The organism is Mesorhizobium sp. M0833 (assembly GCF_040319905.1).
Classification (GTDB): domain Bacteria; phylum Pseudomonadota; class Alphaproteobacteria; order Rhizobiales; family Rhizobiaceae; genus Mesorhizobium.
In genome coordinates, this window is record NZ_JAMYOQ010000025.1 from 1 (window position 1) to 56,833 (window position 56,833).

Sequence of the window (56,833 nt, forward strand, 5' to 3'; positions counted from 1 at the left end):
GCCGCCGACCCACAGCAACTGGCCCAGATCCTGTGCATCGAGGAGGAGCGCGTCGTTGCCCGCGACAACACAGTCGCCTTCGCGCGCATGCGATTACAACTCCCGCACAGCCCGATCCGACATCACTTCGTCAAAGCCGCGGTCAAGGTCAGGCAATACCCTGATGGGACGCTCGCCGTCTTCCACGGGCCCCGCCGCATCGCCCGATACACGCCCGACGGCGCCATAATCCAAGAAACCTGCCGCACCGGGCAAGCCGCGTGAACCGCTTCGACGCAAAACTGAAGCGGACAAATGATGTGCTACCAAACCCGGACAACTTGATTTGCTACCGACAATACGCAGGTCTTGGACTTGCCGGTTTGCCGCATGAGCTCGACGGTCCCCACGCCGTCGCTGCTCAACAGAATGATCTCGGTGCGCCAAACCTGCTTCGGCCGTGCATTGCGATCCCGGTCAGCGCACTCAGGCGCTGGCGATCCATCGACGAGACGGTGTGGATATTCTTGTGCGCATGCGGCAGACTCGCACGCGCAGCCCGAAGGGAATTCCAGCAGGACTCTTAATTCTAGCCAGGAACCGTTGCAAGGGGCTCACAGGTAATCGTGATGGAATTCCGAACTTGCTCTCCTCCAACATAGCGCGACCTCGCTTAAGAATGATTCAGCTTAAACCTTCTCCTACCTATCCACAATTTGGAACAAACATACGGCGTATCTTCGCTCAGTATCCGTCCAATGGTGTACCGGGTTCAAGCCATGCTTCATGAGTATCCCATTAAATGTATGTAGATTGACTTTGCGCATGATCTCCGTCCTAATCATCTCTCCTTTTTCTAGGCAAAGTGAGAATTCGAGTTTCTCGAGATTGACGGATTGGGGCTGCATGGCCTCCAGGTGAGACTCCATTCGGCAGAGAGATTTATTGTGAAATGCTACGTGTCGAAACTGGAAGACATTAAAATTTCCATCGAAGCGCCAATTTAAATGCTGGAGAACGCACAGATTAGTCAGTATAGCACTTTGGTTATTATAGGCTGCTTCCAAGATATTCGAATCTTTATCCAAGTCTATACCGACTAAAAAATAGTCCCCGAGAGCGAATAACGTGCGTACAGAGTGAAGCAGATCGTGCAATTCATCATCGTACATGTTTCCCACTGAGGCGCCGAGGCAAACTAAAAGCTTTGGGCCCATGACCGTGGCAGCCTGTTTCAATCCGGTTTGGTAGACCCCAATGATGCCCGTAAAGTTCAAATCAGGTGTCATTGAAAGGAGGTTTTCGGCCGCCTTCTCCAGAATTGAACGGTTGACGTCGATAGCGGCGTAAGAAGTTGGGCCGTGGTTCTCCACGTAGGCGTTGATCAACAGCCTCGTTTTTTGCGCGTTTCCAGACCCCAACTCGACGAGAGAGGCAGGGCCTGTCATATCGGCAATCGGCTTGGCGTACTGCGCCAGTATCTCCCGCTCGGCCCTGAATAAGTAGTAAGAATCCTCTTTACAGAGCCGCTCAAACAGCGCTGATCCCGTGTCATCATAGTAGTACATGCAGCCTATCGAACGCGGGGACCCTGATAAAGACTGTATCAACAAGTCGCCACAAAAGATTTCCGTTTCTGGAAGATCGGCACCGATAATGGTACACCTTTGGCGATCGTCTAGTTTGCGCTTGCTTGGAAGTCGTCGGGGCATGTCGATACATTCCTAAATGAAATACTGCCCCCTGAGGGTATGGCTGAATGTACCCATCAGCCGCGACTTGAGAGTTTCAAGAGTTATGCCAACTGCGGACGCCAGGCCGCGCTTAGGCAGTTCCTCCCGTTAGATCAATGAGTTAAGCCGAAGTGTATAAAAACGGGGCGGCGCCACTTCGGTGTCGCGACCTCGACAAACTCGACAAAAGGTGAGGCCAGGTTTCCGAGATCGCGAGGTCGGCCGGAATCCATGTGAGCCAACTTTTCGACCTTTTCGGCGCAATTGGCGCGCCTGATCAGACGACCGACGCGCTCGTGCCGAAGGCCCATAGCGCGACGCAACGCTCGCCTTCAGGCTGATCGATGAGACTGTCCAGGCTACGGTGGAGTGTCCGGACGGCATGGCAGGTTCATCACAGGACGCTTTTCGCACCTGCATGCCAAATGCGACACCCGCGATCTGTAACGCCGGGAAGGACGCGCCCATTGAGTGCGCCGATTCCAAAGCTCGTCGACCGACATTGCGACATTGTTCTCGTCGGCGACAGCGCGGCATGGTTCTCCGCGGCTTGGCGTCGACGCTGGGCGTGACGCTCAAAATGATGATCATACACGGTCAGGCCTGCGCCGTGGCCTGGAGCCGGCGCTGATGGTCGTCGACTTCGGTTCCTTTTGAAGAAAACCCGGAGCAGGCTTTCCGCAATGCCTGATAAAGCCCTTCCAGTTCGCCCGCGCCGGCATCATCGCACTCGCACCCAAACACAACCTATGCGAGTCAGTAAATCGACTCGCCGGCACTATTGTCTCAGAAGAATGAATCTAGTTTCAAAGGGTTCGGCCGATAGCCGGGCACAGCTGCGGCCATCATGGCCTTTGACATAAACGCGTCGCCCGATTGAGATTATCTTGACGGTAGCGCAGTGCGCCATCCATGCCAGTCGAGATGATCATGGGCAAATATCGAGACCATCGCGAGCCACGCCGGCATCGCTATGACGATGACCCCGTTTCCTTTTCGGAACGGACCTCCGAGCCAAGCTATTTTCAGCGCCCGCCGACCGTGACGGCAGATCCTGTCGATGCGGAGGTATTGTGGTTCACAGTCAGCAAGGGTTTTGGCTTCGTCAAACTGTCGGACGGCAGGGAGGCCTATCTGCACGTGCGAGTGTTAGAGGCGGCAGGAAGCCGGGATGTTGCCGCGGGGCCTCTCAAGGTGACGGTCGAAAAAAGTCCAAAAGGTCATCAAGTCGCGCAGGTGCTGGAGATCGGCGATCACCGCGCGAAAACTCCGTCACATACGCGCGTCGCTGGAGGGACCTTCGTTGAAACCGGTGCGCAGCTGGAGAGCGGGGGCACGGTCAAGTGGTACAAACCCGAAAAGGGCTTCGGCTTCATTGCTCCTGACAACGGTGAGAAGGACGTCTTCGTTCATGCCAGCGCCCTGACGCGCTCAGGGCTCAGCGTGCTGGTGGCGGGACAGAAGGTGTTTGTCGAATGCGGGCAAGGCAAGAAAGGCTGGGAAGTCCGGAGCATTCGCCTTGCCTAGACGGCGATGCAATGCCCATGCCCCGAAACTGCCGCTCATACTAAGAAGAAGCCGCTACCGGGCGGAGGGGGCAGCGGGCTTGATTTGAAATGCGTCTCGGGAGGAGGGTGCGCCGCATTCAGCGTCCGCATCACATCTTGGAGGAGTAAAGGAGCGACGACAGGATCATATCGAAACATCGCACGGGCGAAGGCGTTACTTGGGCCGGGCGCCATGACCGGATCTGCCAAGAAAGAGGAATCCGCGCAGGCTCTGCTGAAACGGAGCAGCTGGCCTCGCGAGCTATGGACCCACTTGGGCATTTTCGAAGAAGATGCCCTTTACAAGAACCTGCCATGGGCAGCTAATATCATTGTGGGCTGAAAGAGGGGATGGTTGGAACCCGGGAGGAAAAGATCGATGGACTACGAAGTTGGTATTCGCAATCAAGATGACGATCAGCCTTATGAGCTTACCTCCTTCGCCAAAAAGCATGGCCTGACGCTCCCGATGGCGGATGCCGTACTGTTTGCAAAAGGACCGTCTCGAACGGCGTGTGACACCGCTGCTTTGGCTTTCCTCTGTGCCGTCGCCACATATGCCAGAAGACAATCGGCGCGCTAGTTTTCGTCGAGAAAATCCCAGTAGCGAAGCGTGGCGCAAGTCCGGTTCGCCTGGCAAGTGTCTGATACTGCCGATCAGGCCGCCTTCAGCCAGGCCGAGCGAAAACTCATCTTCGGGCAGGAGAAGCCCGAGCGCCGGCTTGAGATTGCAACGCTAGCGGCTTTGCGAGATTGGCTCCGATCCGCAGATATTTGGGTCGATGGCAACCGGTCCTTCCGGCCGGTCGACGAGCATCTGCCGCACTTCAGCAAGCCACGCCGCGGCATCACCTTGGACGCCCAGTCCGAGGCGATCCTGCTCTTGCCAGTGAAAAAGAGATCGCGGAGAAAACTGGGTATCGAACCATCGCAGGAGCCAGTTCGCGCCCGCAACGCGGTTCGCAGCCATATCGACTGATTGGTCTGGCTCTGACTCGGGATCTAAGGGAGTGAAAAGGCGGGCAGGAGATAAAAACGAAAATCTCGGCAGGTGGACTGCAGGTCTAGCACGCTGGATTCTTGCTTTGCCATAGTTTCTCGCACTCCAACGACCACAGAATGTTATACGCCTGTCTGTTCATTGGACTGAAGCGGAAGTGCTCTCCCGCCCATCAAAACGTATCGTGAGGCGCCTAATAACCACGGGAGCGCGCGGGAGCGGGCTAAAGATTTCTGTGCCACTGTGGTCATGCAGCAAAACGAATTTAGCTACATACAGCTTGTGTTTTCAGGTGGTCAAGCTTATAGTCGGCTCATTGACGCGATCCGTGCGCAACGTGGATGGCAGATGGGAACTTCGCGGAAAGTCCGAATGGCTCACGCTGCGACAGGAGAAAAGGTTCCGGCGATGTCTCTGAGAATGGGTGCCAGAGTTCGACAACAGCTGAGCGTAAGCGAAAGAGATGGGCTTCGTCCTGATTTCAACCGTCACGCGTTGTTCCTCTAGCGGCTCATCGTGCCTGCCGTCGTGATCGGTTTTGCGCTCCCGCTGTTTTTCGCCATCGGAATATCCAAGGGCGGACACAAAATAAATCGAAACGAGTTTCCGTTTTAACGCACCAAAACGCCCCGCCCCAAGACTCTCGCGGCGCCAGTTTTGTGGTTCAAACCAGTTGCCGGATTTTAGTATTCTCTCTTCGGTCATTATTAGTGCAGTCGAGCGCTCGATTTGGAGTTACGGATGAAAGGGCCCGCAACAGTAGCATTACAACGTCTCAGAAGGTCTGACCTTCTCCAAACACGCGCGTTTGTGAATGGCGCTTGGCTTTCAAAGGTGGAAAGACTCGCCGTAGCGGATCCTGCCACGGGCGAAGAGCTGGCACAGGTAGCAGCCTGCGATGTGTCCGACGTGGACAACGCCGTTTATTTCGCGAAAGCTGCATTTCAGCAGTGGCGCAATGTCTTTCCTTCGGAACGGGGCACATGTTTGCGCAGATGGGCTGCGGGAATGCGCGGCAACCTTAACGACTTGGCGGTCATCATGACAGCCGAGCAAGGCAAGCCGATCGCAGAGGCCCGCGGCGAGATTTCATACGCGGCTAGCTTTCTCGATTGGTTCGCGGGGGAGGGGGAGCGGGCCTATGGCGAAACAATTCCGAGTCATCTGCCTGGCTCGAGTATGTCAGTTCAGATGCAGCCGATTGGCGTGACCGTTGCAGTAACGCCGTGGAACTTCCCTGCGGCAATGATTACCCGCAAGGCGGGTGCGGCTCTTGCTGCGGGCTGCCCGATGATCGTAAAGCCCGCACCGGAGACACCGCTGTCCGCGCTAGCCTTGGCGCGTTTAGCCGAAGAGGCTGGCACCCCGGCCGGCGTTTTCCAGGTGATCACAGGCAAAGCAGCCCCGCTGGCCAAGCGATTGTTGGAACACACCGAGGTGCGAGCGTTCTCCTTTACGGGCTCGACTGAAGTCGGGCGGATCCTTCTTGAACAGTCCGCGGCGACAATCAAAAAAGCCTCCATGGAACTCGGAGGTCATGCGCCGTTCCTTCTTTTCGAAGATGCTCCGTTGGATTCAGCCGTCGCAGGCTGCATCAGCGCGAAATTCGCCACGTCGGGCCAGGATTGCCTCGCCGCAAACCGCATCTACGTTCAGCGAGGCATCTATGAGCGGTTCGTGCAACAATTTGCTGCCGCAACCGCAAAGCTCAAGGTGGGCCATGGGCTCGAAGAGGAAACCGACATTGGCCCGATGACCCGTCCATCTGTCGCCGAGAAGTGCCGCCTGCAGATCGCGCAGGCAATCTCAGCCGGCGCACGCATCGTCTGCGGAGATCAGGACAGTCCGCTAGGTGGCAATTTCGTCACGCCCACAGTACTCGCCGACGTCACCGACGACATGCTGATTGCGAGGGAAGAAACTTTCGGCCCTGTGGCGGCTATCCTGCCGTTCGAGCATGAGGCGGAAGTGCTCGCCCGGGCCAACAACTCGGAAATGGGCCTTGCTGCTTACGTTTACACCAGAGATCTGAACCGCGCCATGCGGCTGACGGACCGGCTAGAATACGGCATGGTCGCCGTCAACACACCTAAGTTTACCGGTGCCCCCATACCCTTCGGCGGCTGGAAACAGTCCGGCCTCGGCCGCGAGGGCTCAAGACATGGCCTCGCTGAATTCCTTGAACCCAAATACGTCTGCATTGGCAATATCGCTGCCTGAGAGGAATAAACGATGACCATCATCAGAGAGATCAGCGACAAGGACAGAAACTCAGTCCTGCATCCCTTCACGCAGCTCAAGGACTTCGCCGCAGGCAAGCTCGGCGATCCCACCATTATCGAGACAGGCAAGGGTATTCGCATCCAGGCCGCGCACGGCAACCAGCTGATCGACGGTTTTGCCGGCCTCTATTGCGTGAATGTAGGGTACGGTCGTACCGAAGTTGCCGAGGCGATTTCACGCCAGGCCTTTCGTCTGGCGCGATTTCACGCCAGGCCTTTCGTCTGGCGTACTACCATTCCTATGCGGCCCATACGACAGACGAACTTGCAATTCTCTCTGATCGCCTCGTGAAAACGGCGGCGGGCAAGATGAGCAAGGTCTTCTACGGCATGTCCGGCCCGGATGCCAACGAGACTCAGGCCAAGCTCGTCTGGCGCTACAACAATCTGCGTGGCAAGCCGAACAAGAAAAAGATCATCTCGCGTGAGCGCGGCTATCACGGTTGCAGCGTTGTGTCTGGCTCGATGACCGGCATGAGCTTCTACCATGGCCATATGGACCTGCCGCTGCCGCAGATCGTTTACGCCGGCGTCACTACTGGGGCGCAAACCCGGGCGAAACCGAGCGCGAATTCTCAGCGCGGCGTGCCGAAGGTGAGGACCATAGGCCGCTGCAAAAATCATAAAGGAGACGCTCTCTCAGGCTGCCGCTGATGTGCAACTGTGCAACCATACCCTGAGAGTGAGTTCCCCATGGAGATAGTCTCAACAGGCCCGCAAACGACGCCCGACCGTAATGAAGTGCAAACCAAGAGGACAACTGTCAGCTGCTAGAAGATGACGCTGGAAAGATCTCGGTGTCGACAAGAGCATCGTCGAAGCACATATCGCCCTCCCAAGGCGCACCGGCCCGGCACGGAGCTCAGTCTCCTGCCGGGCCCACTTTCCTGAATGACTGCGCTTCGGTCGACCCGTCTGGGCTCCGATATGTGGGGCCAGAAGCCGTGGGCGAACTCACTGCAGCTTAGCTATGCAAGACGTTTTTCATAGATTTGTCGAGCAAATCGCAGACAGCGCTGACGCAACGGACCTGCGCAACGCTTTGGGGGAGATTGCCTCTTCGCTCGATTTGCCGTCTTTTGCCTATCTTTTCCCTTCGCCTGGCAAGGGCCGCAAGGTGCGCCTGATTTCCACCTACCCTCAATCCTGGACATCTCACTACCTTCACAGTCGGTATGAAAAGATTGACCCGGTTATCCATCAGGCGCGTGGTGGTCAGGAACCATTCAACTGGGATGCGCACGGTGCTGATCTCGAACTGTCGACGCAGCAGCGACAATTGATGGATGAGGCGACGCAATTTGGCATTCACTGCGGCTTCACGATCCCTATCCATGGCAGCACCGGTACGTTTGCAGCACTGACCTTCGCCTCGGATGAAAGGCGACCACTGTTCTTCCGCCTGATTGACCGATATGACCGCGTGCTGCAGCTCATCGCGGTCTTCTTCCATCTTCATGCCTGTCGCAAGTTGGCCGACGGCAGGATCGTGGATGGCGTTGCCTTATCGCGAAGGGAAATCGAGTGTCTGAAGTGGGCGGCTCGCGGAAAGACGGCGTGGGAGATCGGCCGCATCTTGGGAATCAGTCGGCACACCGCAGCCTATCATCGGGATAACGCCAGGATGAAGCTTGGCGTGAAGACGGTTATTCAGGCAGCCGTTCGGCTTGCACTATCCAGGCCATCTCTCTTCACCTGATCTCCGAAACCTGGGCACATACACAGGTTGTATCAACTCCGGCCCTTGCCTTCAATCGCAGGTGTTATCCATGCGAGGGAGAAGGCCATTATGATGCAGTTGATCACGCCGGATTGCTACGCTGAGTTCAGCGACGAGCTCGAGCAGATGCACCGCTTGCGGTATCGCGTCTTCAGGGATCGACTTGATTGGGACGTTTCGTTCAGCGGCGGCTATGAGGTCGATCCGTTCGACGCGCTTCGTCCCCACTACCTGTTGCTGCGTTCGCCCACCGGGCGCATCGACGGTTGCGTGCGCCTGTTGCCGACCACCGGACCGACGATGCTGCACGATAACTTCTTCGCTCTTCTTGCTGACCGTTCAGCGCCGGAAGATCCGCGGGTTTGGGAAAGCAGCCGTTTTGCCCTTGATCTGCCGCCTTCCGCGCCGAAACAGGCGGGCATCGCAGTTGGCACCTACGAGCTGTTTGCCGGAATGGTCGAGTTTGGGTTGTCACGCGGTCTGCGCAGCATCGTCACCGTAACCGATCTGCGCATAGAGCGGATCTTGCGTCGCGCCGGCTGGCCACTCGAACGGTTGTCCGATCCGCAAACAATTGGCAACACACGTGCCGTTGCGGGATATCTCGACGTCTCGACAGAGAGCTTGGAAGCCCTCCGTCGCAATGGCGGGCTCAAGGGCCCGGTGCTGTGGACACCGGTCATGAAGATCGCCTGAGCCTGGAATCCAACCCTTTCTGGAAATGATGCAATGGACGAAACAAGACCTGGCCCTGCCTGGCCGGACAGGCAAGATGATGGTGACTATGGCTATGTCGAGCGGCTGACCAGCCGAGGCTGGGCCTGGGAATTCCTTAGGCGCAATCCGGACTTCCAGAAGGATCTGGCGAACGCGCTGCTCGGTGCCGACCGCGCGAACACCCGGTCCGTGGATATTATCAGCCTGCCGTGGAACACTGTTGATCTCTCGCGGTGGGGCCTTCTGTTTTGCAAGCTCGAAAGGAACTGATGCGAGCGTCTTTTGGTGCCCCTGGCAATGTCCGCATGTTTTACCGGTTGTTGCCGAAATGGCGGCGCGACCGCGCGGGGTCGACGTGCTCGATCTCGCCGCGCACTCCTGCCGCATCTCCATACTCGTCACGCAGGATGGGCATCAGCACGTCCTTGTCGAGGACAGTGGCAGGAGCTTGCAGCTGGCTGCCTCAGGCGTCAGCATCCTCGATGCTGTGCGATTGACATCGTCCTCTGGTCGGCAGAGGAACTGAAGCAACGACTGAACTCGTTGGAATGTCTGAACAGCTTCTGTTGGACCGGCAGGCTGCAACCAGGATTCTTTCCGACCGAGCCCCGTTGCTCGCGGTTGCGCCGCGTCCTGCGTGCGCTCGACGGCTCCATCGCTGGCGCACCACACCGCGAAATCGGCCTTGCCCTCTTCGGCAGAGCCCGCGTCGAGCAGGACTGGGCCGACCCCGGTGACCATCTTCGCGACAGCGTCCGCCGTGCAGTCAGACGCGGGCGCTGGCTCATGAACGGTGGTTATAAGCGTTTTCTTCTATAACGACTGTCACCATCAGGCCTTTTGGCCAGAGAACAGCTCTTTGTACCCCGCCACCACCAGCCAGTGGGCGCGCGCGAGATGGCTGCGAACCGCCCTTTGGGCGCGCGCTGGCTCTTGCACTGGATCGATGCCCAATATCGCCTGCGCCATCTCTTCTTCGCTCGCATTGTCGGCGCATGCGTCTATGAGCTTCAAATATGTCGTGAAGTGTTCATCGTCGTAAGCGGTCAGGCTCTCCGCCCACGGGACCTCGTCGGCAACAGCAGGTTGGAACAATCTGTCTACCATTTCATGTCTCAAGACCTATTCCGCGCCCGCGCACGGCACAATATCCTAAAATGGGATAATAGGAAACTGGGATTAGTCGGTGAGCCGGTTCCTTTCTTGGCCGGTTGGTCTGATGCCGAAATCCCTTCGATCAGCTCGCCAGCGCCGGCTGCTAAAACGGCTGATTGCGGCGCGCAAAACCAAAGGGATCACCCAGACCGAGGTTGCTGATATGCTGGGCCGCCCACAATCCTTCGTGGCCAAGTATGAGGGTGGTGAACGTCGGCTGGACGTAATTGAGTTTCTCGACGTTACCGAGGCTCTCGATATTGATCCTTGCGAGCTTCTGGCACAAATGCGTCGCTCTCGTAACCTATAGGTGGCGTCGCACTTTGTTTGGGTGTCAAACTTCACGATTTACGTCCTTGAGTTCTCGGATCAGCGGGATTTGCCCTCGCTAAAGTAATGCCGTGCAGCCGCTCCCCTTTGTTGTCTCTGATTTTTGTAGAGAATCCTGCGTGGTGAAATCCTCAACAAGAGGTGCTTCTCGTGCATGGAAATCCGAGAGGTCTTTGCCGGCAATCTGGGTAGGCAGCGCCAAAAAAGAAATTGTCGCAGGAAGCGCTGGCGCATGAGGCTGGCGTCGACCGAACATATGTCAGCGCACTTGAGCGCCGGTCTATGCCGCCAGCATTGATATGGTGGCAAAACTCGCCAGAGTGCTCGGAATCGAGCCGGCCGATTTACTCAACCCTCATTCTGAATAGATCTGGAAGCAGGGACGAAACCGCGGTTGATGAGACTCGACCAGAAGGTTTCCAGGCATTCATGCTGCTGACAGGAGCGCCCGCGCGCCTTGGCGCGCACCAGGTGCTCGTGAACCGAGCCCCCTTTTCTTCGGCAAGCTCAGGCGGTCTCGGCCATTCGGCTTCGCCCCTTGGCGTGGGCAGCCCTTCGGGCTGTGACGGCCGCCGCCCTTGCGGGCGGCGCGGTTTGTCTGTTGGCCTTTCCCGGTGGCGCGGGATCGGCGGCACTCCCTTCTAGGCCCGCCGCGGCAGCCCGCAACCCTTCGCTGCCGCTCAGGGTCCTGCTCTTCGTTCCGGTCCTTCGGATGCGGTCCGCCTACCACGGCGGGCCTTTCCGGTCCCGACTCGCCGCCCACCCCGCTCACATGGGGACTTTGTCGTCAAGGCTGTCTTCGCATATCAACCTCAATGCGTTGTGATCCAAGGTCCGAGCCTGTCGTCTTGGCGCGGTGACAACACCGGTCCAAACTCACATACGGTCGCTGCACAGTGGCAGCTGCACCAACATCCCGCTTTCGTCGGTAAGGCTCAGGGGAACGCGATCAATCTTCCGGGCGGCATTTTGGGCCAAGTGGGGTGGGAGGTTCGTTCGCCCCGGATCGGCCGGGAGCGATCAATCCCGGCGGATGGAAGAAAGTACTTTGATCATGCCGGCTTCATGACAGCGCCCTCAATGACAGCACCATGATGAACATACTTCCACAGCGCGATCAGAAGTTTTCTCGCCAGCGCAATGATGGCCGGCTTGCGGCGCCTGCCACCGTCGAGCGCGACCCGCTCCTGGAACCATTGTGCCAAAGCCGATCGCCGTTGATGCAAGAGCCAGAACCACGACAATTGCACCATCACCGTCCTCAGCCTCGGATTGCCCGCCTTCGATAGGCCCTGTTCCCGGCTGATCGATCCGCTTTGCCATGGTGTCGGTGTCAGACCGGCATAGGAGGCAAGCTGCCTTCGGTTCGCGAACTCGCGATACAGTCCCTCGGACCAAAGCACCTCGGCAAAGTCCGCTCCCACGCCGCGCAGTTGCTTGAGCATCGACATTCCATTGGCGACTTTTGAAGGCTCGCATTCTTTGCGAGCCGCTTCGTCGCGCGCTGCCTCCACGTCCTTGATTTGCCGAAGCACGAGCTCGATCCGGTCCAGTGCACGGACAATCTCCGCTTTGAGATTCGGCGGTAGTTCACGACCGTCTCCGGTCCTGAGTTCTTCCAGTCTAGTGCGCCGGTCCCGCTTCAGCGGCTCAAATCCAATGATGCCCTGTGAGAACAAGAGCCCTTTGACCCGGTTCACAATCTTGATCCGCTCCGCGATGAGAGCGCGTCGCTCACGGCTGTTGCGCTTTCGGTCCTCTTGCTCGGGCGATGGCGGAACGACCATGGCGCAGACCCGCGGCTCGCCGCGCTTGTAGGCAAGCAGGGCGCGAAGGAGGGTCTCGCCGTCCAGCTTGTCTGTCTTCGCCCGGCGTTTCCTGCGTGAGGTGGCGATGGATGCCGCATCAACAACATGGCTTTCGATGCCATCACGCTCAAGGATCAGATGTATCCAGAAGCCGTCCAGGCCAGCCTCCTGGACTGCGATCACCGGCACGTCACGGCCCGTTCTGCGCCGAACTGTCGCCTTCAGCTGGCGGACAAGGTCGAACAATCCGGCCGTATCGCCTGCCTTGACGATGCGCTTTGACATCTTCTCTCCGTTGCACGGCAACAAACTTGTCACCAACCAGGTCGAGCGACTGAGTTCCAGGGACAGGAAGATAGCGCCGAGTGTCGTATGGACGGCATCGGTTTCAATCTCAGTCGCGTTTTCAGCCTTCATGTGTTCTGTCCCTCCAAGTTGTTCATGAGCAATGTGCCGGTCAAAGCGAGTTGATCACAGCTGCGGTCATCGCTTCGCGATGTGGTTTTGGTTGTTGCCTGCCCCCCGCTCGCGGGGTGGGCGACGCTCCTTTCTAGGCCCGCTGCGGCAGGCCGCAATGTTCGCTCCGCTCACATCCTCCACTCCGTTCCGGCCCTTCGGGTGCAGCCTGCCTCGTTCAGCGAGCCAAGCCAGTCGCGTTCTGCCGCCCACCCCACTCACGGGGCAGGCACGCGAGATCGGGATCGAGCGCTGCCTCCACCACCCATGGGATCTTCCGGGGAAAGGCGCGGCGATTGGTGGCGGAGGATAAGACATGCGTGCAAACAGCAAGCGTTGTGCCAGCACAGAGGTTGGCGCAGGCAAGGGTGGGCGCCCCGGCGCCAGCCTTTATCAGGAAATCACCGACCGCATCATTGCCGAACTGGAGCGCGGCACCGTGCCATGGGTCAAGCCATGGGGCAGCGCAAAGGCAGGCCTTGGGCCTGCCGAGGAATGCGTCCACGGGGCGCCAGCCACGCTCCTGCAGCAAAAGAACAGCAGCTGTCGCAGCATGGCTGAACAAGGCGTCTTGTCGGCGTCGAGGAGCTCCGTGCTCGCCTTACGCAGGCGCATAGCTCTGACATGACGTCCGCTCCCATCAACAATACCCAACAGCCATCCTGATCCGAAGCGCATCTAAGCACGTCCATTTCAGGCGTTAGTCGAGGCCGCATTGACCAGGGGTACCTTCTTGGTCCGCTGGAGGAGGGCGGCCGCCCGTAAACCACGGCTTTCTTTAAGTGTCGCCCTGCAGGGACGACCGTAAAAAAGGGCGCACGAGGCGCCCTTCATTTCCGATCGGCTAGCAGCAGCCGCCTTCACCTTTCGTTGTTAGAAGCGGTAGGTGACACCTGCGCCTATCAACCAGGGATCGAGCTCCGCCTTTCCCGTCAGCTTCGCGCCGTCGACCGTGACGTCGAAGTCTGGCTTGAGGAAAAGCTTCTTCACGTCGAAGTTGACGCCCCAGTGCTGATCCACCATGTAGTCGAATCCGACCTGCAGCGCGGTGCCGAACGTATTCTTAACCTTGAGAGCATCGGCACGGCTGGCACCCTGGTTATAGAAGATCGTGTAGTTCACGCCGGCGCCTACATAGGGCTTGAACGCGCCGAAATCGGTAAAATGATACTGCAATGTGAGCGTAGGCGGCAGCAGCCAAACCTTGCCGATATTGCCCAGCCCGCCGATCGTACCTTGGCCCCCGATGTTTGCATAGGTGCTGCCGAGTATGAGCTCGGCGGCGATGTTGTCCGTGAAGAAATAGGAGATATCGAGTTCCGGCGTCACGGTGTTCGAATACGAAAGATCGGAGCCGGGCACTGCATTGACGTAGCCCGAATCCTCAGTGACGACCCCCAACGCACGCAGGCGGATCTGCCAAGGGCTTGGCGCTTCCGCGACCGAGGCTCCCGCCTGCGGGACGCTCGCCGCTTGCGCAAGGTCCGCCGCGACGGCTTGCTGTCCCATCACAATGAGGACAACGGCCGCTGTTACTCCCCGCGCCGCGCGCATTTGGTTTCTCGCCATGATATTCTCTCCTTGCTTCAGAAATGTGGACTGAATTACGAAAATCTTGCTCGAATTGCTTGATATTGGCGGAGCGCTCATGCCCAGTTTACTTCGCGCTGCGACCGCATGTTCGGCGCGCATGATCATGGGATGATTTCTCCTCTTTCCGTGCCGCAGCGCGTTTTGCGGACTGCGTTGCAGGTGTCGTGCCAAATGAGAAAATCATTTCAGAACAATGCGATCACCCTGATGGCGCTGTATCTCATGTCCGACATCGTCGAAGATCCGACAACGAGTGCAGCCGTGACCGCCTGATAGAACCTCCTGTGCTCCTGTGCCACTCGGTGGGCACTGCGGAATAAGCAGTGGAAGCTCACCGCGAAACTGCCGAGCTTCGGATCGACATCGGCGACGGGGTCATCGACGACCACTACGTCGCCGGTGTCGGGCGCGGCACAGGCTGAAGACTCCGCGGCGGCGATCATCGAATAGCTGCGTTTACGATGGCTCCATCTTGGCCCACCGGTGGGCGCGCAAAAGGCTGCTTTGCGGCCTCATCCCTCCGCCTGGATTGAGTCGCAGGGACCGAATGGCACACGTGCTTTTGGAACCGGCAGAGTGGCCATAACGCAATTGTTTTCCGGCTATCTTTCCAGAGATTCGACAATCCAGTTGGTGAAGGTCCCATATCGCGCAAAGCATTGATGCGCTTAGGTCTGGGCATGCGCCCATCCGCAACCATCTCATCAAGAGCATCGATCGACACCAACATAGAGAATTGCTTCCCCCCGAGAGAGGCCTCGCGCCGGACATGAGATTGCCTCACTCTTCATGATCGCGGCCTCGGAGGATGTCGGGATCGAGCCAGTGCAACGGCACGATAGGGCGAAGGATCTGGCATCTCTTGCAACTGCCGACCTCGATGGGAGAGGAACATCGCGATCTGTCCGGCAGAGGTTCTGCACTGTCCGTTCATGAAGACGTCGTGCTGGTCTCCATAAGAGAAGTATTCTGGTGCAGAAGGTGCCCGATTAGCTATTCGGAAAAAGGCGACATCGACGTGCAACTCGAGCGCCGCCGTGAGGCGTCCCTCAATGTCGGATTTCCGACAGGATCGCAGATCCGCCAAGCCATTGTTAAATAAAATTTTCCTTCTCTGGCACGGCCCATGCATGGGGTTCTGCGAACGCATCAGTGAGACCTCCTCCATGATCATGCGCACCGAAAATGCCGTCGCCGCAGTGAAAACCGCGCTCTCGCCTGCCATCAAGCCGCCGAAAGGCCGGCGCGTCATGGTCGAGGCGGGCGATTGCGCCGGCTTCAAACACCTTAATGGACCTGGAAAGCTCCTCGCGTGACGGCGACGCGGGCATCCAGACGGGCGGAAAGGACATACGTCGTTGCCCACGTCGCCGGCATGACCCATCGATTGTCACCGCGCTGGAATGCTCGGGTCCACATTCGACTACCCGAACGCGCTGGACAAATTCTCGCAAATCCGGTCGGGACCGGGGCTCGAAAACGTCCGCGAGGGGCCCAATGGCTATGGGCGATACTCGCCGCGAACAAGCCGCCTACTGGGAAGACTCTATAGGAGGAAAGCAAGTGGAGTTATCTTGCGTTGGGGTCGGTGCTGGGCCGTCTAATTTGAGCCTTGCGTGTCAGATACACGAGCAAGTTGGGCAAGGGGCACTGTTCCTGGATCGGCAGGTCGACTTCCGCTGGCATCCAGGCATCGCATTCGATTCCTCGGAGCTCCAGGTCAGCCACTTCAAGGACCTGGTCACGCTGGTGAATCCACGATCAGCCTACACTTTCGTAAACTTCCTGCACGAGAACGGGCGTCTGTACCACTTCCTGAACGCACAGTTCGAGGCTGTGTTCAGAGTTGAGTTCGAGCAATACCTGAACTGGGCCTTCCACAGGAACCCACTTGTCCATGGCGGCGAGACCGTGCACGAAATCCGCTTTGACGGCGCGTTTCGGGTGCGGACCGATAACGCAGTTCTCGGCGCCAGAAACGTCGTGGTTGGCATTGGCAAGCAGGCGCAAATCCCGCCTCAGTTTCAGGGCTGGATTGGACGCAACCTGTTCCACTCATCTGTTTTACTGCACATCCACCCTGAGGTGCGGAGAAAGCATGTCTGCGTGGTTGGCGGAGGCCAGTCGGGAGCCGAGGTGATGTTGCATCTTGTCGGCCTGCCGAAAGAACGGCGGCCTGCCTCGATCACCTGGGTCTCGCAGCGCGAAAACTATCTGCCTCTGGACAACAGCCCGTTCACAAACGAGTTGTTCATGCCCTGCTTTTCGGATCGTTTCGCGGCGATGAGCGAGTCGCAGCGTAAGCTGCTCCTGCGGCGTTTCGTGCTTGCCTCGGACGGCATTTCGGAAAGCACGTTGCGCGCGATCTATCAGGCGCTGTACCGCCACGCATTTTTCGAGCCAAACCGATCCGACATCACACTGCGGCCGGGCTGCACCGTCTCGCACTGCATCAACGCCGGCGCGGGTCATAGGCTGACCCTGCAGCACGGCATGGTCGAGGTCGAAGAAGTCACGGCTGACATCGTCATCTTGGCCACCGGTTACGAGAACGCGGTGCCAGACTTCTTGGAACCCATCGCGCACCGGCTGGAGCAGATCGACAATGAATTAGCTATTCGCGAGGATTTTTCGGTGAGCTGGGACGGACCGCGTGACAGACGCATCTTCGTACAAAACGCGAGCCTCGGGCAGCGCGGCCTGGCCGATCCGAACCTAAGCCTGCTGGCCTGGCGCGCGCGCCGCATCCTCGATAGCCTTCTTGGGCGCGCGCCATGCGCGAACCCCGAGCATCCTGGCTTCATCAGCCATACCTCGATCGAGAGATGGCCCGCCCCCGCAGCCGAAGAAATGGGCAGCGGGATATGACTCGTACACTTTTGATCATCGGCGGTGGCATCTTAGGAATGATGTCCGCCTCCGCTGCGGCGAGGGCCGGAGGCTTCTCCGATATCACCGTGACCGAACAAGCCCTTGGACCAAGCGGCGCATCGCATTATTCTGGGGGCGTGCATTTCCCCTACGGTTGTCAAGACCGTACCAGGGCGCTCACTGGAAAGAGCGCCGTGGTCTTGGCGGCCATCGCTGGGTCGGCGGTCAGCGGATGGTGCCGGCCTTTAGCGATGCGTGTCGTGGCTGGATCGGGTGAAGCGATTGATCCGGCCCAGTTTACGGAACCCCTGGACCCGGCTGAGCCTGACATAGGCAGTCTCGCGCCGAGCTTCTGCGGACAATATCCGCCGGAGCGGAACGCACTTGGCATCGCCGTCCCACATGACGTGAGTCCGTCTCCGTGGACCCGCAACTTGACCAGCGCCCGACTGCCCTAACTGGGATGTCCGACCAACCAGTCTTTCCAACAGGAGGCTTTTCGCATGTTGACTGATGCACAAAGAGAAAAGTGGCAGAAAGACGGATACGTCAGGCTCGAAAGGTTCTTCGCTCCAGCGGCCCAGGAAGATATCTCTACTTTTGTCGAAGATATGTCACGCTGGGATGTCAGCGATGATAAATGGCTCATATGGTTCGAGAAGACGACGGACAATCGAAAGATCATCTCCAAGATCGAGAATTTTCTCGACTTCCATGACCCATTGCGTCGTTTGCTCTTAGAAGATCAGCGCATAAAGTCAGCGGTCGAGGATTTGCTTGGCGAAGATTCGCGCAGGCTCAAGGAGTTGCTGATTTTCCACTACCCCGACAGCGGCGGCTATCTCCCGCATCAGGACATTTATCACATTCCACACAAACTCCCCGACCGGATGGTCCATGCGGTGGTTGCGATAGGCATCGACGACTCCGACCCGGAAAACGGCGGGCTTTTCTTCAGCCCCGGCAACCACAAGAAGGGGGTGTTTCCCATGGATGCCGGTGGGGTGATCGATCCTCAAGTCGCCGAAATGTTCTCCTGGGAACCCGTAGTATGGAAGGCTGGCGACATCTTCATCTTCGACGATTACGCACCGCACTACTCACGACCGAACAAAAGCAATCGTTCGCGGCGGACACTCTACTTGGTGTTCCAGCGTGCTTCAACCGGAGGACCGACCCGCGCTGAATATAACGTGCTTAAGCGCGCCCTTAACCCGCCCGAGGGCAAAGTGGCCGATCTCGACAAACTCAAGCCCCCAAATGGCATTTTCTATCGCGATTGAGCTCACGCAGCCAGGCGGAGGCATGCACACGAAACTGATCGACCGCTCAAAAATGCGCGGAGAGTATGGCGTTCTGATTTGCGGGCTCGCGGAGCATCGACCGCAGCCCGTTACGACGCTTCGGCACGTGGATTGTGGAGGTGGTCGCAGGGCGGTCTTCTATGACGCCTACAGCCCGACTGGCGCCCCCCTCGTCGCCCGCCTGGCGGCCCAGAGCCGCATTATTCTGGCCGAGGCCGCCAACGGATTGGGCTGCCGCTTCTCTGCGCAACTTGCACAAGAGGCTGTTGCGTTGGCAGCCGAAGATCCCACGGCTTCAACAGCTTAGGTTCGTTGTCATGCGCAAATACACGGTTTCTCGAACGGAGCTGTCACGGGCGTTCGGTATCGACATGGCCACACTTGGAACGGGAAGCGTCGGCACCGGTTTTTCGTTCGCTAGGGTGGTACCGGGCGTTACATCCGAGCCCCATCGGCACGACGAAATCGAGGCCTTCGTGGTCCTGTCTGGCGCGGGCAAGGTCACTACCGACCGTGGGGAAATCTCGGTCGAGGCGGGCGATGTCGTTCTGTTCCACCCTTTTGAAGCGCATGTGCTGCGCAACGATGGGGACGAAGACCTAAATTTCGTCGATGTCTACTGGCGAGACGGCAAGGCCGCCCTTGATGCCGCTGCAAAAACCACGGCTCCACGCGGGCCGATCTTCGTCTTCTCCACGCCGCCAACGCCAAATGGCGATCTGCATCTGGGGCATCTTTCTGGCCCCTATTTCGGCGCCGACGTCTATACTCGTTTCCTGCGCATGAAAGGAGTCGAAGCATATCACCTCACTGGAAGCGATGACAACCAGAGCTACGTCACGACACGCGCCGATGCCGATCAATCGACGCCTGCAAACGTGGCGCACTACTACGCGGACGAGATTCGCGCCACGCTTGCACTTTTCGATTGTGAGGTCCACAGCTTCCAACCCACAATGGGCGATGACGGTTATCGCCAGTTTCAAGCCGCCTGCTTCCGCAGTCTTCTGAGCAGCACGGCGGTAGATCTGCGCCAGAGCCCTGCGCTTTTCGAAGCTGTGACAGGCCACTATCTTTACGAGCCGGATGTTAGCGGCCTTTGCCCCGATTGCGGCGGCTCCGCCGGTGGCAACATCTGCGAGGAATGCGGCGCCCCAAACCTTTGCCACGACTTGGGCGCAGCCCGGTCACGGCAGTCTGCCGAGGCGCCGCTGGTCGGCTCCGTCCGCCGCCCGGAACTTGCCTTGGACCGATGCTACGACAATATCGACCGGCATCTAAGGGTGTCGGGCGTCCCGCTACGGATCTTGGATCTCTTCGCGCGCCTACGCCGACGCGGCAACTTTTCAGTGCCCATTACCCACCCCTCGGACTGGGGCCTGCCGGCCGAAGGGTTCCCGGGGCAAGTGATCTGGGTCTGGCCGGAAATGGCCTTCGGTTTTCTTTACAACATCCAGGCGCTCGGCCGCTTGCTGGGTCGCGACTGGAAGGCGGAGATGCCCGCCAACGACTGGCAGATTGTCCATTTCTTCGGCTTCGACAATTCGTTCTACCACGCGCTACTCTACCCCGCTCTTTACGCCGAGGTCTTCTCCCACTGGACGCCACGCATCCACTATCACGTCAACGAGTTCTACCTGCTCGACGGCAAGAAGTTTTCAACCAGCTGCCGCCATGCGGTCTGGGGCAAGGAGGTTCTGAGCCCAAAGACAGTCGACGTCGTGCGCCTCCATTTGGGCCTGACACGCCCGGAAGGTGAGCGGACGGATTTCACGCTGGACGCGCTGCGCCGCACCGAGAACGAGGTGTTCCAAGGGATTTGGCTGAACTGGCTTGATGCGTTGAACCAGGAAATCAAGCAGGACTTTGGCGGCCGTGTGCCCGACGCAGGCGACTGGGCTCCAGCCGACCGCGCCTTCTTTGCTCGGATAGAGATCTATCGCGCGGCGATGGAGCGCGCCTATTCGGACGAAGGCTTCTCGGTCCGGCGCGCGGCCGCGCAGGCCTGTGATTTCGTGCGCGATTGCGTGATCTACCGTCAGGCGCAAAACTATGCAGCGGCGCGACGTCTCTATCCCGCCCGCACCCGGACTTCGCTCGCGCTTCAGGCTACAGCCGCTGCGATCCTGGCGCAGACACTCGCACCGCTGATGCCCCGATTTGCCAGGACGCTGGCGCGAGGCATCGATGGCGTCTCAACCGAAACATGGCCCGCGTCCGTCCGGCGCCTTGCGCCAGGGACGATCTTTGATCTCGGACCCGTGCTAGGGTTCTACGCCAAATCCGGCAATCCTCATCTCGATGAGGAGGAAGCACTATGAGCCCAAAGGTGCACCAGTAAGCTATGGCGCGGCAGTCGGCCGAAGAACAACTGAGCTACTGACAATCGGAAGGTAGCAGGTTCAAAATTCTGCCCCAGAAACCGGATATTGCGCACAACCAGCGTTCACGATCGCGATGGTGCACAAGCTTCCAACCAGACCCGCGCAAAGACAGCCCGTCGCCTGAAGATAGTCGGCGAGGGCCGCCAAATCCCTCGCAAGCGTATCCTCCGTCACATCCACGCCGTCTTTCGCCGACAATGCAGACGTTTGTCTCGTCGAGAGATAAGTCCAGCCAGGGTGCTCCTTCAGGATTGCGTGTTTGCTCGGGTGCGGAGCCGCCCCTCAGTTCCCAATCGAGGAGCGATCCTACAGTTCACATATTTGGAGATCGCTCGCTAGGTTACCCGGCTGTGAACCCTGCAAGCCGAAAATTCAGATGCCGCCCATGCAGAGATATTTCATTTCGAGGTAGTCCTCGAGGCCATGGCGGGATCCCTCCCGCCCGATGCCGGACTGTTTTATCCCACCGAACGGCGCCGCTTCTGAAGACATCCGGCCGGTATTTACCCCGACCATTCCATATTCCAAGGCCTCGGCCACACGCCAGACACGATTCAGGCTGGAGGCATAAAGTAGGCCGCGAGGCCGTAGATCGTGTCGTTGGCCTCACGCACGACCTGATCCGCACGAAGCGAATAATCGGTGCCAGCGGCCGAATGTCTCTTCTTGCGCGACGGTCATCTCGCTGGAGACACCGGTCAGGACTGTCGGTTGGAAAAACGTGCCATTCCTGCCGATGCGTTTGCCCCCGCATCGAATTGCGCCGCCTTTGGCGACGGCATCGGCAATATGGGATTCGATCTTGGCCAAAGCGTGCTTGTCGATGAGCGGTCCGATGTCCACTCCGGGAGCGAAACCGTCACCAACTTGAAGTTGGCGAGCCCGTTGCACGAATTTCTCGACGAACTCGTCGTGAACGCCCGACTGGACGTAAAGGCGGTTCGCCGAAACGCAGGTCTGGCCGGCATTGCGGAACTTCGCCTGGATCGCACCGTCAACCGCGGCATCGATATCGGCATCATCGAAGACGATGAAAGGTGCATTGCCGCCGAGCTCAAGGCTGACTTTTTTGATCTGGTCCGAGCACTGGCGCATGAGCAGGCGCCCGATCTCAGTCGACCCGGTGAAGCTGATCTTGCGGACCTTGGGATTGGTACAAAGTTCGCGGCCAACCGCGTCACCTTCGGACGCATAGATCAGGTTGACGACGCCTTCGGGAAAGCCAGCCTGATGGGGCGAGGGCGAACATTGCTCCCGCCACGAGCGGCGTCTGTTCAGCGGGCTTGAGGACGATCGTGCAGCCCGCCGCCAAGGCTGGCGAGATTTTGCGCGCCACCATCGAGGCCGGGAAATTCCATGGCGTTATCGTGCCAACAACTCCGATGGGCTGCTTGATTACCAGCATTCGGCGGTCCATCGATGGTGCGGAGATCGTCTCGCCATAGACGCGATTGGCCTCCTCGGCGTACCATTGCAGATACGCCGCAGCATGCGATATCTCCGATTTGGCTTCGGCAAGCGGCTTGCCCATCTCCGCGGTGAGAATTGCGGCGAGATCGTCGGCGTGGTCGATGATCAACTGATGCCATCGCCATAGAACGTCGCTGCGCTCACGTGCGGTCAACCCTGCCCATCCAGCCTGCGCGACATAGGCCTTGTCGATCGCAGCGCATGTCTCCTCGACACCCATGTCGGGTAGTTCTGCCAGCACTTCGCAAGTCGACGGGTTGAGGACCTCGAATGTCCGCTCGCTAATCCGCGTGCCAAGTGCCGGCAGGCGATCAATGGGTCCAAACAGGTCGGGGGATTTCAGGTGACGGATCATCGGCAGGCACAGGGGCAATAGCGGATTCCTCCTCAACGCAGCAGGTGTATATAGCAGGTGCGGTGTGTACTCCGCGACGTCCAGGTTCCTTATAGGGCCTCGGCCAGACAGCTAGTAGACCACGGTACCCAACTGGAAAGGGAGAATACCTGAATTCGCTAGAAGATGCCTCGCGGTTCTACTAGTCGAATGATTGAACAACGGACATCGGCTTCGCCATCCGCGCGGAGTGGATGGTGGGGGCCTGCGCCTACAATCTGCGGACCACGATCGGCGTCCTCTATCCACTCGAAGAGAGGCTGGCCTGAGGAGGAGCGCACCCCAATAATGACGCCTGAACCGGCAAATGCCTGGCAAGGCCCGCGAAAACCGCTCCTCGCGCCTTTAAGCAGATACGGCTCACTTTGGTACCTTCGTCCGGCCTCGAATAAGGGAGCGTGCCGTAGATCGCGCGCCGCCATTTGCCCTGGGCGATCGTCTCGGGGTCGCGCTCATTGGCGATGATGCCGCAGAAAATCTGGGCGCGGATGCGGTCGACCGCCTCCTGGTCGAAGCGAGGCCTGTTGACCGCGAGTCTTAGCAGATCGATAGCAGCATCCTGTTGTTCGGAAAGCATGCGCATCGACCCATTGATGCCGTCGCGTTGCGCGCCGAAGCTCATCTCGAAGCCGGCATTGTCGAGCTTGACCTGACCGCGTCGCTGTCGAGATCGCCCGCGCCGTGGAACAGGCCGGTCATTAGATTGGCGAGGCGTTCCTTGCCGGCCGGGTCATGCGCGGTGCCGCCGTCGAAGACGAAGCGGATGGCGATGATCGGCACCGTATGATCCTCGACCAGCCAGGCGGTGGTCCCCTTTGCCGATTGACTTCCTGGATATTCATCGCGCGGGCGGCGAGCGCCGGCACGATGAGGAAGAGGATGGAGAGGAACAGGGTGGCGAAGGCGCGCCAGGTCTTCCCTTCTCCCACAAGGGGTGAAGGGAAGACCGGGCGGCGCATGCGCATGGGGATGGAGCTCATGATCAATTCCCCGCCTGTTGCAAAAGATAGCCTGTGGTCGAATGGTCGAGCACCAGATAACGCGCGGCGACCGCCTTGACCTCGCCGGTGGTGACCTTGCGGACGCGGTCCGGCCTCTCGAGCACGTCCTTCACATTGCCACCGGTGGTGAGCGTCTTGCCATAAATGTTGGCGATGTGGTCCAGCTCGTCGGGCGCAAAAACCGAGCGGATATAGCGGTCTTTGGCCTTGTCCAGCTCGTCGCTGGTGACGCCATCCTTGGCGATCCGGACGACTTCGGCAACGGCCGCCGCTTCGAGATCGACGAGCTTTGCATCGCCGCGCGGCGAGCCGGAGATGGTGAAATTGGCGTCGTCTAGCATGGTGCCCTGGAAGAAGGCGCCGGCCGCCGAGGCTATGCCTTGCTTGACGACAAGCTCCTGATAGAGCCGGCTTCGGTTGCCGCCGCCGAGGATCTCGGCCAGCAGGTCGAGCGCCTCGGCCTCGCCGGGCTCTGCCGTATGATAAGACGGCACCACCCATTGAGTGGAAAAGCTCGGCACGGAAACGCGCGCATCGGTCAGCGTCACTGTGCGCCTGGTGTTCTGCTCCGGCTCGACCGGGCGGTTGCGCGGGGGCAGGTCCGGCCCGCGCACAACCCTGCCATAGGTCTTCTCGGCCAGCGCCTTCACCGTCTCAGGCTCTACGTCGCCGGCCACCACCAGCACGGCGTTGTTCGGTCGGTAGTATTTGTTGTAGATGGTGAATGCGTCGGTGCCGTTCAGCTTCTCCATCTCCTGCATCCAGCCGATGACCGGAATGCGGTAGGGCTGGTTCTGCCGCAACGTCGCGTTGACCTCCTCGTCCAGCAGAGCCTGCGGGTTCGTCTCTCTGCGCCAACGGCGCTCCTCCAGGATCACGTCGCGCTCGGTCTTGATATCATCGTCGTTGAGGATGAGGTTGAACATGCGATCGGCCTCGAAGCCCATCATCTCACCCAACGCCGAGGGCGCCACCGTCTCGAGGAAGGTGGTGTAGTCATAGGCAGTGAAGGCATTATTGTAGCCGCCGATGGCTGAGACGGCTCGGTCGAACTCGCCGGCGGCGTGGTTGGTCGTCGCCTTGAACATCAGACGCTCGAGGAAATGGGCAAGGCCTGATTTGCCGGGTGGCTCGTCGGCGCTGCCGATCTTGTACCAGACCATATGAGTGACGATCGGCGCGCGGTGATCGGGGATGACGACCACTTCCATGCCGTTGTCGAGCAGGAAATCCGTCACCTTGCCGCCGTCGGTGACGGCCAGAGCCGGAGTGGTCGTCACCAGGGCCAGCGTGGTGGCAATGAACGCCTTGCGCAGCCAGGGGGACGATCGATGGCTCCGGTTGTGGTGGCTGGTCGAAAGGCAAGGTTCGAGGCAAAGTGATTTGTTCCTCATTTTGATGAAGGCGCTGCGTCCCAGTCTCCCCCCGTGGGAGGATCGGCGGGCAGCGCCGAGCCAGATGAATAAGCTCTTCATGGTGCCAGGCCTTACTCGAGCCTCATCTTTGGATGGACCCAGGAGACCTGCGGCCGTACTTCTTGGTGAGGTGATCATGGGACGGATTCTCCTTGGTCCGCGTCGCCTTGCGGATGACCAAGCACGCACCGTGCCAGATCAGAAAACCGTTCGAGGCATGTGGACAGGGCTCTGCCATGTTGCGCACCCGACATTGTCGGACATTGGACAGGGCCGAACGCGACGCGCGCGCGTTCGGAAGACGATTGGGCGCGCTGCCGGGGAGACTATAGGGTGCGCTTCGAATGGCCGCTGCACTGACGGTGAGAATGGAGATGTTGGTCGCCCCGGCGGAACCCTGTTCTCGACAGCCAGACCGGGTCGATGCTGAAGGGCAGAGGCGTGAGCAGCCCAGCCAACTCGAGCGCGGGGCCTGCTCGCGCGCGAAGACGGATCTGATCAAAGATCGGCGAGTTGGGCGGTATCCGCGAGGCGCTGGAAAACGAAGATCGTAGGACTCGGGCGTGAAAGAAGGATGCGGTGGCGCGCTTCTGGCGTAATGCGCCTGCCGCGAGGCCGTTGAGCCTGATGAGTTGCTGCGGGAAAGGGAGTGTTTGCGCGGGACCTTGGTCAAACGTAGGAAACAACCGTCGAGCTCGCCGTGGATGGGGGCATGCAGGCACGTTCGTCGCTGGAGGATAGCAGCACGGAAGCTGTCCGCGCTTGCCGTCGTCGCTGGGTACCAAACAGGAGAATTTGGCGGTCGCGATCGAATCCATCTGCGTAAATACCGCCTGGCTGTGCTCGGTTTGCCGGCGAACAGATTTTGCCTTCTTTGCGGCTGCAAACGCATCGCTGGCGGCGTGGTCCTTTAGGTCAAGAGCATCGGGTGAGTAACAGCCTGATCCTGCTCAATCTGATGCGCGCCAACCGCCTCGCCGGATTGTGGAACCGCTCGCGGGTGGCTTCTACCACAAACAGCAAGGTCATGAAATCAAGTAGGAAGTCGTCGATCGCTTGGGCGATTGTTTCTGACTTGCCCTTGAACTGGTCCAGCAAAACGCGCGCGTTATCGATCGCTTCCACGCTGGTGGCATCGATTAACCCCTCGACCCTCTTGAAACAATCCAATTCGAAACTCCTTCAAGCGCTTGCCAAGCCGTTATGCACGAAGGTAGCTCCGTGAACTACCCGGCCTTTGACCTGGCGGCACGAGCAGCGGTCGGCCTTACGTCACGTGCCTCCAAGCACCAGCCATAGACGTGGCGCTGAGGAGCGTTGGAAGGATCGGGCGCTTCCGGCCATGCTCGAGCGGTAGTGTAGGACAGTGCTTGCTGGCGACTACGGCCAAAATGGAGTGCGCCAGCTGATCGGGGCTTAACAATTTTTCGCTTTTTGGTGCGCCCAAGTCTCGGCTATGAGTCGGGCAGGCCTAATGGCCTGCCCACGTTGCAATTGTTAAGGAGGAACACGTATATGCCTACTGGAACGGTAAAGTGGTTCAACAGCACCAAGGGGTTTGGATTTATCCAGCCCGACAATGGCGGTCCGGATGTTTTCGTCCACATTTCCGCTGTCGAACGCGCGGGCCTCTCGACCCTCGCTGACGGCCAGAAGATCAACTATGAGATCGAGCAGGATCGCCGCACTGGCAAATCCTCCGCTGGCAGCCTCAGCAAAGCTGGTTGAAATTTTCTCCTGCGTCTTGGCAAGAGTGGGCGCGTAGGTCCGGAGGTCCTCACGGCCGCTCGATAGGAGCGAGCAAAAACTGAGGGCAGCAGATTGCTGCAGGCGTCGCGAATTCCTCATGAAACAAAGTTGTTTGAAGGGAAGGCGGGGTTGGCCCCGCCTTTTTATATGACGCGCAGATTAAGCCGATGGCTGCAACGCTCCAGAACGAATCTCGATTGCCGAAATCAAGCCGCGACCTTCTTGCGGGTTCGCTTCGTCAGACCCGGCTCCGGCGCTTCCGGCGCTTTCGGTTTGCGGCCGAGCCCCATCGTCTTGGCCAATGACGAGCGCGCCGCGGCGTAGTTCGGCGCGACCATGGGATAACCCGCCGGCAGGCCCCATTTGGCCCGATATCCATCCGGCGTCAGCCCATAGTGGGTCGACAGATGGCGCTTTAGCGATTTGAATTTCTTTCCATCCTCAAGGGAGATGATGTAGTCCGGTGTCACCGACTTCCTGATCGGGACTGCAGGCGTAAGGGCAACCGGCTCTTCTGCAGAGACACCTCCGGCCGTCCCTCTCAGAGCCGCGTGCACTTGGCCGATGAGGGCAGGGAGATCCCCCACCGGGATCGGATTGTTGGAGACATAGGCTGAGACGACATCGGCCGTGAGCTCGATGAGGGTGTCGATGTTTTTTTCGGCTTCTTCTGTCATGAAACTCTCCAGGCGGCGTGAAACACAGTCGGCGAAGCGTCGCTTCATAGTGGCGGTCGCCGCTGAAAGCAACAAAGGTCTCGACATGATTATTGCGATGCTCGTCCAGCGAGATCTGTGGCGCGTTATCCGCCGTCGTGACCGTTGATCCGCCCGTTGTTGGTGACCTGCCGCGGTCCTTGCGCATTTTCAGGCGCGTCTCGGCCGTAAGCTTTGCGCCGAAATGATCAGTGATCTCGAAACGAAGCGGGCTATTTCTGTTCGCCATCCTCTCTTTGGCTGTGAAATCGGTGGCAGAGCAGTGGCCGCTTCCTGGTGGCGCGTGGAGGAACTATCAAGCGTTGATTCGCAATGGTCGAAACGATGTAGATTCATCCGGTGAGCCGCTCTCGCAGCAGGATGTTAGGGATTGGCCCGCTGGTAAACCGAGGACATCACGCCGCTGCTTTGCTATTGAACCGCTATAGCTGTGACAACACATTCCGCAATGGTGGGCGGGTGTAGAGGAGGAGGCGCCTTACGCAAACTAGCGGTTCAGCAGGTCGGGAGGAACGAATGAGCTCAGGGACTTTCAGCAGCCCACCTTTCGTAAGGCGTGCAGCGCACATCGTGCAAGAGATTGCCAGTCCTGCGGATGCTATCGATTTTCTCAACGAATGGCCAGAAGATCGCAGAGACCGGATCTACGAAGCCGCCCTCAGGGCGTGCTTTGATGCATACAACGGACGAAAACCTGCGAGCGCAGCGCGCAAGACTGTTTTCCGCTTTGCGAAACAGGTCGCCATATTGGAAGATGCAACCTCGGCGATGCAATGGCTCGCTGCCTGCATGTCGGGCAGTGGAAAAGCGCAAGTATAGGCGCCGCAGTCGTGTGTGAGGCTGGAGCGGGTACGCCGACGAGGTTATTGTGTCGAGATTTCGCCGGCATCTGGAGCGTAGTATAGCGAACAAACAATATTTTGCGGCGCTATGGCGATGTTAATCATCTTTTGTATTTGTAAATCAGCTCCTCGCGATAGGATTGCAACGCCTCCGGTGTGAGAATCACTGCGTGGGACTTGGTTCTCAAATTCATGATGGTAAATTACCGTGTAATGATTGCAAAGCAGTTGTCCCATCGAAGCAAGATGATAAACGAAGCCAAAATTGTGCTCCGTCGTCTGCCAATATTCGCTCTATGGAGGCCTACAAGCCAATTAAAACAGCTACTCGGGCGCCTCTGAAATTCGTGTAATTCTGCTCACCCCAAACGGCCCTCTACAGTCGAAATAAGATCGTCCCGCAAAGGTGCTACAAGACACTATCGCGGATCGATTTGGGCCAAGGTCGATCTGGCGAAGGCAGGCGGAAGTCGAGCAGGACCTGCTGCGGAACAGATAACCGGCCCCAAACCGAATCCGACACGGTGGCCCCGATTTCTTCATAGTTGAAGGCGCAGAGAGAACCGGAGCACGGCTCCGGCGCCGCCGCTTGCCGAGCAGCGATCCTCCGCCTCCCAAAATCCAATCGAGAAGAGCGTTCAATTCCGGGACGGTCCAAGCTCTGCCGCAAAAACAGGTGTCAGACCACCCGGTCCTCTCCCGCAACTGATCTAGCGCAGGGCGTTCATGAGCCGCATATCCCAGAGTGGCTGCGTGCACGACGCAGCGAGATCATTTATGAAAATCCTATTCAGTACGATGGCTGTCCCCTTGCTGACGGCCACCGCCTTTGCTGCGGATTCGATCCCCGCAGACCTCAGAGAAACGGCAATGGCCACTTTCAAGGCTTTGCCACCCACCACACCGGCAGTCGCCAACAACCCGATCACCCCGGAAAAGATCGCTCTCGGCAAGGCACTGTTCTTCGATCCACGCGTCTCTGCGTCAGGCGTCTTGTCGTGCAACTCGTGCCACAACCTGGCCACCGGCGGCGACGACAATCACGAAACCTCGATCGGCCATGGTTGGCAGAAGGGACAGCGCAACGCGCCGACTGTACTGAACGCTGTCTTCAACATCGCCCAGTTCTGGGATGGTCGTGCCGAAGACCTGAAGGCTCAGGCGAAGGGACCGGTGCAAGCCGGGATCGAAATGGCCAATACACCGGGCCAAGTCATCACCACGCTCAAGTCCATGCCGCAATATGTCGAGTGGTTCGATGCAGCTTTTCCGGCTGAAGCCGATCGGGTCACCTTCGACAACCTCGCCAAGGCAATCGAAGCCTTCGAGGCGACACTGGTCACGCCGGCCCCCTTCGACAGTTTCCTGAATGGCGATGACGCCGCCATGACTTCCGAACAGAAACAGGGCCTGGCGCTTTTCATGGACAAAGGCTGCTCGTCCTGCCATGCCGGCATCAACGTTGGTGGGGAAGCCTATTACCCATTCGGCCTCGTGGAACAGCCCAGCGCCGAGGTCCTGCCGGAAAAAGACAAGGGCCGATTTGCGGTCACCAATGCAGCCGACGATTCCTATGTTTTCCGCGTGGCGCCGCTGCGCAACGTTGCACTCACCGCGCCATACTTTCATTCGGGCAAGGTTTGGGATCTGAAACAGGCCGTTGCCATCATGGGAACCACCCAGCTTGGCGTGGTACTGGCGGACGAAGAAGTCGACCTGCTTGTTGCCTTCCTCAACTCGCTGACCGGAAAGGCACCCGAGGTCGCCTATCCCATCTTACCCGCCGAAACGGCGACAACACCCCGGCCTATAACGCAGATCTTAGGAAAATAAACGGCCAGCTGACTGCGGAACATCGCAATTGACAATGATTGCGACTTTTACTGGACGAGACGAGTCGCGACGTCCATGAGAACGCAAATGGCTCGTTTCTAGCGGCCGAATTGCCGCGCGCCGAAGTGATCGGCCCCCTTAGGGCGAAGGGGCAGCCACTCCGTCCTCCATGTCCAGCGATTCTTCGACTGCTTCCGGATTCCGGGCGATGGTCCAAAGGAGAGTATTCGCCGCTGCATCCGGTTTCGAGCGACCTTGCTCCCAGTTTCGAAGCGTTGCCAGATCGAGGCCATACCTCACGGAGAATGCCTCCTGAGAGAGCTTCGTGCGATCCCGGACTTCGCGAACACTTATCGGCCGCGGCGCATGAACCTTCGCGATCACGCCTGCGGACGACAGTTCATTCTTCAGTGCCAATAGGTCGTCGACGCAAGGAACCGTCACGAACGCCTTGCCGTGATCGACCATCTCCGTGAGTATCGCATGGGCCGTCCTGAGCGGCAGCTGTCTCTTAACGAGAATCCGGGCGGCCTCAGGAGTATTCGCGCCGTGAAGAAAACTGAGGCTCAGTCGGACGGGAGAGCCTGACGACACCGGGACGACGTCCCGGGTTCGCACCCGTTGTCCGTACCGCTCCATGAATTTCGATTTAGTCGACATTAAGCTTCTCCGCGATCACTCGACCGAGCTTGCGCAATTTGGACCATCCCCACTGGGGCATCGCGATAAAAGCACGCCAAACAACGCTAAGGGAGAACAAGCGGTGATCTGATTTCGTTCGACGCTCGTTTTCGAGAGCCGTTCTGGGTCGTTCGCAATCAACTGTGTAGGCCAGCGGAGCGAGCAAGGAGCGCCAGATCCGGACAGGGCTGAGTGGGGTGTTTCTCCGAAAGGTGGGGCCATACCCTAAGGAACACGAGATCTAGTGGACTCGTCGATTCGCGCGGTTTCGATTCGCGCACCCGGGCACAACGCTTGGATAAGTCCCATCAGATGCTCTCCGGTGGCCGTCATCTGTTTAGCTGACATTGGGCCGAGGGCTTCCAGCACGAGCCACATGGCGCGGGTATGGACCGTGACCATGGTGCGCCGCCCCTGCCGCCAGTTCCAGCGGCGGCACGTGACACCGGCATCATCGCACCAGATGACTTCGCCCGGTTCGGGATGCTCGGTTACCATTTCACCTTGCTGGATCGTGTCGAATGGCTCCGCTCCCTTCGCAATTAAAAGTCTCGGGACCCCCTGGTAAAGATCGAGATCCTCCCCGCCAATCGGAACGCCATACAACACGCTGACGGCATTGTAGGCATCAACCAGTGGGGATATCCGCGGGAGAGAGCCATCTTTCCGCACCCGCTTGAGAAGCGCGGCGGCCGAGCACGGCGTTCGATTGGCTTTTGTGCCGAAAGCCTCGTAGGCAACGGCCCACGCCGCAAGATGCGCGTCCCTTTGGGCGTCGTCGCGAAGCGCCGCCTGTTCCGCCGCCGCAATCGTGTCGTTCAACGCCTGTGCATCCGGCACGTCGATTTCAGCGTTCCGCACCACAATGCTGATCAGATGAAAATCCGGGTAGCGGGCCTTGATCTCGGGGGCAACCAATGGCGTGAAAGACATGGGATGCTCTTTTCTCATGGGGAGGCTTTGCGCTGGGGGTCGTTCGGGAAATGTTTGAAGAAAGGTGCTTGTCGAGCGTCCTGTCGATGCCGGCTCAATACTCCCCAGAAGTGCCGTTTGAATCTTCCCCAGTTTAGCGCTGTCGCCGGTCTTCCGGAGCGCGCTCCGGGAGACCGGCGGCGCGTGATCGTTGATGCTTCTCCTGATGGTCGGGAGAGGGATTTCGGTGATCAAGATCGGGGAGATGATGATGATACTGGATTTGCATCGGCAGGGCCTGTCGGTGTCGGCGATCGCCAGGGAGAGCGGGATCGACCGCAAGACGGTGCGCAAATACATAGCGCGCGGGCTCGAGGCTCCGGCCTACGGACGACGCAAGCCGCGTCAGGCGGTAATCGATCCCTTCACGGCCTATCTTCGCGAACGCGTCACGCGATATCCTGGGCTCACCGGCAGCCGGCTTTTCCGCGAACTGAAGGACCTCGGCTATGGCGGCGGCTACACGGCCGTTACCGACTTCCTGCGCGACGTCCGTCCTGCCGCGGCGGAGCGTGGATACGAGGTTCGCTTCGTGACCCCGCCCGGCGAGCAGGCGCAGGTCGACTTCGCCCAGTTCAATGTCGTCTTTGCCGATGAGCCGACCACGCCGAGAATCGTCTGGCTATTCTCCATGGTGCTTGGCTTCAGTCGCCTTATCTGGGCACGCTTCGTCGTCCACCAGGATCTGCCGACTGTCTTGCGCTGCCATGCCGGGGCTTTCGAGGCGTTGGGCGGCGCTCCTCGCGAAGTGCTTTACGACCGTATGAAGACGGCTGTGATCGGCGAAGGCGATACCGGCGGCATCGTCTACAACCGTGCCCTCGTCGATCTTGCCCGCCACTATGGTTTCCATCCCAAGGCCTGTCGGCCTTACCGCGCCAAAACCAAAGGCAAGGTCGAGCGGCCGTTCCGCTACATTCGCGAGGACTTCTTCCTGGCCCGGTCCTTTCGCAATCTCGAAGACCTGAACGCCCAGTTGCGTCATTGGCTGGACACGGTCGCAAACCCGAGGGTTCACGCCACCACAAGGCGTGTCGTCAACGAAGCTTTTGCCGAGGAGCGCGCAGCGCTGCGGCCGCTGCCTTTGGCTCCGCTCCGATCGGTCCTGAAGCTCGAGCGACGTATCAGCCGGGAGGGCATGGTCAGCGTCGGCGGCAATTTCTACAGCGTGCCCGACGCCACCAGGCGCCGTGTCGTCGAGGTACACACGCTGGCCGAAGAGTTGCGCATCTTCGAGGACGGCGCACTGATTGCCACCCATCCTATTCTCGAAGGCCGGCACCAGCGTCATGTCGAGCCCGGGCATCGCAACATCCACGTCCACAAGCGCCGACAAAGACTGAGGAACGACGAGGTCATCCTTCATGGCTCAGGCGACAGGGTCGCTCAGCGCCCGTTGGCCTTCTACGATGCCGTCGCCCGGGTGATGGCGAAGGAGCAGCGTCCATGACGAATGCGCTCGATACCACGCCATCCACAATCGACCGGATCCGCCACGATCTCGTCGGCCTGAAGATGCCACGAGCGCTCGAAGCGCTCGATCATATCGTGCGCCGGCTCGAGCAAGGCGAGATCGCCGCCCTCAAAGCCATGGACATCCTCCTTTCGGAAGAGTTGACCCTCCGCGAGAACAGCCGGATCAAGACGGCACTGCGCATGGGGCGTCTGGCCACGATCAAGACGCTCGCCGGCTTCGACTTCTCTTTCCAGCCCTCGCTCGACCGTGATCGAATCTTCACGCTGGCCCAACTCGGCTTTGTCGCCCGCTGCGAGGTCGTCCACTTCCTCGGCCCGCCCGGCACAGGCAAGAGCCATCTGGCCATTGCGCTTGCCGTCGAGGCTGTGAAGGCTGGAAAGAGCGTCTATTTCTGCACGCTGGCCGAACTCATCGCCGCGCTGGCAAGGGCCGAACGCGAAGGCCGCCTGCAGGAACGCATCCGCTTCTTCTGCCGGCCTGCTCTGCTCGTTGTCGATGAGATCGGCTACTTGCCCGTCGTCCACGGTGGCGGCAATCTGTTCTTCCAACTCGTCAACGCCCGCTACGAGAAGGGCGCAATGATTCTCACCTCAAATCGCGGCTTCGCCGAATGGGGCGAGGTCTTCGGCGATCCTGTCGTCGCAACCGCACTTCTCGATCGCCTGCTTCACCATGCGGTCGTCGTCCAGATCGAAGGATCGAGCTATCGGCTCCGACAACACGCCGAGCTCATGCCCGAACACCTGCGATCAAAAGCCTCCATCACGCCGCCGACATTAAATCCACCATCGCGGCCGCGCGGCCGGCCACCGAAAAATGGACACCCCTCCGCCACAGTCTGAGCGGCGAAACTGGGGAATTTTACTTCGGCACTTTTGGGGAAAATTCGAGCGGCACTGACACGTCCTGATCTTCTGGCGTCGCCATGGTGCATGCCGCACCATGCGCTGGATAATTCCATCATTCGGCGGTGGACAAGGCCTGATAGAGATCGTCGATTATGTCTTGCGGGTGCTCGAGCCCACCTCGGCCGGCAACAAGCTACGCCTCCTCCAGATCCTCCATTTCATAGGAGGCAGCGGGCGCGATATGGATGTGAAGCAGCTTTCCTTGCCGGGTCACGCATCGCTTTCGGAAATTCGTCTCGCACGAAAATCTGCCGCCAAACTGGCCTGATCAACAGCATGGTATGGCGTTTTCCCAGTCCAGTTGGCTTTGCAACGAAACGCGGTTCAGCCCAAGGGTCGGTTTCCTCGCCAGCACGCCACGTCCCCGCCGTTTTAGCCACCGTGTCCCGGCAACGCGTCTTGTACCTGCCTGACAACCGCTCGCAGGACCTCAACGCCCTTCTCGATCTGCCGAATGCTCAAGGCGGCATAGCCCATGACAAGCCCCATGCGATCGATGTGGCCTTCGTCCGACTGCCGCTCGTAAAGGGGCGAGATCAGGTGTAGCCCCAGGCCCGCGCCTCGGGCGGCTTCGACCAGGGTCGTTTCCCGCGATCGCGGGAGTTCGTCGAACCAAACGACGACGTGCAGACCGGCCTCTGCTCCCTGGACAGCGATGCGATCTCCGAAGCTGTGCCGCAAGGCGCCCAACAACGTCTCCCGACGCTCGCCGTTCAGCCTGCGCACGCGCCGCACATGGCTTTCGTAGCCGCCACTTTCGATCAAAGAGGCCAGAGCCTCCTGTTCAGCCACCGGCGAATGCCGGTCCGAGAATTGTTTGGCGGTTGCGAAGACCTCCTGCAATTCCGGCGGGACGACGAGGTAGCCGATACGCAGCATCGGCGAGAGCGTTTTGGAGATCGTGCCGAGGTAGATGACAGCCCCGTGGTCCTCGAGACTGTGCAGCGGAGGGACCGGATTGATGTCGTAGCGATATTCGCTGTCGTAGTCGTCCTCGATCACATAGGCGTTGTTGTGCCGCGCCCATTCCAGAAGCTGATGGCGGCGCGCGATCGGCATGACGCCGCCCAGCGGAAACTGATGCGATGGCGTGACATAGGCCAGTCGCGCCCCGATCCCCGCCAGCAACTCCGTCTTCATCCCGTCCTCGTCGACGGTGACCGGGATGGGCGAGGCACCCGTACTGGCAAAGACCTGACGCGCCATCCTGTAGCACGGGTCCTCGATGACAAAGCGGTCGGCGGGATCGAGAAGCAGGCGCGCGCACAGGTCGAGGCCCTGCTGCGAACCGTTTACGATGATTATCTGCTCGAGGTCGCAGCTCAGGGTTCGGGCGCGCCAGAGATAGCCCTGGAGCGCCTGGCGCAGCCGGCGCGAGCCGCGCGGATCGTCATAGGCAAGACGCAACGGGCGCTGCCCCATCGCCTCGTTCATCGCACGTTTCCAGACCAATGCGGGGAAGTCTGACGGCGCCAGGTCGCCATAGCGGAAATCGACCTTCAGCCCAGTCGGCAGATAATCCGGCCAGGGCGGCGTGACGCGCAGTCGTTCGCCATAGGCGGACAGATGAACCGGGCCGACTCGTTTCGCGACAGTGCGGCTCGTCTCAGGACCGATCAACGAAGATGCAACGCGAGGTCGCGCGCCTTGACGGGCTTCGATGAAACCTTCCGCAGCCAGTTGCTCATAGGCGACCGTCACCGTGGTTCGCGAAACGCCGAGGTCATTTGCCAGGGCCCGGGAGGATGGCAGCTGACTGCCGGTTTCGTAGACGCCGCCGAGGATTTGCTCGCGAAGAGCCTCGTATATCTGGCGTGCACCCATCGCGTGCGAGCGACCTGCAGAACCGGCACTTGAAGACTGGACCATTTCTTTCATCGCTAACTGGATATTTCACATTGGCCAGTTTGCCGTCAATCTTTCGGAAACCCAAGAAAGATCTAGAGGCCGAATGACCCGTTCCTATCAATCCGAAACCGATGTTCTCACGCGGTCGCTCAACGACACCGGTCCCGGATTCGCCACTCGGGCGATCCATCATGGCTACGATCCGGCCGGCTTTTCCAATGCCGTTCAGCCGCCAGTCTTCTTGACCTCGACCTATGGATTCGAAAGCGTGGCAGCGAACGAGGCCGCCGCCGCGCTTGGCGGAAGGCTCTATGCGCGCGAATACAATCCGACGACTGAGATCCTCGAGCAGCGGCTCGCCAATCTGGAAGGAGCCGAGGCGGGGCTGGTTGTTGCCTCGGGGATAGCGGCCTTCGGCACACTGATCCTGTCGCTCCTGTCCCAAGGCGATGAACTCATCGTCCACAAGACGCTTTATGCGAACACGCTTGCCATGGTCGAACAGGCGGTCCCCCGCTTCGGCATCAAGGTCGTCGCGGTCGATCTGTCCGATCCCCAAAATCTCGACGCCGCGATCACCCAGCGGACGCGGCTGGTTTTCTTCGAGACCCCGGTCAATCCGCTGAGCCGCATCCTCGACATCTCTGCCATTGCCGAGCGCGCCCACGCGCGCGGTGTGAAGGTTGCCGTGGACAGCACCTTCGCCTCGCCCGCGCTCCAGCGCCCACTCGAACATGGGGCCGACATCGTGCTCCACTCGCTGACCAAGTACATCAACGGTCATGGCGATGCCCTTGGGGGCGCGCTTCTGGGCGACGCGCCAACGCTCCGCACGCTGCACGAAACGGGCTTGCGCTACATCACCGGCGCAGCGCTCTCGCCCATGTCAGCCTTCCTGATTCTGCGCGGTCTGAAGACGCTCACGCTCCGCATGGAGCGGCACAGCGCCACGGCCGTTGCGGTGGCTCGGGCGCTCGAAGCGCACCCGGCGGTGGCATTTGTGAGTTATCCCTTCCTCGACTCGCACCCTGATCAGGTGACGGCGCGAAAGCAGATGTCCAACGGGTCGGGCATGTTGGCCTTTGGCCTGCGCGCTGGATACGAAGGCGCGCGCCGGATGATGGACCGGCTCAAACTGATCACTCGCGCCGTCAGCCTCGGCGATGCCGACAGCCTCATCTATCATCCAGCAAGCCTCACACGTGCTCGGCACCCGATCCGCAAGGATGCCCATTTGGCCGACGGAGTCGGCGAGGACCTCATGCGTCTCTCGGTGGGGCTTGAAGACGCCGATGACCTGATCGCCGATCTGCGGCGGGCTTTGGACGTCTTGTGATGACTTGGCGTGCGGCCATCTCTGCGCTCACACATAGATCTGGAGCCTTGCCATGGCATTCCTGAGCGGTCTTTCCGCGTTCCCCATCACCCCGAGCAATCGTGACGGCCGCGTCGATACCGTTGCCCTGCGCAGGCTGATTGCTCGGCTTGGCACCGCTCAGGTCGATTCCATCGGTCTTCTCGGCAGCACCGGCACATACATGTATCTGTCGCGCGAGGAACGGCGGCGGGCGCTCTCCGAGACCCTGGACGAAACCGCGGGGCGAATGCCGGTCGTGGTGGGTGTAGGCGGGCTGCGCACCGATGAAGCCGTGGGGCTCGCGCAAGACGCCAAGGCCCTTGGAGCTGCTGCGGGTTTGCTTGCCGCCGCCTCCTACACCCCGCTTACTGATGACGAGGTGTTCGAACATTTCTCCACTGTGGCGCGCGAAAGTGGCCTGCCGATCGTCGTCTACGACAATCCAGGAACGACGCATTTCCATTTCACCCCAGCACTCGTCAGCCGCCTGGCAAAGGTGGGTGGGATTGTCGCTATCAAGAATCCGACAGACAAGGGCGATGCGATCAAGAGCCATCTGGCCGACCAGAGGCGCACTGTGCCGGAAGGGTTCTCAATCGGCTACAGCGGCGACTGGAACGCCGCAGAGGCCATGATCGCCGGCGCCGACACATGGTACAGCGTCCTCGCCGGCATCCTGCCCGAGGTCTGCGTGAAGATCGTCACGGCGGCGCAACAGGGCGATGCGGCCGAAGCGCGACGGATCGATGCCACGCTTGCGCCGCTCTGGAGCCTCTTCAAGGAGTTCTCGAGCCTTCGCGTCGTCTATGCACTTGCCGAATTGCTCGACATTTGCCGTGCCGACCCCCCGCGTCCCATCCTGCCTCTGCCCTCAGCAGCGAAGGGCCAGATCGCCGCCGCGTTGGAACGCTTGCCATCGGATGTCAACCGGTGAATAGCGAACCCGGCGGCCAGTGAAGGAACCTATCATGTATGTACCCGCGCATTTCGATAAACCGAGCCGAGAAGTCCTTTACGAACTGATCGAGAACAGCGCACTTGGCATGTTGATAACCCATGGCCGGAGCGGTCTCGACGCCAATCACATCCCCTTCGAACTCGACACGTCACAGGGAGAAAACGGTACCCTTTACTCCTGCGCGATTAGGACACGTGCCGAAGGAAGTGCACATTCTCGCTCGAGTGACGTTTTCAAAGGATGTGATCGCGTTTTGGCACATTCACAGCCGACATGCGGCAGCCGGTAACTCACCACATGGTGAGCAACCAGGAAACCCTCAGGCCTACACTTTCTCCCGGAGCGCACGTGCTGCAGCGACCATGTTCATGAGGGCAGGGCGGACCTCCTCCCATTTGCGTGTTTTGAGGCCACAGTCCGGGTTTACCCACAGTTGGGCATCCGACAGTCGGTCGCGGGCAAGCATGACGAGGTCCGAAATCTCCCCGACTTCCGGGACGCGTGGTGAGTGAATGTCGTAGACTCCGGGACCGATTTCGTTCGGATATTTGGAGCTCGTGAAGGCGTCCAGCAGTTCCATCTTCGAGCGCGACGTCTCAATCGAAATGACATCCGCATCCATTTCAGCGATCGCGTCGATGATCTCGTTGAACTCCGAGTAGCACATGTGGGTATGGATTTGAGTCGCGTCCTTTACACCCGTTGAGGCGATCCGGAAGCATTCGACAGCCCAGTCGAGATAGTCTTTCCAGTCAGACTGGCGCAGTGGCAATCCTTCGCGAAACGCGGCCTCATCGATCTGGATCATCCTTGCGCCGGACCATTCGAGATCCCTCACTTCGTCGCGGATGGCAAGCGCGATCTGGCGGCAGGCTTCGGAGCGCGGTACGTCGTCGCGAACAAAAGACCAGTTGAGAATGGTCACTGGGCCTGTGAGCATTCCCTTCACAGGGTATTCCGTAAGCGACTGGGCGAATTGCCACCAGCGCAGCGTCATCGGATTGGGCCTCGATACGTCGCCGAAGATGATGGGGGGGCGCACGTAACGCGACCCATAGCTCTGCACCCAGGCATGCTGGGTGAAGGCGAGGCCGGACAGCTGCTCGCCGAAATGCTGTACCATGTCGTTTCGTTCGAACTCACCGTGCACCAGCACGTCCAGCCCGATCTCTTCCTGCCAGCGAATTGCAGCCTCGATCTCCTTCTTCAGGAAGGTCTCGTAGTCGACATAGCTCAGCTGGCCCTTCGCATGAGCGGCCCGCGCCCTGCGTACCTGCGGCGTCTGCGGGAAGGATCCGATGGTCGTCGTCGGGAACGGCGGCAGCCCGAGCGTGCCGGCCTGGACTCTGGAGCGCTCGGCAAAAGCGCTCTCTCGTCGCTTCATGCTGTCGTCAATGCTGGCGATCCGCCCCTCAACAAGCGGGTCATGGATCTTCGTGGATGTCACGCGGGTGGCGGCAGCCTCGGCAGACGCTTTCAACGCGCCTGCCACCGCATCCCTGCCTTGGGACAGGGCCCGGGCCAGCAACACCAACTCGTCGGTCTTCTGGGCCGCGAAGGCGAGCCACGACCTGATGTCCGCGTCGAGTTCCGTCTCCATGCGCAGGTCAATCGGCACATGCAGCATCGAGCAAGAAGGCGCGATCTCGACGCGGTCCAAGGGCCAGCCGGCGACGATCGGTTTGATGCGGTCGAGAATGGCGGGCAGGTTCGCACGCCAGACGTTGCGGCCATCGATCAAGCCAAGCGAGAGCACCAGATCCTTCGGTGCGAGCCGACCCACCGTTTCCAGCTGCTGGGGAGCGCGCACGAGATCAATATGCAGCCCGGCCAGGGGCAGAGAAACCGCGGTTTCGAGATTGTCTCCCAGCGGCCCGAAATAGGTAGCCAGCATGATCTTCAGCTCGGGCGCGGCTTTCGACAGCTGGCCATAGGCGAATTCGAACGCAGCTCGTTCGTTCGGGTTCAGATCGAGGACAAGCGCTGGCTCATCGATCTGCACCCAGTCGGCTCCCGACAGCTTCAGCCTCTGCAGGAGTTGCTCGTAGACGGGCAGCAGCCGCGGCAGGAGCGCGATGGGATCGAATCCCTCGGCAGGCGATTTCGCCAGCTTGAGGAAGGTGACCGGTCCAAGGATGACTGGGCGTGTGTGAATGCCGAGGGCTTTAGCCTCGAGGAAGTAATCAACCGGCTTCGTCGACGAAAGAGCGAACGTTTGATCATCGTTTAGTTCCGGCACAATGTAGTGATAGTTGGTGTCAAACCACTTGGTCATTTCCATCGCGCTTACACTAGGCCCACGAGCCGCCTGCTGGTGACCAGCGTGTCGACAATCCTCCGTCTGACCCTGGTTGCCCCGCGCCATTGCGAAGTAGATGTCAAGTGGAACCTCGCCGCTATTCCAGCCGTAACGGGATGGGACGGCGCCGACCATGGCTGCGGTGTCGAGCACATGGTCGTAGAGCGAGAAGTCGTTCGACGGGATTTTCGACACGCCGCGATCGTGCTGCTCCTCCCAGCTAGCGGCACGGAGCGCCTTCGCGGTCGTGAGAAGGTCGGCAGCGGACGATTTTCCGGACCAGTAGCTTTCAAGCGCGAATTTCAGTTCTCGCCGACGACCGAAGCGGGGCACGCCGAGCGTTGCTACAGGAATTTGCTGAGAGACAGTCATGCCAGACCCCGATGGTTGGGGCGTCGGTGACAAGGAAGGCGCTAGCAGGCCGGCACGAACGCTAGGCTGCAGCGGCCACCGAGACACCCCGCCGTGGACGTAATTCGCCGTGGCAGGTCTCCTGGCTCGCGGGGTCATAGCCTCTACCCGTCTTCCCAAGGCTATTCGCCTCAGTGACATGAGTGGGGTTGGCTCGCCGCTAACAGTTGCGGGGGCAGCGCCGGCATCGCACCGGCTTCCCTCTTAGCTCCGCTGCGGCAGCGCCGTACGGAGAACCACGACGCGGGAGACAATTACAGCAGTTCGCTTCTTTGTCAACGCCGCATAAAGAAATGTTTATGTCGTTATGTTAAATTTCCGTTGGCATATTCCAAAGGTCGCCTCGAAAGCGAAAACTGTGGAAACCTTGAGCGGCCGGTAAATCAAAGCAATGACGCACGGCGGCCTTGTCCAGGAGGATAGGAGTTCGCCGGCTGCCGGCAGCAAACATACCGCCAAGCGCCGTGGTGCTGCTTAGCGCATCATGCGAACCACCTCGGCGTCGAACTTCGGCTCCGAGGTTCCGACCGCTTCGTTGGTGATCTGCTCGCGACCATATTCGGCTCAATGGCGAGGCTGTTGCCCATGTGGAAGCTGTTGGCCGTGATGCCCTCGGTGATCTGACACAACGATTTCGGGGGGAGCACACCGAGGCCAGGCGCAGCGGCGTGTTGCGAAGTGATCGAGGCCAATGTCTCGAACTGCTTGTTCGCAGCCCACCGGCTCAAGGTAACCCGGCTCAAACCACCGGGCCGGCTCAAGTCCTGTCCAAATGAGGCCTGAGCGGCAAATCGTCGTGCACGCGCACGGTTTGGCGTTCGATCTTGTGATGCGTCTTGGGCGGACAATCGCCACGGTGCAGCGCGCAGAAGCGGTCCCCAATTGGGAAGCCGAGGGCGGTGAGGGCAAGCCAGCGCCACAGGCGGAAGGGGACTTGGACCTGTTTGCCCTGCTGGACCACAAGTTCGCGACACAGGGCCTCAAGGAGAAGACCAAGAGTGATTATGCGCGGGACCTCGCCAAATTCATCAAAAGCAGCGGGCAGTCAAAGTTCGGCGCCGATTGACATGGAGATAGCCATCGCGGCGGACCGCCCAGGCGGACCGCAAGCCGGAATACAACCGGGTGCAGGCGGCCAAGCTCGTCCACAAGATGGCGTCGGGCACACACCGGCGATGGGAGAGCGGACCGTGGAGTGCAGGAACTTCACGCCTATCCACGCTCCCGTGGACGTGTCCTGCAGCACATCGGCAGCGATATTGAGGAGGCAGTTGAGCTTCTGGTCGAGCACTCTTACCTGCCACTACCTACGCTTAACGTCATCTCGTACTGAAAACGCACCACGCAAGGTCGAGATGTAACATGCGCCCTTCGTGGATGGTTCTAAGCTTCCTCGGGCGCGGTTAATCTGTGATAACGGTCGCTTGGAACCTCCATCACCGCGACGCGATCAAGGTTGGCGTATCGCGCTCGGTAGTAACCTTCTTCCTCCACTTCGGCGAAACTACACTGGGGAACGTCAAAGGTCGCAGCTTCCAATCCGAAGAAAGTCGTAGCGGTTTCTTCATCCAAGAAGTTCCACTCATCTTCTCCGTCGTCATACGTGACGCGAACATAGGAGGCCATGCGCACGGCTTCCTGATCACCCATCTCTGCGATGATGGCATCGCATTCTTTCTTCAGCTTTCCTGAAACCTCACCCTTATCCCAGTCATCCAAAGCCCGATAGATTTCTGGATGATAATACTCTGGCATCTCCTCTACATCGTCACCGATAAGCTCAATGGTGCGGACATATTGCGGATTTATCAAGAGTATTTTGTTGTCAAGGCTCCAACAATACAGCCATGGCCTGCTTGTGTTATTTCTGCGAAGATTATGAAGTTCCTTCAACTGACGTAAAATCGATTCACGCGCCTTTTCATCGATAGGATATTGGCGACTGCCAACAGTCGTCTTGATTCTGAGCGTGCCGTATCGCGTTTCGGCATCGGCAATTGCAAACGGGCTCGTGCGCCGCTCCTCGACATCAATCTTCCAGCCCAGCAGCTCCTCGACCGTGCATTTCAACGTGAGACAAAGGTCCTTGATCTGCTCGACGTTCAACTGCGTTTTGCCTGTTTCCCAACGGGCCACAGTCTGTTGCGTCGTTGCCATCTGCTCTGCCAAATCTTTTTGAGTCATGCCCAGTCGAACCCTAAGCTCTTTCATGTTCATAACTCACCTCGCGTGTTCAACACACGCATTGTGGATGAATTAATCTAATCGTCAAGCGTGTTCAAAAATCGCAGCATGTGTTTTTAGGGCGTCTTCGAGGCTCCGGCAGCCGTTCGTGACCACTTGCGCAAGACACAGGGCTGGTACACAGCACGAATGGGCGATCAAAAATTACTGCTGAAATTCAGATAAAATTGTGGGCGAGTCTGGATCTCTCTGATCGACACGATAGTCGACCATCACCATGATCGGACCGCTTCGTGGCCGCAGGTCAAGTTGCAGCGTCGGTTCGCTGAACTTGTTGGTCGGATCCAGATTGAGCGTTTCAAAATCAGGCTGACGCAGAAGGATGCCCATCAGTCCCCCAATGACAAGAACCAGCTGGCGGACGAGCAAGGCTCCCGAAACACCTTGGACATCCGCCAGTTCGCCCCAAAGCCAGCTTCCCGCCGCCATGCCGCCGTATGTGGCCGTCTGATAGAGAGAGGGCGCGTCCAACCACCCACCGCGGCGCCGAAAGCTGCACTGTGACCTTAAACAGCGAGAATGATTGAATTCAGGCCGCACCGGCTGGCATGAGGTTGAGACAGCTCAGCCCAACGTGCTCGCTCCATGCCCGAAAGAAGCAGCTGATCGCCAATACAAAGAACGCACCGCGAATGACCCATTCGTTGGAGAGAACTTCTCGGACCCGCCCGATGAGGAGCGCGCCGCAAATCGCTCCCAGGCCGAAGAAGCCGAGCATCACGCCGTAGGTGACTGCGGTCCCTTTGATCTGTTAGCGAGCGACCAACGGCAGGAGAGCCAAAATGACAACGGCGGTGAGGCCGAAAAGCTCCGGCACATCACCTTGAGAAGGTTCGGCGACAAGAGCACGTAACGGAAGCCCGCCGCCATCGCACTGCCGAAAGCCTCCCGCGGCAGCGCTTGTCGTGCCCGTTCGGCTTTCCATCGCAACAGCGCAGCGATCAGAGCGAAGTAGCAAAGGACGTTGAAGAGGAACGCGAAGGCCGCACCGGCTGTGGCCACGATTATGCCGCCAATCGCCGGCCCGATGCTGCGCATGAGATTGTAGCTCATGCCGTTGAGCGCAACCCCGCTTGGCAGGTGTTCGCGAGGCCGGATATCTCCCATGGAGGCTTGCCAAGAGGCATCGTGCAATGCCCAACCACAGCCGATTAGGAAGGTGAGACCCAGGAGGGTCCAGGGTGTCATTCCCCGCATAGGTCAGGAACGCCAGGAAGGCGGATACGCAGACCATCAGCAGTTGCGCAGTCAACATGATCCGGCGACGGTCAAACTTGTCCGCGAGCGCTCCCGCCGCGAGCGAGAAGATCATGTAGGGGAGGGTGGTCGATGACTGGACGAGCGCCACCATTCCATGGGAGGTGGCGATGCTCGTCATCAGCCAAGCTGCCGCCGCACCTTCCACTAGGGTGCCAAGGTTCGAAATGAGTGCAGCCGACCATAGCGAACGGAAGGTCTTGTGCTGAAAAGGAACCAGTGAAGATGTTCTCTTCGCCATTGTGGGAAGCTTCGGGATCGACCGCGGGGCTGGATTTGGTTCGCCTCACTCAACCATGGCCTCGCCATACAAGCCAAGCTGCCACAGTGGCGCGCCTGCTAACCCAGAAAACTTGGCGGCCTTAACTACCCCCTGAGGAGTGTCTCTCGACATTCCTCAGGGAACTCGACGCGAATGTCTGCAATATCCGCTAAGCGGGCAGAATTTCTGCGACAGCATTTGCTGAAACCCTACTTTACAACAGTGTGGCGCTTCCGGCCGAGCGAAAGCCGGATCGGGAGGTCTTGGGACGATATCATTGTATCAATCTCGACGACGTTGCCGTTGATCCGCACACCTCGTCCCGAGATCGCCCTTCGCGCTTCCCCTTTGGAGGAGGTCAATCCGGCGCGTACCAGCAAATCCACAAGGGCTACTCCGGCCAAGCCCTCGGCGTCATTTAGATGAAGCGTCGGTAGCCCCTCTGCGGCTTCGCCCTGCCCAAATGCTTGGCTAGCCGTGGCCTCCGCCTGTTTGGCGGCGTTAGTTCCATGTGCCAGGGCCGTAGCTTCGTTGGCCAGACGTTCTTTGACGGCGTTTAGCTCGGTTCCTTCAGCCTGTCCAAATCGCTCGATCTCGTCCATCGGCAGATCGGTGAAAAGCTTCAGGAACCGAACGACATCAGCGTCTTCCGTGTTACGCCAGAATTGCCAGTAATCGTATGGCGAAAGGCGATCTTCGTTGAGCCACACAGCTCCGGCAGCCGTCTTACCCATCTTGACACCTGAAGAAGTCGTCAGAAGCGGCGTAGTCACTCCGAAGACTTCCTTTCCATCCGTCCGCCGTATCAAGTCGATGCCATTGATGATGTTCCCCCACTGGTCGGCTCCACCCATCTGCAGACGGCAACCGGTCCGGCGGGATAGCTCAAGGAAGTCGAACGCTTGGAGGATCATGTAGTTGAATTCTAAGAAGCTCAGGTTCTCCTGCTTTTCCAGCCGCGACTTCACACTGTCGAAAGAGAGCATCCGATTGACGGAGAAATGCCTGCCGACGTCTCTCAGCATGTCGATCCAACGAATGCTGTCCAGCCAGTCGGCATTGTTCACCATCACGGCATCCGTCGGGCCGTCTCCGAAGACAAGGAGACGGTCAAAGACCTTTCTGATCCCTTCAATGTTGGCGGCGATCCGCTCGTCCGTCAGCATCGGCCGCGCCTCCGAACGGAAGCTGGGATCGCCGATGCGGGTGGTCCCACCCCCAATGAGAACGATGGGTTTATGGCCAGTCTGCTGAAGATGACGAAGCGCCATGATCAGAAGAAGATGGCCGACATGAAGACTGTCAGCCGTCGCATCGAAACCAGCGTAAGCGGGTACGACGCCTGCTTCAAAGGCGGCATCGACACCCGGCAGGTCGGTCCCTTGATTTACATAGCCGCGCTCAATGAGCGTCTTCAAAGCGGCCGAACATGGTTCGGAATGACCGGTTGATAAATCGGGAAGTGCCATAGGGAATCCTCCTGGTATTGCCGCCAGGGGGTCCTCTCAATGAACAAGCCGCCTGACGGCGGCTTGTTTCAAGGCATGATCGAAACGCGCCGCTCCTTATGGAAGCGTCGCATAATAGATTGCAGCGATGGGCGCGGACTTGATCATGTGCCGATGCATAAAGGACTTTATCCGCACCTGCAAGCAATCTGAAATGGCTACTTCGGGGAGCTGCCGAGCCTTTGTCGCGACGATTTGCAACTGACTTTTGCACCTCGCAGAACTCAACTTTTGCGACAACATTTCCTGCTTCCCGCTTTCCTTCTGATGTCGAGCCCAGCGCGCTTCACCTGCGCTTCGCTGCAGCCGGTCAGCTTTGCCGTCCTGCTGATACTGTTGCCGCCAGACCGGAAGACAATAATGCGTTCGTGTGTCACCAAGTCAGCTTGGCTTCCGGCGGGGCGGCTTATCCGGATGACTGCACGCGATCAGTTGCTGGTTCAAGACAGGGAAGAAGGCCTGCATCGCCTTTGCCGATGTTCAAGGTCAGTTCAATGTGGGTAATTTCCGACGCCGTATTGCGCCACCGGCAAAAACGGCGTGAATCCTGAAACCTACGCCTGCAATTGGTGTGAAGCAGGCGAAAAGGGCTGCAGTGGCGGCGATTTCATCGAGGAAGGTTTGCGGCGGCGGCAGCGACACCGTTTTCTCGCGTCAGCAAATCCCGCCAAACCATTACCACCCCAATTGCGACCACGATATTCAGGGGCCGTACCGGAACCACGAGGGTCCTTACCAGGCGTGTCTCGCCACGCAAACCACCACCCACAATGGCATGGTGTTTGCCCTTAGAGCCTGACCCGAAACTCGGTTTTGGGGGTGGAAGCGGTTGAGTGGCCCCGTCCGTTGTGATTCGCTTGAGTTGTCTAGACTTGAACGGGATAACGACATGGGTTGGACGGAGACCACCCGCCGGCGATATTGCCGTGCGGGGCAGCGAGATGCAAGCGCGTTGACGGACAGGGAATGGGCGTTGATCGAGCCGTTCCTGCCGGGAACGAAGACAACGGGACGACCGCGGACGACAGAACTTCGGGCGTTCGTGGACGTGCTCCTCTACATCGCCTGGACCGGCTGCCAATGGCGGGCATTGCCGGATCGGTTCCCGCCGGTCTCGACGGTTCAACGCTATTTCTATGCCTGGCGGGACAACGGGCTGTGGAAGACCATCAACTTCCACTTGGTGGCTGCGGCACGCCTGGCGCTTGGTCGCGAGGCGAGCCCGAGCGCCGGTGTCATCGACAGCCAATCGGCAAAGACCACGGACGTTGCCGGTTTGCGTGGTTACGACGTCGGCAAGAAGGTCAAAGGCCGCAAGCGCCATATCATTACTGCCACCGAGGGACACTTGGTCGGGCTGACGGTGCACACGGCCGACATCCAGGAAGGCAGTCGGCGTCATCGCCTCCATTCGACGGCTTTCTCCCTGGTTGCGGCATCTGTTCGCCGACGGCGGCTATGCCGGAGAAAAACTGTCGCAGGCACTGGCCAATCTCGGCACATGGACCATCGAAATCATCAAGCGCTCCGACGCGGCCAAGGGCTTGAGGTGCTGCCACGACGATGGGTCCTCGAGCGAACTTTCGCCTGGCTGGGACGTTGTCGCCGGCTCGCCAAAGACTTTGAGGCGACCATCGCCAGCGCCGAGGCATGGATCTTCATCGCCTCGATCCGCCTCATGCTTCGCCGCATGGCAGCTCCACGTCGTGCGTCGAGTTTCGAGTCAGGCTCTTACAGGCATGCGCAGGACGCGCGAAGCCGCTCAAATCTCCCCAGATGGGTCAGCCATCGAAGACCGGCATCACTTGCCCGTTGAGCGGCTATACGATAATGCTCCGCGCTAAGCAGGAAGCGCCAAAAATTCGAGCGGCGACTTCATTCTCCTATTCAGGAAGGAACTATGAGGCGGCAGACGCGACCATTCACCGTGGAAGTCAAACAAAAGCGCAATTATGAAAAATCCGCACGTTCCATCTGGGGCAATTTCGACATCGCCGCGGCTATGGCCGAGACAACAAAGGAAGTCGAGCCGTTAAATCGTCAGCTTGTTGACTCTACTGTAGTGGCCCTTGATGCTGAACCTTTGCAAAAACCGCGAGTGGAGCATTTCATGGCCAATCCCCTGGAAACCGAGTCAGCAGTAGTTCATAGCGCACCGGCAGACAAAGCGGAAACGCCAAAACCGAAGACGAGAGCGCGGCGGTCGAGGAAGCCAGAAGCTGAGGCGAGCGCGCCTGCCCGCAAGGAGGGCGCCAAGCCGATATCCGCGACCACTGAAGCACCGCCGTCAGCGCGAAAAGGCCGAAAGAGCTACTCCGCGAAGGATCGTGCCCAGAAGCTGGCGCAGATCGAGACCTCGATCGGCGGCGGCGCTACTCTCAAGAGCGCGGTGAAGCAAGCCGGCATCTCGGAACAGACATATTATCTTTGGAAGAAGGCGGCGGCGCCGGCGGCGGATAGTGACGGGCTGAAGGATCTCGTCGCGCTCGAGGAAGAAAACAAGCGGCTAAAGAGCCTGCTTGCCGATCGTCTCCGCAAGGAGAATGCGGAACTGAAGAAAAGGCTCGGGCTGGATTAAGGAGGGTGGGCAGCTGGTTCTTGGCTCGCCACCTACAGCAATCCCGCCTGCTCCGCCTCGCTACGCAGATTCTGCCGTGGCCTTGGGCCGATCTGCTGGATGACCAGCCCGGCCGCCAGCGAGCCGAGGTCGCCGCACTGTTTCAGGCTGCGGCCTTGCGTGTAGCCGTAGAGGAAGCCGGCGGCATAAAGGTCGCCGGCGCCTGTCGTGTCGACCAGCTCGCGGATCCTGGTCGCATTGATGGTCACGGTCTCGTCGCCGCGCACGATGACCGAGCCCTTTTCCGAGCGGGTGACGGCGGCGATCTTGCAATCCTTGCGGATCTGGGCCAGCGCCTCGTCGAAGGACGCGGTCTGGTAGAGCGACTTGATCTCGTGGCTGTTTGCAAAGACGATATCGACGGTGCCGGAGCGCATCAGGTCGAGGAATTCGTCGCGGTAGCGATCGACGCAGAACGAATCCGACAATGTCATCGACACTTCGCGCCCGGCGGCATGGGCGAGTTTCGCCGTCTGCCGAATCGCTTCTTTGGCGCGCGGCGGGTCCCACAGATAGCCCTCGAAATAGGTGACCGCGGCGCCCGACGCCTTGTCGGCCTCGACGTCCTCCGGGCCGAGTTCGACGCAAGCGCCGAGATAGGTGTTCATCGAGCGCTCGCCGTCCGGCGTGACGAAGATCATCGAGCGCGCCGTCGGCGGTTCGCCGTTGAGCGGCTTTGTGTCGAAGGCGACGCCCTGGGCATGGATGTCATGCGCGTAGATTTCGCCGAGCGCGTCGTTGGAGACCTTGCCGAAGAAAGCGGCGCGGCCGCCGAAGGAGGCAACGCCCGCCGCCGTGTTGCCGGCGCTGCCGCCCGAGGCTTCAATGGCCGGGCCCATGCGGCTGTAGAGCAGTTCGGCGCGCCTCGTGTCGATCAAATTCATCGCGCCCTTGATGATGCCGTTCGTCTCCAGGAACGCCTCGTCGCACTGGGCGATGATGTCGACGATGGCATTCCCGATACAAAGCACGTCATAGTCCGGCATCAATGTCTCCGCCACGGCTTCTTGCCACGCCGGCCGGCCGGCGGGTCTGGCGAGTTGGAATGGGCTTTCCGGATGCCAATCCATTCGGCGTCGGCCCTCACGGGGCGGCGAGTCCTGCCTCGCGACGCAATTCGTCGGCCCTGTCTGTCTTCTCCCAGGTGAAATCAGGCTCTTCACGGCCGAAATGGCCATAGGTCGCGGTCTTGCGGTATATAGGGCGTAGAAGATCAAGCATCTTGATAATGCCTTTCGGTCTGAGATCGAACAACTCAAGAATGAGGCGCTCGATCCTTCTTTCCTCAACCCTCGCTGTCCCGAACGTGTTGACCATGGCAGAAACCGGACTGGCCACGCCGATTGCGTAAGCAAGCTGCACCTCGCAGACGTCCGCAAGTCCGCTAGCGACGATATTTTTTGCGACATACCGGGCCGCATAGGCAGCTGAGCGGTCAACCTTGGACGGGTCCTTGCCCGAAAAGGCGCCGCCGCCGTGACGACCCATCCCACCATAGGAATCGACGATGATCTTGCGTCCAGTGAGACCGCAGTCGCCGCGCGGCCCGCCGACTACGAACCTCCCCGTCGGGTTGACCAGAATTCTGATGCCTTCCGTCTCCAGGTGGGTCGGCAGGACAGGCTTTATGATTTCCTCAATGACGCCCTCGCGGACCGTCTCTTGCGAGACCTGCTCGTCATGTTGGGTCGATACGACGATGGTATCAAGGGCGACCGGGCGCAACCCCTCATAGCGCACTGAGACTTGGGATTTCATATCAGGACGCAACCAGCCAAGCTGTCGTGCTTTCCGGACATCTGCCTGTCGTTTCGTCAAGCGATGCGCGAGCTGGATCGGCAAAGGCATCAGGGTATCGCTTTCGCGGCATGCGTAGCCGAACATGAGGCCCTGATCTCCCGCTCCCTGCTGGAGGTCCTGCCCTCGTCCCTCGTCAACGCCCTGGCTAATGTCGGGCGATTGCTCGGTGAGTGCATGAACGACGGAGCAACGCCGGCCGTCAAAGCCGACAGCCTCATCGTCGTATCCAATATCGAGAATCGTATCGCGCGCAACTTGGCTATAATCCACCCGCGCATCGCTAGTAATCTCGCCAGCCACAACGACTATCCCTGATTTTACCAACGCTTCACAGGCCACGCGCGCCTTGGGATCTGTACGGAGGATGGCATCAAGGATGGCATCCGAGATGTTGTCGGCCAACTTATCCGGGTGTCCCGCGCCAACCGATTCGGAAGAGAACACGAACTGCCTAGCCATGAGAACCTCGCTTCGGGTGTTGGAGTTGTATGGGGCATTTTGCTTAGCCCACCTTACCTGTGGGTAATGCCTGGGACTTCGAACGCAGCGCACAAATCGGCAACGTCTCTTCGCACGCAGGCATGGAGCTCTTCGTCATCAGGCCGCCGGAGGACGCAGTCAATGAAGCCAGCAATTTGCACCATTTCCACATCGCGCATGCCCATTGACGTCACTGCGGGCGACCCCAAGCGAATTCCGCTTGTGACCGCAGGATGGCGCGGGTCGCCAGGCACCATATTAAAGTTTGTGATGATGCCTGCCTTTGCTAGCCGCTCCGCATAGGCCTTGCCCGATAGTGGTCGATCGCGCAGATCAAGGATCAGCATGTGATTGTCCGTCCCCCCGGTAACCAGGTCATAACCTCGCTCGATCAGTGCCTGTGCAAGAGCCTTGGCATTCTTGACGGTCTGCTGGCCGTAGCTTCGGAAGGACGGGTTCGCGGCTTCGTGCAAGGCAACCGCTAGCGCAGCGATGGCATTCATGTGAGGCCCGCCTTGCAGGTGAGGAAAGACCGCCCGGTCTATTCGTCTGGCGAGATTGTATTTGCTCTTTGTATGATACAGGGCCTGATAGCGATCTTCGTTCCTAGACAAAATGAAACCACCGCGGGGACCGCGGATCGATTTGTGGGAGGTGCTGCTGACCACGTCGCAATGGCGCACGGGATTCGGGTGCGCTCCCGCGGCAATCAGGCCGCTGATGTGCGCAATGTCGGCTACGAGATAGGAGTTCGCTTCCAGGGCGATTTCTGCCACTGCCGCGTAGTCGAAGACACGCGGGTAAGCAGTTCCGCCGACCCAAATGAGCCGCGGCCGTTCCCGCTTGGCTGTCTCGCGCAAGCGGTCATAGTCAATCTGCTGTGTCTTTTCATCTAGTCCATAGGGGACGCGTTGATAGTCAGTTCCGGAAAAGTTGATGGCCCAACCGTGAGTCAGATGGCCCCCTTCCGGAAGGGGCAAGCCCATGACTTTGTCACCGGGACTCAAAAGCGCACGATAGACAGCCTGGTTGGCCGGCGAGCCGGAATAAGGCTGGATGTTGGCATGCTCGCTGCCAAATAGTGTTTTCAAGCGCTCAATGGCTAGATTTTCAAGCTCATCAACGATCTCATTTCCAGCGTAGTAGCGCGCACCGGGGTACCCCTCGGCGTACTTGTTCGTGAAAATGGAGCCGTTCGCTTCCAGCACGGCCGAGGACGCAAAGTTCTCTGAGGCGATGAGCTTGAGGGTCGTCCGCTCCTGCCGCTCCTGTCTCAGAAGCAGCTCGTGAACGCGGCAGTCAACCGCGGCCAAGGAAGACCGCCCATAGGTGTCGGGCTGCGCGCTGGCGCCATCGGCGGATTTGTCCATGGTAGCTTCGCGCTCCAATTGGTTGACCTACTTCACGATTAAACATGCGGTCCCCTTCGGCCGCGTGTCTCGTACCGCTTCGAGCCGTTGAAGGTCTCGTTTGTGATAGCCATCGCCGTGGGGCAGGAGATCAACCAACAATTGAACCAGCCCGCCGTCCTTACCTCCCGTTTTGAGATTGTACGAGCACCACGGACGTTGTTCGTTGCAGTAAAGAAAGTCGGCTCTGGCCAGCAGCCGAACGTGTCGTACAACGTGCTCACGACGCAGACCCAGAATCTCCGCTAGCTGGCAGACAGTTAGGTCCGCGTGCGCGCAAAGGCCTAGAATTCGAAGGCGATCTAAATGCGCTGCCGTCCGTAGGCGACTGACCAGTGTCAGCATTGGTCAGGACCAAGCCACTTGGAAAGCCTGGGCACTCGTCCTACTGAATTTGTCATTTCGCGTTCTCCACAGATGTTGCAGCTTTCGAACCAAATAATATGGTTGCTTGTCCACCGACCGGACAATCTCGGTGGCCGTGAAGATACTGTTTTGAGCCGATATGGCTGTGTCGAACAAACAAGATGGGCGCTCTTCTTGCCATTGCCTTTAGCCGAAATTGCACGCAGTTCGGCGGGTCGGAGCCACGGTTCGGACCCCACTGACTTAAACGTTGCAATAAGCCTACCATTCACAGCGAACCGGAGTTGCTAAGAGTCTATGAATTTCCTTGAAGGATCTGTTGCAACGTTTGCGCAGCCCGGTCTTGCTCCCGGCTTGCAGCGGTCAATCTCGTGGAGACTGACCGTGATGCAAAGATGACAAGGAAGGTTCGCTTTCAATCCGATCTTCTTCCTGGCCAAGTAGTTCGTAGTCTCATAACTGTGGCCTAGACAAAAGCTGGGCTAATCAGCGAGGTATGATGTCGTTAGCGTGGTTGGGCCACCAGCAGGTCGACGCCAAGATCGACACGCGCAATTTCCCGCGCTACGAGAATGTCAGTGACTGCGCGCTCTTCCTCGGGCGGTCTGGCTGCGCCGTCTAGAATCTGAATGCATCTCGCGCCGACCCGTTCAGCAATGAGCTGTTCGGCTTGCCGCATTGACGGCGAAGCAAGCTCAAGTACGTTTTCGCGCATCTCACGCGCCGCCTCGCCGACTTCCGCAAAACGCTTCTCGGCGAACTGCTCCCTGAAGAGCGCAGCGAGATCATCAATGTTTGAACTTTGGTGGGCTTGGGTTTCGAGCAAAAATATCCAGTTGCCAGTCCAGGTTTATAGGCAAGGCTGTGCGCTTTGTCGTCTGGCAAGGGCCCAATATCCCCTGGTGAGACGAAAATGGACTGCCGTGCTACGGTTGCTCCAAATAAGAGCGGTCGAAATCGCTGATGTTTGCGAAACAAGGAGCCGCATAGAAGACGTTTGACGGATAGCGCGCCTCAAACCGAAGAAGCAGTTCATGCTGACGCGACACATCCCTGCGCATCATCGCAATCCGAAAAAATGGTATCGACAAACCGGGACAATGTCCGCTCGCAACCTCAAAGGCAGTTCCTCGCTTCATCAGCTCCGGAAGCTTGTACTGGAAAAACAGCGGAACCCCTGGGAAATTGATGCGGATGTCAAAGCCAGAATGCCCCTCCTGTATGAGGTTTGGAAAGACCGGCGCGCCTACAGGTGCGGCTGACGATGACCGGATAAGGTTTTCGGTGAAGGCATACGCAAATGAGAACTCCATGTAGCCCACCTTCATTCAATTCTGCTTTCGTGCTGAATTTTATCCTGGCTCTTTGCCTGCAGCCGAGCAGACTCTATAACAAAAAAACTATGTATACTTGCGAGATAGTCTGAGCTTATCGATTCCTCGGATAGATATTTAAAGAGCTCACCCACTCTTCTGGCTGCTAGAATGGGAATGGGAAGCTTCTGGTTGATCTGGGTCGAGTTCCAGTTGATTTTGGTAAGCTACAAAACCTCCTGCGCTATCTCAGCGATTCCCGGCCAGATCGCCGATAAGTTTCGGGCTTCGCGAACAGAGCCAGAGTGCGTAGCCGATATCTTCAACCAGGGCGGCGGCTTCTCCCTCGCCAGTGCCGAGCGCGATCACATGCGTTGCCCATTCGGCCAGCGCGCCGTCAAGGCGCCCCGCTTCCGTCGCGCTGCCGTAAAGGTCCAGGAACCACGCCAGCGAATAAGACCAGTCGGCAGGCAAGTCCTGCCCATTGTGATTCCTTGCGACGACGGCCACGACGGCGTTGCGGCCTTCGGGCGTGCGGGGCTCTATCCCAAGGATCGGGTATAATTCGGGTGTCGGCTGCTGAAGGATACGCGCCGGCACGAGCGACAGTGCTTTCTCCAGCGAGGGAGGAAAATCCTCCAGTTCTTCGGTCAGTTCGGCAGCTTCTCTCCTTCGTCCCTCGCGGCGCGCTTCTACATATTCTGCCGCAACCACGGCAATGGTGCGCTGCGCCCGTTCAGCGGTGCTGGTGGCAATCAGCTCGGCCGGAATGTCACCATCCTTGATCGCCCAGTGCGTACGGTGCTGTTCGAACTGTTGAATGCCCAGCCGGTCCGCAATTCTCAACACCGCTGACCGGTCGAGAAAGGCATGTTTCGGATCGGGCTCGAAGGTGAAGGCCAGTTCGTGTCCGCGCCGAACGATATTGCGTATGCGGCTGTGCCGGACCACGCGCGCGTGCGGGCCTCCCGCCCCGACTTCGTACATCAAAAGCGCCGGGATTTCCTCCAGCCGGCGCAATGTTTCAGGGCGCGAGGTCGATAGCCTCGGCCTCGGCGCCGCTAGATTCCTTGAACCGGTCAATGGTTGACGTGAACGGCGGCTTTTCCCACCACTCGCCGTGGCCCGAGACAAGCAAGTTAAACATGGCACACCACCGACCTCACGCCGCCTTCTCCATAGACCACTTCACCCGTTCGGCGAGAAAGGCGGCGAACGTTTTCACATTCATATTGCCGCTCGCCTCCTCCAGCCCTGCGAGGTAGGCCTTCCGGTCATCGACTCTGACGACTGTCCAGGGGTAACCGCCTGAAGCCAGCATCGCGTTCATGAGGAACCGCGCCATTCGTCCGTTGCCGTCCGGATAGGGGTGCACATAGCCCACAAGCCAATGCCCCAGCACGGCACGCACGGAGGCCTCCTTCTCCGCCTCCAGCAGGTCGAACAGCTCATTCATACCATCGGCCACCGCTTCGGTACGCGGCGGCACGTGCTGCGAGCCGCGCAGGTACACAGGGTGATTGCGATATCCCGCAAGCGCGCTGGCTTTGAGGATGCCGGCGGTCACTGACGGCGCGAACAGCTCCCGGTACCACTCCCGGTGAGTGTCCCGCGTCAACGCGCCGGCTGGCTTGCCGTTGATAATCGCGGCAACAGAGTCTTTGACTTTCTGGAATGCGAGGTAGTAGCCACGCGCGGCAAGCGCATCTCGGTTCTTGCGGTCCTCTTCATCAATCTCCGGATTCCAGCTCCCCTCGCGCACCCGGTCGATGAGTTCCGGGGTGACGCTGTACCCTTCTATCGACAGCGAATGGTAGGCGTCGCTTTCGTAGATATCCTCGACGAACTTCATATAGGCGTCTTTGTCGGACGGCAGTCCGGGTGCCTTCGGGAATATCTCGATGATGGCTTCGCGCTGCGATTGCCAGATCGCGCGCAGGCGGGCGACCAACGGCGGTACGCCCGCCGCAATAGTTGTCACTCCAATTTGTCCCGCGAACGGATCGGATTCGCGCACGTCATAGCCGGCGGCTTTGAAGGCGGCCACGATTTCATCGGCAAAAGAGTCGCGTCCTACGCGACGGAAGGCCCCCGCAAGCCGTCCCGCCACGGCGGAATGGCCGCCATCAAGCAGCAGGGCCAGAACGGTTGATACGTCGCGCACCGACGCCATGGCGATCTGCATCTCGATAGGGGCGCGCTGGAAGAACGCTTCCGGCACCCGGGTAAGGGCGGCCTCGACAGTGAACACGCGCTGGCCGTTTTTCTCTGTCAGTTCGGCCGGCATCTCCTTGACCTTGAGGTCATAGAGCGAAGTGCCGAACAGCAGGTCGATTTTGTTATTCGTGCCTTTGGGGGTGTTCACCA

Annotated in this window: 48 protein-coding genes, 9 pseudogenes and 1 riboswitch (1 of these 58 cut by a window edge); of the genes and pseudogenes, 30 read left to right on the forward strand and 27 right to left on the reverse strand. The window is 59.2% G+C overall.

Annotated features, from left to right (window positions below; genetic code table 11):
• On the forward strand, positions 1-264 hold a 264-nt coding region (locus tag NKH98_RS24035; RefSeq protein ID WP_352902283.1), incomplete at its 5' end, for a hypothetical protein.
• A gap of 74 nt (positions 265-338) precedes the next feature.
• Here the strand turns inward: NKH98_RS24035 and NKH98_RS24040 are convergent.
• Positions 339-484: pseudogene (locus tag NKH98_RS24040) on the reverse strand (IS630 family transposase); the annotation flags it as partial.
• 196 nt (positions 485-680) lie between these two features.
• Complete coding sequence (locus NKH98_RS24045) at positions 681-1,691, reverse strand: L-histidine N(alpha)-methyltransferase (protein WP_352902284.1); 1,011 nt, start codon at positions 1,689-1,691, stop codon at positions 681-683.
• A 491-nt stretch (positions 1,692-2,182) separates the two neighbouring features.
• Between NKH98_RS24045 and NKH98_RS33010 the strand changes: the two are divergent.
• The 10 genes and pseudogenes from NKH98_RS33010 to NKH98_RS24090 form a co-directional block, all read left to right on the forward strand.
• A pseudogene (locus NKH98_RS33010) lies at positions 2,183-2,400 on the forward strand (3-methyl-2-oxobutanoate hydroxymethyltransferase); the annotation flags it as partial.
• Positions 2,401-2,636: 236 nt separating this feature from the next.
• Positions 2,637-3,239: a cold-shock protein gene (locus NKH98_RS24050; RefSeq protein WP_352902287.1), complete on the forward strand. Its 603-nt coding sequence runs from the start codon at positions 2,637-2,639 to the stop codon at positions 3,237-3,239.
• Between the two features lie 399 nt (positions 3,240-3,638).
• Positions 3,639-3,842, forward strand: coding sequence for a hypothetical protein (locus tag NKH98_RS24055; RefSeq protein ID WP_352902290.1), 204 nt, complete (start codon positions 3,639-3,641; stop codon positions 3,840-3,842).
• A 30-nt stretch (positions 3,843-3,872) separates the two neighbouring features.
• A complete protein-coding gene (locus NKH98_RS24060; protein WP_352902426.1) occupies positions 3,873-4,238 on the forward strand; it encodes a hypothetical protein in 366 nt (121 codons plus the stop codon).
• A gap of 762 nt (positions 4,239-5,000) precedes the next feature.
• The gene (locus NKH98_RS24065; protein ID WP_352902293.1) at positions 5,001-6,479 is read left to right on the forward strand and encodes an NAD-dependent succinate-semialdehyde dehydrogenase; all 1,479 of its coding nucleotides are present in this window, start codon (positions 5,001-5,003) and stop codon (positions 6,477-6,479) included.
• A gap of 12 nt (positions 6,480-6,491) precedes the next feature.
• Positions 6,492-7,131: pseudogene (locus tag NKH98_RS24070) on the forward strand (aminotransferase class III-fold pyridoxal phosphate-dependent enzyme); the annotation flags it as partial.
• A 380-nt stretch (positions 7,132-7,511) separates the two neighbouring features.
• Positions 7,512-8,240, forward strand: a complete 729-nt coding sequence (locus NKH98_RS24075; RefSeq protein ID WP_352858251.1) for a LuxR family transcriptional regulator — start codon at positions 7,512-7,514, stop codon at positions 8,238-8,240.
• Between the two features lie 90 nt (positions 8,241-8,330).
• Positions 8,331-8,957: an acyl-homoserine-lactone synthase gene (locus NKH98_RS24080; protein ID WP_352858248.1), complete on the forward strand. Its 627-nt coding sequence runs from the start codon at positions 8,331-8,333 to the stop codon at positions 8,955-8,957.
• 33 nt (positions 8,958-8,990) lie between these two features.
• The gene (locus NKH98_RS24085) at positions 8,991-9,248 is read left to right on the forward strand and encodes a transcriptional regulator domain-containing protein (protein ID WP_352902297.1); all 258 of its coding nucleotides are present in this window, start codon (positions 8,991-8,993) and stop codon (positions 9,246-9,248) included.
• A 273-nt stretch (positions 9,249-9,521) separates the two neighbouring features.
• Positions 9,522-9,797, forward strand: coding sequence for a DUF2285 domain-containing protein (locus NKH98_RS24090; RefSeq protein ID WP_352902300.1), 276 nt, complete (start codon positions 9,522-9,524; stop codon positions 9,795-9,797).
• Between the two features lie 12 nt (positions 9,798-9,809).
• On the opposite strand, the gene NKH98_RS24095 is transcribed toward NKH98_RS24090, so the two are convergent.
• Positions 9,810-10,085: a DNA -binding domain-containing protein gene (locus NKH98_RS24095; protein ID WP_023803403.1), complete on the reverse strand. Its 276-nt coding sequence runs from the start codon at positions 10,083-10,085 to the stop codon at positions 9,810-9,812.
• A gap of 79 nt (positions 10,086-10,164) precedes the next feature.
• Between NKH98_RS24095 and NKH98_RS24100 the strand changes: the two genes are divergently transcribed.
• Entirely contained in the window at positions 10,165-10,443 is a 279-nt protein-coding gene (locus NKH98_RS24100) for a helix-turn-helix domain-containing protein (protein WP_352902304.1), read from the forward strand.
• A gap of 174 nt (positions 10,444-10,617) precedes the next feature.
• Positions 10,618-10,831 (forward strand): annotated as a pseudogene (locus tag NKH98_RS24105) (helix-turn-helix domain-containing protein).
• A 684-nt stretch (positions 10,832-11,515) separates the two neighbouring features.
• Here NKH98_RS24105 and NKH98_RS24110 read toward each other — a convergent pair.
• A complete protein-coding gene (locus NKH98_RS24110; RefSeq protein WP_352902307.1) occupies positions 11,516-12,688 on the reverse strand; it encodes an IS110 family RNA-guided transposase in 1,173 nt (390 codons plus the stop codon).
• A 355-nt stretch (positions 12,689-13,043) separates the two neighbouring features.
• Between NKH98_RS24110 and NKH98_RS24115 the strand changes: the two are divergent.
• Positions 13,044-13,242, forward strand: a pseudogene (locus tag NKH98_RS24115) (ArdC-like ssDNA-binding domain-containing protein); the annotation flags it as partial.
• 358 nt (positions 13,243-13,600) lie between these two features.
• Here the strand turns inward: NKH98_RS24115 and NKH98_RS24120 are convergent.
• Positions 13,601-14,281 carry an OmpW/AlkL family protein gene (locus NKH98_RS24120; RefSeq protein ID WP_352902416.1) on the reverse strand — a complete coding sequence of 227 codons (681 nt, stop codon included), beginning with the start codon at positions 14,279-14,281 and terminating at the stop codon, positions 13,601-13,603.
• A gap of 1,091 nt (positions 14,282-15,372) precedes the next feature.
• Between NKH98_RS24120 and NKH98_RS33015 the strand changes: the two genes are divergently transcribed.
• From NKH98_RS33015 to NKH98_RS24150, 5 genes are all read left to right on the forward strand, one after another.
• Positions 15,373-15,636, forward strand: coding sequence for a hypothetical protein (locus NKH98_RS33015; RefSeq protein WP_502894311.1), 264 nt, complete (start codon positions 15,373-15,375; stop codon positions 15,634-15,636).
• Positions 15,637-15,817: 181 nt separating this feature from the next.
• On the forward strand, positions 15,818-17,188 hold the full coding sequence (locus tag NKH98_RS24135) for a lysine N(6)-hydroxylase/L-ornithine N(5)-oxygenase family protein (protein ID WP_352902420.1): 1,371 nt from the start codon (positions 15,818-15,820) through the stop codon (positions 17,186-17,188).
• A gap of 506 nt (positions 17,189-17,694) precedes the next feature.
• Entirely contained in the window at positions 17,695-18,474 is a 780-nt protein-coding gene (locus NKH98_RS24140) for a phytanoyl-CoA dioxygenase family protein (RefSeq protein ID WP_352902313.1), read from the forward strand.
• A gap of 22 nt (positions 18,475-18,496) precedes the next feature.
• Complete coding sequence (locus NKH98_RS24145; RefSeq protein WP_352902315.1) at positions 18,497-18,802, forward strand: hypothetical protein; 306 nt, start codon at positions 18,497-18,499, stop codon at positions 18,800-18,802.
• 10 nt (positions 18,803-18,812) lie between these two features.
• Positions 18,813-20,816 carry a class I tRNA ligase family protein gene (locus NKH98_RS24150; protein WP_352902318.1) on the forward strand — a complete coding sequence of 668 codons (2,004 nt, stop codon included), beginning with the start codon at positions 18,813-18,815 and terminating at the stop codon, positions 20,814-20,816.
• A gap of 435 nt (positions 20,817-21,251) precedes the next feature.
• Here NKH98_RS24150 and NKH98_RS24155 read toward each other — a convergent pair.
• The 5 genes and pseudogenes from NKH98_RS24155 to NKH98_RS24175 all read right to left on the reverse strand — a co-directional run bounded on the left by NKH98_RS24155 (position 21,252) and on the right by NKH98_RS24175 (position 26,329).
• A pseudogene (locus NKH98_RS24155) lies at positions 21,252-22,157 on the reverse strand (aldehyde dehydrogenase family protein).
• Positions 22,057-22,722 carry an aldehyde dehydrogenase family protein gene (locus tag NKH98_RS24160; protein WP_352902321.1) on the reverse strand — a complete coding sequence of 222 codons (666 nt, stop codon included), beginning with the start codon at positions 22,720-22,722 and terminating at the stop codon, positions 22,057-22,059. The pseudogene NKH98_RS24155 and the gene NKH98_RS24160 overlap by 101 nt, the downstream one beginning before the upstream one ends.
• 379 nt (positions 22,723-23,101) lie before the next feature.
• A pseudogene (locus tag NKH98_RS24165) lies at positions 23,102-23,702 on the reverse strand (M16 family metallopeptidase); the annotation flags it as partial.
• 23 nt (positions 23,703-23,725) lie between these two features.
• A complete protein-coding gene (locus NKH98_RS24170) occupies positions 23,726-25,138 on the reverse strand; it encodes a M16 family metallopeptidase (RefSeq protein ID WP_352902324.1) in 1,413 nt (470 codons plus the stop codon).
• A 936-nt stretch (positions 25,139-26,074) separates the two neighbouring features.
• Positions 26,075-26,329, reverse strand: coding sequence for a hypothetical protein (locus NKH98_RS24175; RefSeq protein ID WP_352452611.1), 255 nt, complete (start codon positions 26,327-26,329; stop codon positions 26,075-26,077).
• 345 nt (positions 26,330-26,674) lie between these two features.
• Between NKH98_RS24175 and NKH98_RS24180 the strand changes: the two genes are divergently transcribed.
• Positions 26,675-26,887 carry a cold-shock protein gene (locus NKH98_RS24180; RefSeq protein WP_023679670.1) on the forward strand — a complete coding sequence of 71 codons (213 nt, stop codon included), beginning with the start codon at positions 26,675-26,677 and terminating at the stop codon, positions 26,885-26,887.
• A gap of 227 nt (positions 26,888-27,114) precedes the next feature.
• Here NKH98_RS24180 and NKH98_RS24185 read toward each other — a convergent pair whose 3' ends face one another.
• Positions 27,115-27,585: a Ros/MucR family transcriptional regulator gene (locus NKH98_RS24185; protein ID WP_352902327.1), complete on the reverse strand. Its 471-nt coding sequence runs from the start codon at positions 27,583-27,585 to the stop codon at positions 27,115-27,117.
• 555 nt (positions 27,586-28,140) lie between these two features.
• On the opposite strand from NKH98_RS24185, the gene NKH98_RS24190 reads away from it, so the two are divergent.
• Both NKH98_RS24190 and NKH98_RS24195 read left to right on the forward strand, forming a co-directional pair.
• Complete coding sequence (locus NKH98_RS24190; protein WP_352902330.1) at positions 28,141-28,443, forward strand: DUF982 domain-containing protein; 303 nt, start codon at positions 28,141-28,143, stop codon at positions 28,441-28,443.
• 800 nt (positions 28,444-29,243) lie between these two features.
• Positions 29,244-30,299 (forward strand): cytochrome-c peroxidase, encoded by a 1,056-nt coding sequence (locus NKH98_RS24195; RefSeq protein WP_352902333.1) that lies wholly within the window; start codon positions 29,244-29,246, stop codon positions 30,297-30,299.
• Between the two features lie 138 nt (positions 30,300-30,437).
• Here the strand turns inward: NKH98_RS24195 and NKH98_RS24200 are convergent, their stop codons facing one another.
• Together NKH98_RS24200 and NKH98_RS24205 are read right to left on the reverse strand one after the other, a co-directional pair.
• Positions 30,438-30,959: a helix-turn-helix domain-containing protein gene (locus tag NKH98_RS24200; protein WP_352468280.1), complete on the reverse strand. Its 522-nt coding sequence runs from the start codon at positions 30,957-30,959 to the stop codon at positions 30,438-30,440.
• Between the two features lie 246 nt (positions 30,960-31,205).
• The gene (locus tag NKH98_RS24205) at positions 31,206-31,913 is read right to left on the reverse strand and encodes a B3/B4 domain-containing protein (RefSeq protein ID WP_352902336.1); all 708 of its coding nucleotides are present in this window, start codon (positions 31,911-31,913) and stop codon (positions 31,206-31,208) included.
• A 226-nt stretch (positions 31,914-32,139) separates the two neighbouring features.
• Between NKH98_RS24205 and istA the strand changes: the two genes are divergently transcribed.
• Positions 32,140-33,402, forward strand: a complete 1,263-nt coding sequence (istA, locus tag NKH98_RS24210) for an IS21 family transposase (protein WP_352902339.1) — start codon at positions 32,140-32,142, stop codon at positions 33,400-33,402.
• Positions 33,399-34,271, forward strand: coding sequence for an IS21-like element helper ATPase IstB (istB, locus tag NKH98_RS24215; RefSeq protein ID WP_352902342.1), 873 nt, complete (start codon positions 33,399-33,401; stop codon positions 34,269-34,271). Before istA ends, istB begins: the two co-directional genes overlap by 4 nt.
• A gap of 202 nt (positions 34,272-34,473) precedes the next feature.
• Here the strand turns inward: istB and NKH98_RS24220 are convergent.
• Positions 34,474-34,551, reverse strand: a pseudogene (locus NKH98_RS24220) (MOSC domain-containing protein); the annotation flags it as partial.
• 158 nt (positions 34,552-34,709) lie between these two features.
• A complete protein-coding gene (pdxR, locus tag NKH98_RS24225; RefSeq protein ID WP_502894313.1) occupies positions 34,710-36,206 on the reverse strand; it encodes a MocR-like pyridoxine biosynthesis transcription factor PdxR in 1,497 nt (498 codons plus the stop codon).
• An 82-nt stretch (positions 36,207-36,288) separates the two neighbouring features.
• On the opposite strand from pdxR, the gene NKH98_RS24230 reads away from it, so the two are divergent.
• Genes NKH98_RS24230 through NKH98_RS24240 form a run of 3 tightly spaced genes read left to right on the forward strand, consistent with a single transcriptional unit; the run spans position 36,289 to position 38,789 of the window.
• Positions 36,289-37,521 (forward strand): trans-sulfuration enzyme family protein, encoded by a 1,233-nt coding sequence (locus NKH98_RS24230; protein ID WP_352902348.1) that lies wholly within the window; start codon positions 36,289-36,291, stop codon positions 37,519-37,521.
• Positions 37,522-37,573: 52 nt separating this feature from the next.
• Positions 37,574-38,476, forward strand: coding sequence for a dihydrodipicolinate synthase family protein (locus NKH98_RS24235; protein WP_352902351.1), 903 nt, complete (start codon positions 37,574-37,576; stop codon positions 38,474-38,476).
• A 34-nt stretch (positions 38,477-38,510) separates the two neighbouring features.
• Positions 38,511-38,789: an FMN-binding negative transcriptional regulator gene (locus NKH98_RS24240; RefSeq protein ID WP_352902354.1), complete on the forward strand. Its 279-nt coding sequence runs from the start codon at positions 38,511-38,513 to the stop codon at positions 38,787-38,789.
• A 36-nt stretch (positions 38,790-38,825) separates the two neighbouring features.
• On the opposite strand, the gene metE is transcribed toward NKH98_RS24240, so the two are convergent.
• Positions 38,826-41,171, reverse strand: a complete 2,346-nt coding sequence (gene metE, locus NKH98_RS24245) for a 5-methyltetrahydropteroyltriglutamate--homocysteine S-methyltransferase (protein WP_352902357.1) — start codon at positions 41,169-41,171, stop codon at positions 38,826-38,828.
• A gap of 94 nt (positions 41,172-41,265) precedes the next feature.
• Positions 41,266-41,466: riboswitch (cobalamin riboswitch) on the reverse strand.
• A gap of 555 nt (positions 41,467-42,021) precedes the next feature.
• On the opposite strand from metE, the gene NKH98_RS24250 reads away from it, so the two are divergent.
• Complete coding sequence (locus NKH98_RS24250) at positions 42,022-42,276, forward strand: hypothetical protein (protein WP_352468275.1); 255 nt, start codon at positions 42,022-42,024, stop codon at positions 42,274-42,276.
• A 317-nt stretch (positions 42,277-42,593) separates the two neighbouring features.
• On the opposite strand, the gene NKH98_RS24255 is transcribed toward NKH98_RS24250, so the two are convergent.
• From NKH98_RS24255 to tyrS, 3 genes and pseudogenes are all read right to left on the reverse strand, one after another.
• Positions 42,594-43,427: a helix-turn-helix transcriptional regulator gene (locus tag NKH98_RS24255; RefSeq protein WP_352902360.1), complete on the reverse strand. Its 834-nt coding sequence runs from the start codon at positions 43,425-43,427 to the stop codon at positions 42,594-42,596.
• Positions 43,428-43,637: 210 nt separating this feature from the next.
• A pseudogene (locus tag NKH98_RS24260) lies at positions 43,638-44,952 on the reverse strand (MFS transporter); the annotation flags it as partial.
• A 230-nt stretch (positions 44,953-45,182) separates the two neighbouring features.
• Positions 45,183-46,442, reverse strand: a complete 1,260-nt coding sequence (gene tyrS / locus NKH98_RS24265) for a tyrosine--tRNA ligase (protein ID WP_352818216.1) — start codon at positions 46,440-46,442, stop codon at positions 45,183-45,185.
• Between the two features lie 928 nt (positions 46,443-47,370).
• Between tyrS and NKH98_RS24270 the strand changes: the two genes are divergently transcribed.
• Both NKH98_RS24270 and NKH98_RS24275 read left to right on the forward strand, forming a co-directional pair.
• Positions 47,371-48,297 carry an IS5 family transposase gene (locus tag NKH98_RS24270; RefSeq protein ID WP_352902423.1) on the forward strand — a complete coding sequence of 309 codons (927 nt, stop codon included), beginning with the start codon at positions 47,371-47,373 and terminating at the stop codon, positions 48,295-48,297.
• 84 nt (positions 48,298-48,381) lie between these two features.
• Entirely contained in the window at positions 48,382-49,059 is a 678-nt protein-coding gene (locus NKH98_RS24275; RefSeq protein ID WP_352902365.1) for a transposase, read from the forward strand.
• Positions 49,060-49,091: 32 nt separating this feature from the next.
• On the opposite strand, the gene NKH98_RS24280 is transcribed toward NKH98_RS24275, so the two are convergent.
• From NKH98_RS24280 to NKH98_RS24315, 8 genes are all read right to left on the reverse strand, one after another.
• Complete coding sequence (locus NKH98_RS24280; protein ID WP_352902368.1) at positions 49,092-50,084, reverse strand: adenosine kinase; 993 nt, start codon at positions 50,082-50,084, stop codon at positions 49,092-49,094.
• Positions 50,085-50,181: 97 nt separating this feature from the next.
• Positions 50,182-51,357 carry a methionine adenosyltransferase gene (metK, locus tag NKH98_RS24285; protein WP_352902371.1) on the reverse strand — a complete coding sequence of 392 codons (1,176 nt, stop codon included), beginning with the start codon at positions 51,355-51,357 and terminating at the stop codon, positions 50,182-50,184.
• A 53-nt stretch (positions 51,358-51,410) separates the two neighbouring features.
• Positions 51,411-52,748, reverse strand: a complete 1,338-nt coding sequence (gene glyA / locus NKH98_RS24290) for a serine hydroxymethyltransferase (protein ID WP_352902374.1) — start codon at positions 52,746-52,748, stop codon at positions 51,411-51,413.
• 910 nt (positions 52,749-53,658) lie between these two features.
• A complete protein-coding gene (locus NKH98_RS24295; RefSeq protein WP_352902376.1) occupies positions 53,659-53,979 on the reverse strand; it encodes a hypothetical protein in 321 nt (106 codons plus the stop codon).
• 100 nt (positions 53,980-54,079) lie between these two features.
• A complete protein-coding gene (locus NKH98_RS24300) occupies positions 54,080-54,481 on the reverse strand; it encodes a hypothetical protein (protein ID WP_352902379.1) in 402 nt (133 codons plus the stop codon).
• Positions 54,482-54,715: 234 nt separating this feature from the next.
• Positions 54,716-55,453 (reverse strand): hypothetical protein, encoded by a 738-nt coding sequence (locus NKH98_RS24305; protein ID WP_352902382.1) that lies wholly within the window; start codon positions 55,451-55,453, stop codon positions 54,716-54,718.
• Positions 55,454-55,490: 37 nt separating this feature from the next.
• The gene (locus tag NKH98_RS24310; RefSeq protein ID WP_352902385.1) at positions 55,491-55,613 is read right to left on the reverse strand and encodes a hypothetical protein; all 123 of its coding nucleotides are present in this window, start codon (positions 55,611-55,613) and stop codon (positions 55,491-55,493) included.
• Positions 55,614-55,628: 15 nt separating this feature from the next.
• Positions 55,629-56,833, reverse strand: the 3' portion of a protein-coding gene (locus NKH98_RS24315) for a Fic family protein (RefSeq protein WP_352902388.1). It continues 328 nt past the right edge of the window; 1,205 of the gene's 1,533 nt are visible here — the last part of the coding sequence; its start codon lies beyond the right edge, outside the window; the stop codon is at positions 55,629-55,631.

What these genes read in the sequence shown, in the direction of transcription:
- NKH98_RS24170 (WP_352902324.1), bottom strand. Translation starts at nt 25,138, where the DNA reads ATGAGGAACAAATCACTTTGCCTCGAACCTTGCCTTTCGACCAGCCAC.
- NKH98_RS24280 (WP_352902368.1), bottom strand. Translation starts at nt 50,084, where the DNA reads ATGCCGGACTATGACGTGCTTTGTATCGGGAATGCCATCGTCGACATC.
- NKH98_RS24075 (WP_352858251.1), top strand. Translation starts at nt 7,512, where the DNA reads ATGCAAGACGTTTTTCATAGATTTGTCGAGCAAATCGCAGACAGCGCT.
- NKH98_RS24270 (WP_352902423.1), top strand. Translation starts at nt 47,371, where the DNA reads ATGGGTTGGACGGAGACCACCCGCCGGCGATATTGCCGTGCGGGGCAG.
- NKH98_RS24300 (WP_352902379.1), bottom strand. Translation starts at nt 54,481, where the DNA reads ATGAAGGTGGGCTACATGGAGTTCTCATTTGCGTATGCCTTCACCGAA.
- NKH98_RS24275 (WP_352902365.1), top strand. Translation starts at nt 48,382, where the DNA reads ATGAGGCGGCAGACGCGACCATTCACCGTGGAAGTCAAACAAAAGCGC.
- NKH98_RS24205 (WP_352902336.1), bottom strand. Translation starts at nt 31,913, where the DNA reads ATGTCTTTCACGCCATTGGTTGCCCCCGAGATCAAGGCCCGCTACCCG.
- tyrS (WP_352818216.1), bottom strand. Translation starts at nt 46,442, where the DNA reads ATGGCACTTCCCGATTTATCAACCGGTCATTCCGAACCATGTTCGGCC.
- NKH98_RS24230 (WP_352902348.1), top strand. Translation starts at nt 36,289, where the DNA reads ATGACCCGTTCCTATCAATCCGAAACCGATGTTCTCACGCGGTCGCTC.
- NKH98_RS24120 (WP_352902416.1), bottom strand. Translation starts at nt 14,281, where the DNA reads ATGCGCGCGGCGCGGGGAGTAACAGCGGCCGTTGTCCTCATTGTGATG.
- NKH98_RS24190 (WP_352902330.1), top strand. Translation starts at nt 28,141, where the DNA reads ATGAGCTCAGGGACTTTCAGCAGCCCACCTTTCGTAAGGCGTGCAGCG.
- NKH98_RS24150 (WP_352902318.1), top strand. Translation starts at nt 18,813, where the DNA reads ATGCGCAAATACACGGTTTCTCGAACGGAGCTGTCACGGGCGTTCGGT.
- NKH98_RS24045 (WP_352902284.1), bottom strand. Translation starts at nt 1,691, where the DNA reads ATGCCCCGACGACTTCCAAGCAAGCGCAAACTAGACGATCGCCAAAGG.
- NKH98_RS24135 (WP_352902420.1), top strand. Translation starts at nt 15,818, where the DNA reads ATGGCTATGGGCGATACTCGCCGCGAACAAGCCGCCTACTGGGAAGAC.
- NKH98_RS24085 (WP_352902297.1), top strand. Translation starts at nt 8,991, where the DNA reads ATGGACGAAACAAGACCTGGCCCTGCCTGGCCGGACAGGCAAGATGAT.
- NKH98_RS24055 (WP_352902290.1), top strand. Translation starts at nt 3,639, where the DNA reads ATGGACTACGAAGTTGGTATTCGCAATCAAGATGACGATCAGCCTTAT.
- NKH98_RS24145 (WP_352902315.1), top strand. Translation starts at nt 18,497, where the DNA reads ATGCACACGAAACTGATCGACCGCTCAAAAATGCGCGGAGAGTATGGC.
- NKH98_RS24110 (WP_352902307.1), bottom strand. Translation starts at nt 12,688, where the DNA reads ATGAAGGCTGAAAACGCGACTGAGATTGAAACCGATGCCGTCCATACG.
- NKH98_RS24185 (WP_352902327.1), bottom strand. Translation starts at nt 27,585, where the DNA reads ATGACAGAAGAAGCCGAAAAAAACATCGACACCCTCATCGAGCTCACG.
- NKH98_RS24080 (WP_352858248.1), top strand. Translation starts at nt 8,331, where the DNA reads ATGATGCAGTTGATCACGCCGGATTGCTACGCTGAGTTCAGCGACGAG.
- NKH98_RS24200 (WP_352468280.1), bottom strand. Translation starts at nt 30,959, where the DNA reads ATGTCGACTAAATCGAAATTCATGGAGCGGTACGGACAACGGGTGCGA.
- glyA (WP_352902374.1), bottom strand. Translation starts at nt 52,748, where the DNA reads ATGGACAAATCCGCCGATGGCGCCAGCGCGCAGCCCGACACCTATGGG.
- NKH98_RS24235 (WP_352902351.1), top strand. Translation starts at nt 37,574, where the DNA reads ATGGCATTCCTGAGCGGTCTTTCCGCGTTCCCCATCACCCCGAGCAAT.
- NKH98_RS33015 (WP_502894311.1), top strand. Translation starts at nt 15,373, where the DNA reads ATGTCGGATTTCCGACAGGATCGCAGATCCGCCAAGCCATTGTTAAAT.
- NKH98_RS24240 (WP_352902354.1), top strand. Translation starts at nt 38,511, where the DNA reads ATGTATGTACCCGCGCATTTCGATAAACCGAGCCGAGAAGTCCTTTAC.
- metE (WP_352902357.1), bottom strand. Translation starts at nt 41,171, where the DNA reads ATGACTGTCTCTCAGCAAATTCCTGTAGCAACGCTCGGCGTGCCCCGC.
- NKH98_RS24095 (WP_023803403.1), bottom strand. Translation starts at nt 10,085, where the DNA reads ATGGTAGACAGATTGTTCCAACCTGCTGTTGCCGACGAGGTCCCGTGG.
- NKH98_RS24195 (WP_352902333.1), top strand. Translation starts at nt 29,244, where the DNA reads ATGAAAATCCTATTCAGTACGATGGCTGTCCCCTTGCTGACGGCCACC.
- pdxR (WP_502894313.1), bottom strand. Translation starts at nt 36,206, where the DNA reads ATGGTCCAGTCTTCAAGTGCCGGTTCTGCAGGTCGCTCGCACGCGATG.
- NKH98_RS24305 (WP_352902382.1), bottom strand. Translation starts at nt 55,453, where the DNA reads ATGTACGAAGTCGGGGCGGGAGGCCCGCACGCGCGCGTGGTCCGGCAC.
- NKH98_RS24065 (WP_352902293.1), top strand. Translation starts at nt 5,001, where the DNA reads ATGAAAGGGCCCGCAACAGTAGCATTACAACGTCTCAGAAGGTCTGAC.
- metK (WP_352902371.1), bottom strand. Translation starts at nt 51,357, where the DNA reads ATGGCTAGGCAGTTCGTGTTCTCTTCCGAATCGGTTGGCGCGGGACAC.
- NKH98_RS24255 (WP_352902360.1), bottom strand. Translation starts at nt 43,427, where the DNA reads ATGAACATGAAAGAGCTTAGGGTTCGACTGGGCATGACTCAAAAAGAT.
- NKH98_RS24140 (WP_352902313.1), top strand. Translation starts at nt 17,695, where the DNA reads ATGTTGACTGATGCACAAAGAGAAAAGTGGCAGAAAGACGGATACGTC.
- NKH98_RS24050 (WP_352902287.1), top strand. Translation starts at nt 2,637, where the DNA reads ATGATCATGGGCAAATATCGAGACCATCGCGAGCCACGCCGGCATCGC.
- istB (WP_352902342.1), top strand. Translation starts at nt 33,399, where the DNA reads ATGACGAATGCGCTCGATACCACGCCATCCACAATCGACCGGATCCGC.
- NKH98_RS24310 (WP_352902385.1), bottom strand. Translation starts at nt 55,613, where the DNA reads ATGTTTAACTTGCTTGTCTCGGGCCACGGCGAGTGGTGGGAAAAGCCG.
- NKH98_RS24180 (WP_023679670.1), top strand. Translation starts at nt 26,675, where the DNA reads ATGCCTACTGGAACGGTAAAGTGGTTCAACAGCACCAAGGGGTTTGGA.